This is a genomic window from Bacillus sp. WC2507, from assembly GCF_052656125.1.
Map to the genome: position 1 here is coordinate 4,885,001 of NZ_JBQXPN010000001.1, position 57,671 is coordinate 4,942,671.

Sequence of the window (57,671 nt, forward strand, 5' to 3'; positions counted from 1 at the left end):
CCGAACAACACTCATCGCTGTTGTCAGTATCCCATTATCTATTTTATTAACTCTCTTTTTACTCCACCAATCTAACATCACACTTAACACCCTAACGCTTGGTGGTTTAGCTGTTGCAGTTGGACGTCTCGTCGATGATAGCATCGTTGTCATTGAGAATATTTTCCGTCGTTTACAAAAAGAATCTTTCTCTAAAGATATTATTCTCGATGCAACGAAAGAGGTCGCCGTCGCAATTACTTCTTCTACTTTAACAACAGTCGCTGTTTTCTTACCTATCGGCCTCGTATCAGGAGTAATTGGAAAATTAATGTTACCTATGGTATTAGCAGTTGTATATTCCATACTATCATCCTTAATCGTCGCACTAACAGTTGTTCCACTTATGGCTTTTTTACTACTCAAAAAGACAAAACATCGAAAGCCAAATTCTTCACCACGATATGTCGCTACATTAAAGTGGGCTCTTTCGCATAAATTCATTATTCTACTTACTTCTTTTTTATTATTTGCAGGATCGATTGCAGCCTATATATTACTACCGAAAGCGAACATAAAATCTGAAGACGACACAATGTTATCTATTAACATGACATTCCCAGCTGATTACGCTCCTGAAACGCAAAAACAAAAAGCATTCGATTTCGAAAAGAAATTACTTTCTAATTCAGATGTAACGGATGTTATTTTACGAATGGGATCTAGCGCAGAAGATGCACAATGGGGACAAACGACAAAAAATAATCTTGCCAGTATATTTGTAGTCTTCAAGAAAGGCTCTGATATTGATCAATATATTAAAGATTTAAAAAAAGAACATAAAGCTTTTGAGCCCGCTGAACTTGATTACATAAAAACGAGTTATTCAAGCTCTGGTGGCGGCAACAATTTGCAATTTAACGTAACAGCCACTAACGAAACGAATTTAAAAAAGGCTGCTACTATCGTCGAAACAAAACTAAAAGATATGCCTGCTCTCTCTAAAGTAAAAACGAATTTAGAAGACTCTAAGAAAGAATGGCAAATCCATGTTGATCAGACAAAGGCCGAACAACTGGGATTAACACCAGAATTAGCAGCACAACAAATAGCATTCCTTATGAAGAAATCACCTATTGGTGAAGTTTCAATCAATAATGAAAAAACAACTATTATAATAGAACACAAAAAAGAAAACATTACTAAACAAGAAGACATTTTAAACACTAACATACTATCACCTATCAATGGACCAATTCCTTTAAAAGACATTGCAACTATTTCAGAAAAGCAACTTCAAACAGAAGTCTTCCATAAAGACGGTAAAGAAACGATTCAAATTACTGCCGAGGCCTCAAGTGAAGATTTAAGTAAAGTAAGCACAGAAGTAAACAAAGCGATAACTGATTTAGATTTACCTAGCGGCGCAAAAGTAACTATTGCAGGCGCCACTGAATCTATGCAAGAAAACTTCACGGACCTATTCAAAATTATGGGGATTGCAATCGGGATTGTATATTTAATTATGGTTATCACCTTCGGGCAAGCACGCGCTCCTTTTGCAATTTTGTTCTCCTTGCCATTAGCTGCCGTTGGCGGTATTTTAGGATTAATCATTTCAGGAACACCTGTTGATGTAAATTCCTTGATCGGCGCATTAATGTTAATCGGGATTGTCGTTACAAACGCTATCGTATTAATAGAAAGAGTACAACAAAATCGGGAACACGGAATGGAAACAAGAGAAGCCTTACTAGAAGCTGGATCCACTAGATTACGTCCAATTATTATGACAGCTATAACGACAATCGTCGCTATGCTGCCACTCCTATTTGGCCAATCCCAAGCAGGAAGTATGGTATCAAAAAGTTTGGCAGTCGTTGTCATCGGTGGTTTAGCAGTCTCAACTGTTCTTACATTAGTAGTCGTTCCAGTTATGTATGAACTATTAGATAAAATTGGGAGAAAAAGACGCTCGCGCAGAAAAATAAGCACTTCTACAGAAACACCTGATATTTAAAAAAAAGCGTTATCTTCACGAATGAAGATAACGCTTTTTTCTCTACCTACTCATATAATCCATCATTTTTTCCGCATATTGCTCTAGAGGTTTACTAGAATCCACAATAAGATATTCACTATTTAAAGGTCTTTTACTACCATCTAACCACTTTTTAAAGGCTACTTCCGAATCCACTCTTCCAATCTGACTGACCATACGCTTACGTGTTTGTAGCCTATTATTAATCTCTTCCATATCATTAAGATAACATTCAATATATTTATATTTTACACCGTGTTTATTAGACAGTTTCATTCCTTTTTCAACCATCCCTTCATATAGACATGGACTATCCAATATAACACTATGCTCTTGTTCTAAATAAGAATCAATCAATGACCATTCAACATCGTATGATACTCCGCCAACAATTGTCGATTCAACCCCTTTCATTTCTAATGATTGTAACAATGCCGATTTCAAAACGTCGTGATCTACAATTACAGCACCTGTTAACTTCGCTATATACTTAGAAACTGTCGATTTTCCCGAACCAGGAAAACCTGACATTTGCAGAAAAAACAAATTAACTTCCCCTCTCATTCGTACCTATTCATCTATATAATCAATTACAAATTCAACAATCATTACATCCATTCCTTCTATATTAAAATACAAAAAGAACTCCCTACTTATAAGTAGAGAGTTCCTCTTTATAATTTATGCCGCTTTTACTTTCTTCGTCGTTTTACTTTTTCTTTTCGTTCCTGTAAAACGTTTGTGCAAGATAGATGCTACCAAGCGTGAAATAACGTTGAATAGTAATACCATAATAATTAATACAGCTGCAGATTTTGTCGCAATCAACTTTGCATCCGGAATAACTCCTTCAGAATTTAACTTCCAAATGTGAACCGCTAACGTTTCAGCTGGTCTAAATGGATTTAAAGGATGCGCAGGACTTGAGAAGTCCGCTGCTGAATTTAAAATCGGGGATGTTAAACCCGCTGTATAAATTAACGCTGCCGCTTCACCAAATATACGACCCGCCGCTAAAATAATACCAGTAATAATTTGCGGTAATGACGACGGAATAATAATACGAGCGATTGTTTGCCATTTCGTTGCACCTAATCCAAGACTCGCCTCTTTTACATTATGAGGCACTTCTGAAATCGCATTTTCACAAACACGTGTTAAACCTGGTAAGTTTAAAATCGTTAAAGCAAGGGCACCACCCATTACTGTATATCCCCAACCTGTCATAGTAACGAACACTAGCAAACCGAATAGACCAACAACAATAGATGGTAAAGACGCCATTGTCTCGATACATAAACGAACAAAGTTTAAGAAACGTCCTTGTTTTGCATACTCTGCCAAATATATCCCAGCACCTAATCCAAGAGGAATAGATATAACAAGCGTTATAACAAGCATGTAGAAGGAATTGAATAACTGCGGACCAATCCCACCACCAGCTCTTGTATTACTTGGTTCTCCAAACAAGAAATTAGGATCCCAAAATCCCCATCCCTTTTGCAGAATTTCAAACACTAAGAATACTAGAAGAGCTACAACTAAAGTTGCAACTGCATAAAAGATACCTGTCCAAACTTTATTTACCGTTCTTGCGTTCATTATTATCGCTCACCTCTTTGCCCAATCGCTCGAATTACTAAAATAAACAGGAATGAAATAACAAGTAAAATCATCGCTAAACTCCATAGCGCATTGTTCCAAGCAGTTCCGTTTAATGTATTTGTCATGTCCATTGTCAAAATACCAGTTAACGTTGCTGTCGGACTATATATTCCTTCTGGTAATTTAATTGTGTTTCCAATTACCATTTGAACCGCTAACGCTTCACCAAAAGCACGTGCTAAACCTAAAACAACACCTGTTAAAATCCCTTTTTTCGCAGCAGGAACAATCACTCGGCTAATCGCTTGCCATTTCGTTGATCCTAGACCATAAGAAGCTTCTAAATAATCAAATGGAACAGAGCGTATTGCATCAGAAGCGATACTAGCAATAGTAGGCAAAATCATAATACTTAATACAACGATACCTGCAATTAAACTAAAGCCCACTCCCCCAAACGAATCACGTAATAGCGGCACTAAAATCGTAACCCCTAATAATCCGTATACAACCGAAGGAATACCAACTAATAATTCTAAAACAGGCTTCAATACTTTATTCCCAAACTTCGGCGAAATTAAATTCATGAATATAGCAAGAGCTATAGCAATTGGCGCACTAATAATAACCGCACCTAACGAAACCACTGTTGAACCTACAATGAAAATCAAAGCCCCAAAGGTTCCTTCGTCAGCATTTGGATTCCATTTTGTCGATGTTAACATCTCAGTAAATGAGATACCGCTTTGTGTAAAAGATTGAATACCTTTACCGCAAATAAACGCAATAATAGCTAATGTAATTAAAACAATAAAAATACCACAAAACGTAACAAGCGATCTTCCTATATATTCACTTTTTACGTAATTAATTTGTTTTTTCCCCTTCATCACAGGTCAGACCCCACTTCATAGATTGAAATGAACAGGACTGGCCTTGCAGCCAGCCCCATAAAACTTTCTTATTTATTTAATTTAGACATAGGAATGTAACCCATATCTTCTACTTGCTTTTCAAAATCCTTACCTTTTACATAGTCAATGTAAGCTTTCGTTGCTTCTTTTGCCTCACCTTTTGTTACCATGTACTCGTAAGACCAGAATGGATATTTACCCGACGAAATGTTTTCAACTTTTGGTTCAGCACCATCAATTTTCACTGTTTGTAGCGCACCTTTTTTATCGCCAACCATGTAAGACATCGCTAAATAACTTACTGAACCTGGAGTAGAGTTAATCGCTTGCTCTACTGCACCGTTAGAATCTTGTGTTGTACCAGTTCCATCATTAATTTTCGCTTCTTTCATAACTGTCTTTTCAAACGTAGCACGTGTACCAGATGAAGCCGGACGGTTAATTACGTTGATTTTTTCATCTTTCCCGCCTACCTCTTTCCAGTTTGTTACTTTTCCAGTGAAGATATCTTGTACTTGTTTTACTGTTAAGTTATCAACTTTTACATCTTTATTTACGACAAGTGCGAATGCAATACCCGCTACCTTGTTATCTACTAATTCTTTCGCTTTTTCAGCATCTTTTATTTTATCTCCAGACGGAACATCTGAATTACCAATTTGTACTGCACCCGATGCTACTTGGTTAATCCCAGTTCCACTACCGCCACCTTGAACTTGAATAGAAACTTTCGAATTTTTTTCCATGAATTTCTTTCCAGCTTCCTCCGCAAGAGGTAGAAGAGCCGTAGAACCAGCTGCTGCAATCGTGCCTGATAATTCTTGTTTTGTATTATCGCTTCCTTTAGCACTTTCTTTACTAGCTGTATCTTCCGCTTTCCCACATCCAACCAACGCTCCTGCTACCACTAAAGCCGCTAAAGAAAATTTAATACCTTTTTTCATAACCATGTCTTGTACCCCCATTTGGATTATCACTTTTCGAATTCATTTTCTTTCGAACACAAATTCATTGTAGGACAGCAATATTATGTGAGTGTTAAGCAATCTTTAATTTTAAGTAAATAACGATAATAACCCTTAAAAGCTAGGAATCCCAAGCTTTATAGTTAAAGAACCCAACAAAATCCACACTAATTAAGCTGTAATGTAAATTTATTCTTAACAATGTAAACTCAATGTAAATGTTTTTCGCTCTTTTCCCCTTTTAGTTAAAAATACATTTACAAATCCTTTGTATTTTTTAACTTTTACACTCTTACTTCATTTACATTAAATAAAATTTCAGTAATATTTTTTAGTACAACTAAATAAATTGGAACAATTCTAAAAATAAATGAATATTTTTAAAGTACCAATTGACAGCATCATCCAATGTAGTCTACTATATTACTAACAAAAAGTTTACCTAAGGAAACTTTTTAAACTTAAACTAACAATATAGAGATGAGGTAACTTTTATGGTATCGGCTAATACAAAACCACTTTCCGAATTTAAGACAGGAGAGTTTGTACAAATTGAGAAGATACAATTAGAAGGAACTATGAAACGACGTTTATTAGATTTAGGATTTATCCCTGGGGCAACGATTAAAGTATTACAACGCAGTCCACTTGGAGATCCTGTCGCTTATCAAGTAAGCAACACCACTATTGCACTACGCAAGGAAGAAAGTTCCCTTATTTTCGGGGTATTAATAGGAGATGATTTCAGATGAGCAAACATCGCATTGCTTTAGCTGGCAACCCGAATACCGGGAAAAGTACATTATTTAATACTTTAACAGGCTTAAAACAGCATACTGGAAACTGGACGGGAAAAACTGTTTTAAAAGCTGAAGGGGAATATGAACATAACGGAAGTAAATATACATTAATTGATTTACCTGGAACTTACTCACTATATTCAAATTCTGCGGACGAAGAAGTAGCGAGGGATTATATTATATTTGAAAAACCAGAAGTAACTGTAGTTGTTATAGACGCAACTGCTATGGAGAGAAATTTAAATTTAGCACTCCAAGTGATGGAAATGACGAGCAACGTAGTCATTTGTATTAACTTAATTGATGAAGCTGAGAAAAAAGGCATCGTTATTGATGAAAAAAAATTAGCCAAATCACTCGGTGTACCTGTAGTTAAGATTTCTGCTCGTAACCGAGTAGGCATTGGACATTTGCTAAATGTGATCGCTAAAGTAGCAAATAAAAAACTAATTCCAACACCAATTAAAATTTCTTACAGCGAAAAAATCGAAAGCATGATTCAGGAATTAGAACCGCAAATTTATAAAGTGTTCGGTGATGCGTATCCAGCACGTTGGATTGCGTTACGTATATTAGATGGAGATAAAAATTTCTTAACTACACTTCAAAAACACCATAATGAACCACTTGTAAGGGAGGTCGTAATAAATGGAATCTCACTCAGCCAGTAAAGCTCTTCCATTGGACTACATTATTCAACATGCACAAGCACTATCAAAAGACGATATACGAGATGATATTGTCGGAGATATTTATCGAACATCTGCAAGCATATGTAAAGAGTCTGTTCAATATACAAATACTGATAAATTGTATCGTTCTGAAAAACTAGATAAAATTTTCACATCTCCCATCTGGGGATTCCCAATTATGCTCGGTATTTTATCTATTATTTTTTATCTTACAATTGCAGGCGCTAACGTACCCTCTGATATGATTGCTGAGTTCTTCGGATGGGCCGAAGGGTATTTAACATCTTGGTTCCAGGCAGCACATGCACCCGAATGGTTACATGGCATTTTAATACTTGGTTTATTCCGCGGTATCGGTGCTGTTATTAGCGTTATGTTACCACCTATGGCAATCTTTTTCCCTATGTTCGCACTATTAGAAAACTACGGATACTTACCACGTGTCGCTTTTAATATGGACCGCTTATTCAAACGCTCCGGTGCACACGGCAAACAATCTTTAACAATGGCAATGGGGTTTGGTTGTAATGCAGCCGCTATTATGTCAACACGTATTATTGAATCACCACGTGAACGAATGCTTGCAATTTTAACAAACAACTTCGTTCCTTGTAACGGTCGCTGGCCTATGTTAATTTTAATGGCTTCATTATTTATGGCTGCTGGTTATACAGGTAGTATGCAAACATTAGTTACTGCAGGTGTCGTAGTTGGAATGGTTGTAATTGGTGTTATTATGACATTAACTGTTTCTTGGGTACTATCAAAAACAGCTTTAAAAGGCGTGCCAACTCACTACACTCTTGAGTTACCACCGTACCGTAAGCCAAAAGTTTGGAATACAATTGTACGTGCAACACTCGATAAATCAATTTATGTTTTAAAACGAGCTATCGTTGTAGCTGCCCCTGCGGCTGCATTAACTTGGTTACTTGCTAATATTTTCATCGGTGACACGAGCTTACTTATGTATTTTGTAAACTTCCTAGATCCGTTCGCTAAAATGTTAGGACTTGATGGATTTATTTTAGCTGCATTCATTCTTGGACTACCAGCGAATGAAATTGTTATCCCGATTTTATTAATGTCTTACTTATCAACCGGAGCTTTAACTGAAATAGATGATTTTAACCAAATTAAAAATCTATTCTTAGAAAATGGTTGGACTTGGTTAACAGCGTTAAACACAATGTTGTTCTCACTTCTTCATTTCCCATGTGGAACAACACTGGTTAACATATATAAAGAAACAAAAAGTGCAAAATGGACATTCTTATCGTTTGCAATCCCTACCGTTATCGCTATTGTTGTGACATTCCTCTCTACACAATTGGTACATTGGTTAGGGCTTGTATAAAAGCAAAGCATACATAGAAGGTATCCCCCTTCATTTGCTTTGCACGAAAGAAACCTGAATTTATTCAGGTTTCTTTTCAGAGTGTTGGGAAACCCTTTAGGGTTCCCAACGCTCTGGAATCTTTTTTGATTTTAGCGAATGAAAAAACCATAAAATAATAGAATTTAGAAAAATAGCCCTCCACCAGACCCTTTTTGGTCAGGTGGAGGGCTATTTTTTTCATGTTTTGACAAGCTGCGGTGAGATAAGCCTGCATTTGGACAGACTTCAGTCCCCGAAACCGAGCATATCGATAGCCATGGAGTTCTTTGGCGTCCGCAAAGCTTCGCTCTATAGTTGAACAGCGTACTTTATACAACTTTTTCCCTGTAGCTGTTAGTTTGTTTTTTCTAGCGATATCCTTATATTTCTCCCATATATGATGAGTGATAACTTTTTGTTTTTGTTTCTTTGAAAAGCACACCTCACGTAACGGACAAACAGCGCAGTCTTCTGGATTCGATTTATATTGACGATATCCTTCGCGATCCGTTGTCGCATACTCTAAAATACATCCCATCGGACAAGCAAATGCATTCATTTCTTCTACATATTTAAATTGGCTTTTCGGTACTTCTTTATTTCTCTTTCCAAATCGGCGATACCCCATCACCATAAATATATTTCTTTCTGATAACTTCTTACAGATATAACCTGTAAAATAACCCGCATCAAGAGCGACAGCTTCCACTTCAAATCCAAATTTATCAATTTGGGCTTGTAGACGTGCTAAATACGGCTCGGAATCTGCCGTATTTCCAGCCGTTATATAGGTATCTGTAATGATATTGTACTTCGCATCAGTCGTACGATGATCTAAGAAATGAAAACCGTTCGGTTTTCCATCTCTCATTAAAAATCCACTATCTGGATCCGTAGTACTTATACGAGTTTTTTTAGTAGGGGTATCACTTTCCTTTCTAGGTTTTAATTCTTTTTTCCGTGTCCCTCACGATCTTCGATTACCGCAGCTTCTAGTTCATCTATATAAAACTTTGCCTTTTCTTTTTTATATTTATGTACAAATTTATTTTTATTAGCATTGGCCTTAATATGTGTAGAATCTGTCATCAGCGCACGTCCTCCCACCATCCGGTGCTCCGTCGCTTGCCTCACAATCTCATCAAAAATTTCTTCAAAAATATTTGTATGAATAAAACGGGTACGACGATTCCAACTAATTGTAGAATGATCTGGGATAGTATCTGATAGAGAAAACCCTAAAAACCAACGGTAGGCAATATTCGTTTTAATCTCCTTTTCTAATTGACGTTCAGAACGAATACCATAAAAATATCCAATAAACATCATCTTAAATAAAACAATAGGATGGATTGAGGGACGCCCATTATTTTCACAGTAATACGGGCGTAACTTCTCCTCAATAAAGTCAAAACTAATTGTCGCTTCAATTGCACGAAGGAAATGATCTTGCGGAACCAACTCTTCTACAGAAACAGATACACGCTCATCACGATGATTTTTTAAAGCACCCATCATAAAAAATCGCTCCTTTTCCTCTTTTTTATCAGTGTTGACACATAAAAAGAGGTTCAGACACAAAAATAGGCTGTAGAGAAGACTTTCTCCACAGCCTGGAAAGAAACCTGAATTTATTCAGGTTTCTTTTTTTGTATATCAGTATTCCAAGGTTGTGCTCCATACGTTGTGATTTTTTTATGTATGTAGTATATGGCCCCCGGAAGAATTGCCATTAATATTGTGCAACTAATTCCTAATCCAGTAAACACCTTCCATCACCTTACTTTACTCTTTTTGGTAAAGCTGAACCTGAATGCTCAATTGTCGGATGAACATGAACAGTAATCTCAGCATTACTAAAGTAATTTTCACCTTGATCCCAATTCTTATCTATCTTCTTCCATTCTTTATAATTATGCCGCTTATATACTTCCCCTAACTCTAATACATCTACCTTATATTTTTTTTGAACAAGCTTAATCGATTTTTGAATGCGCTTCTCCATTTCCTCCGTGATGTTTTTCTTTAATCGCTTTTCGTTCATAATTTGTTTATGATCACTAAAATGCAACTCAGCCAATGTTCCTTCCAAAAACAAGTGAATATCGAACTTCGGTTTTGTAGCATTTTCTGTAGATACTTTAATCTTTCGACGCATTTTATGAATTTCATATGTAGTAAGCTGGTCTTTTTTACGAATGGTAAAGAATCCTCCAATTTTCTTACCTATTATATAATTTATTCCAAATGTTTCTTCTCCATTCAAACTACCTACACACTTATTATCCTTCCCGCGAAACAACGCTGCCCCGTTCATTTGTACCCCTTGCTTTGTTAATTCAAGAATAGGTAATACGAAGCTTCGGTTGGAAATCATCTTTTCCTGAACTTCACCAATTCTTGCAGCCTCAATCATTTGAGCATTTTTCGGAGGATGTTCAGCTAACATATCAATATACTGCGCCGGTAAATTTTCAGGTTTAGCGCTCTGCTTCAAAATAGCTTCTGCATTTTTCTTAGAAACGAACAAACGTATATTTCTTCTCATCTCATGATCACGAATATATACATCTAACGTATTTTGTAAAACATATGGATTCGACAATAAATCTTTAGAGAAAATTATCACTTGTATGTGCGGAAAGAATAGTGAGCGACTAATTTTTTTGGCAATAATTCGTATTTGCTCAAAGACACTATCTGCCTTCGCACTCACATTAATATAATTTTCGCTATCTCCACCACCTTGTCCACCTTGTTGCGACAATTTACTGGGGAGTACCATCTGATACGTCCCTTTCATAATTGGATTCGCTTTCTTTTTTTTCACAATATCATAGGCTGCACCTACTACAAATCCTCTTTCTTCTATTTCTTCTAACTCAGAGCACCCACTTATAGATCCAACTAAAACTATAAGCATTATGATTTTAAGAAGGTGTTTCATTTCTACCATTCCTTCTTTTTATTTTATATACAATAAAAACTAACAAAGGTGCTAACACGACAAAGCCCATATCTATCCAAGCTAAATAAGTTCCGTAATTTGACAAGTCCTTCAAACTACTAGGTATCATATTCAGCATAAAAATAATCGGGGCACTTACGAAAATAAAAATATGTTTCTTCACTTTCGGAAACATAGCACAAAACAATAAAGATGCGACGTCATAATACATTGCTGTCGTGTTATAAATAGTAATAATCCAAGTAGTGAAAAAAATTGCATCAAATCTTTCTAAAAACCCTCCTCCAATTTCAATTTCTTTCCCTAATTCAATTGTTGGATACGTCAATCCACGGGTTGTCATATAAGTAAAAACACTAATACAAGTTACATAAATTAAAATGTATGACAACACGTTTACCATCACCGCTTTTGCAACTGCCATCGGTGCCTTTTTCACTGACTTATCGTTCAACATCACAGCATAAAACAGAGCTACCTCAAATCCGATAAATGTGAAAATAGAGTTTTTAACTCCTACAGCATATTGACTGACGTCCGTTTGAAAAGCTGGTAGTAAATTATTTATCTCCATTAAATTTATATTCAATAAAGAAAGCAGCACTATCGCAATTAAAACTATAGGTAAAAACAAAACGTTTAGCCTTACTAAAGCTGCTCTCGATCCTGCTATTCCATAAATAACAACTAATAGGAAAAAGAAAGACAATAGTTGCACTGGTGTATCACTAAACAAATACGTTTGTGAAATAATTGCAATCATTCGCGATTCATATGCTGTCAAAGCAGCAAACGTTAATACTAAAATGCTACTAATTGTGTATGCAACAGGCTTCGTCAAATGTGCACTCGTATATTGAACAAAGTTTTGTTTTGGGAATAAAATAGCTACCCTCGTTACAAACCACCCTAAAACCGCACAGACTAATCCACCCAAAAGCAAAATAATCCAACCGTCCGAAAATAAAGTTTGCGTAGCAATATCTCGCGGCATAGATAATGCACCTATACCGATAATTGTTGACGATACCGCAAAACCAAGTTCCCGAGATCCAATTTCTTCATCCCCATATTCAAATGGTTTCAATTACTCTCGCTCCTTTGGACGTATTGTAGAATCTTTCGTTTGTAAGTACTCTGGTCTTTCTTTCAACATTGATTTTGGCAAGCGGATCATTTCTTCTTCCCAATCTTTATAAAATGCAGGAGCAATAGGCGTTGTATATGGCACCCCAACACTCTTTAAATTCGTAATATGAATCGCAAGTGCAATAAGAGCTAAAATGATTCCGTACAACCCAAAAGCAGTCGCTGCTAATACAAAGACAAAAAGTAAAATTCGAAACGTAATTGTTATGCTATATACAGGAAGTGAAAATGTAGCAATTGCAGTAACTGCAATAATAATTACTAAAAACGGATTTACAATCCCTGCGTTCACCGCAGCTTCTCCAATTACAAGACCACCTACAATCCCAATTGTTTGCCCCATCGGTTTTGGCAACCTAATTCCCGCTTCTCGTATTAACTCCATCGTTAATGCCATCATTAACGTTTCTATATATGCAGGAAACGGTACCCCTTCTCTCGCTCCCGCAATAGAATAAGCTAGTTTAGATGGAATAAGCCCTTGGTGGTATGAAACTAGCGCTACATACGTCGCTGGTAATAAAACCGCCATAATACCAGAGACCATTCGCAAAATCCTCAATAACGTCCCAATCACCCAGCGCTCGTAATGATCCTCTACAGATTGAAAAATATCAACAAATACTAGCGGAGCTATAAGGGCAAACGGTGATCCGTCCACCAAAATAGCTGCCTTTCCTTTCGCTAACGAGGCCACAATATTATCAGGCCTTTCTGTATTCAAAAACTGCGGAAACGGTGACAAATTATTATCTTGAATTAATTGCTCAATCGTACCCGTCTCAAAAACGACATCTGTCTCTATTGATTGAAGACGCCGATCTAGCTCTTTCACAATATAAGGGTTAATAATATCTTCTATATATACTAAGGTTACTTCTTTCTGCGATCGCTTCCCCATAATATAAGATTGGAACCTCAACTTTGGATCGCGCAAACCACGTCGGATTAACATTTTATTCACATTAATATCTTCATTTAATCCAATCCTCGGTCCACGTATTAAGTCTTCTGTTACTGGCGGTTCTAAACTTCTTTTTTCCCAAGCTCTACTATTAATCACGATAGCGGTTTGAATATTATCAATTAATATAACTGTATCTCCTGCTAAAATCGCATTTATAATATCCGGAAACGTCGTCTTCTTACCAACTTCTGCAATAGAAATAAAACGATCCAATAACGTTTGAACAACAGCCTCTTCTTTTTGTACTTCTTCATATTGAAGTGTATGAACTACATATTTATAAACATTATCCTTATCTGTTAACCCACATAAAAAAATAACAGCACAGCGTGTAAAACTACCAGCGAGGGCAACTTCCCTAATTGTTAAATCATTAGGCGAACCTAACTCATCCCTAATTTCTTTCATAACTTCAAATAAGTTACCTTTTAACTCTAACAAGTCCCCCACCTAACTTCCTTTTCAACAAGTTTTTAGTTAGATTTCGCTAATAGAAGAAAATATATACAAAAAAAGAGCTATCTCTTTTTAAAGATAGCTCTAGCACACGGATTACTTTTCTACTATTATATTGTCTGCTTTTATAGACACATTTTTCGTAAATCCACTAACGATAAACATCACAATCATATTCATTAACAATGCGACTATTCCTACATTTAAATCTTTTATATATTGAGGGAAATCAGGAAACATCGTAGCTATAGTTGAACCAGATAAAGTAATATATGCGACCACTAACAACCCAATCCCCATTCCTGCAATTGCACCTTGCTTCGTAATAACTTGACGTGGAAACAAACTACATACAAGTGCAGGGAAAAGTTGTGTCACTATACTGTATCCCATTAAAAGAAGAGCTCCTATTGTTTCTCCTCCTTTAAATGTAAACAATACTGCAACAAGTGTTACTACAGGCACAAATAATTTTGCTGCTTTAGCAACTTGTCTATCTGAAGCAGACGGGACCATTGTTCGGTAAATATTTTTCGCTAACAACGTAGATGCCGCCATAACAAGCATGGAACCTGGAACTAATGCTGTTAATACTCCCGCACTACCAATAATACCAATAAACCAAGGATCAAAAGTTTGAAGAGCCAGACGGAATAACGAAAGGTCTACATCCCCTCCCTTTAATCCAGGAACTTGCAGTATAGCTGCAAACCCTGCAAAGAACACGAAAAGTAAAACTAAAGAATACAGTGGCATAATGGCCGCATTTTTACGAAATACTTTTTCATTTTTTGCCGAGAAAGCAGAAGCGAATGTATGGGGCCACATATAGAAACCGAGAGCTGTTAATACAATAGTAGAAACAAACCAAGAAATGCTCATTCCTTCATCAGGTAAAGATAAAAATCCTGGTTTTGCTGCTTCTACAGCTTCAAACATCGGCTGAAATCCTCCGTAATAATGGTACGGTAAATATATACCCAAAAACATAACGATAAACAGTATCATAATATCCTTCAAAGCGGCCGTCCAAGCAGAGCCGTGTATACCTGAAACCATTACATATATCGTTATAACAATTGCGCCAATCCACACTGCGATAACTGGTGACACCCTTCCGTACGACGCTTCCGAAACGATAATTCCTAATCCTTTTAACTGTAAAACGAGGTAGGGGATAATCGAAATAACTCCAATGATAGAAACGATAATGCCAAGTGTCTGACTCCTATATTTCTTCACAAAAAAATCTGGCTGCGAAACAAGATTATGCTCTTTCGCATACTTCCAAATTGGCGGCAATAAAAAGTAAGATAAAATATAAGCTAATGCACCATAACCTAAAATATAGAAAGTAGGTGCTCCTTTACTATACGCCCATCCACTTCCACCTAAAAATGTAAACGTCGTATAAATTTCACCTGCCATAAGAAGAAAAACAAAAATAGTGCCAAATCCTCTTCCTCCAACTGACCATTGCTCTAAATTCATATCTTTTCCATGTTGTGCTCGAATTCCTAAAAATAGTGCGAGAAACAAAAATAAAATAATGATAAGTAATGCGGTCATTTTACATCCCCCTTATTAGCAGGATCAAATACGTACACAATCCCCATACAAAGAGACGTAATGAGCACTGATAATAATACCCAAAATAATAAAAATGGCATCCCTAATATGTAAGGAGTAACTGAATTAGCAAATACGGGTCCAACAACTAAACAAAAAACTGGAATAAGCGCTAATACGTGTATTTTCTTCATCTCATTCTCCTTTACTTATGAAATTCATAATCGATGATACAAAGACTTCCACGCCAATCGGTAATGCATCTTCATCAATCGTAAAACGAGGATGATGGTGAGGATATATAATTCCTTTCTCTTTATTTCCTGCTCCGATAAAAAAGAATGTCCCTGGCGCCTTTTGTAAAAACGCTGAAAAATCTTCTCCAGCCATCGTCGGCTGTAAACGAGTAACTCGTTCCCTTCCATAAAGCTGTAATGCTGTTTGCTCAATAATCTCTGTAACTTCATAATCATTTACTACTGGACGATATCCATATTCATAAGAAAACGTATATTTCGCTCCGTAAGCTTCTGTCACGTGCTTTACAATCTGTTCAATCCTTTTCACTGTTTCTTCTCGCAACTCATGTCTTAAACTCCGCACTGTCCCTTCAATCTCCGCTTGTTCTGGAATCACATTATGGGTTGTCCCAGCATGAAATTGCGTAACAGATACTACAAGGGAGTCCAACGGATTCGTGAGGCGAGATACAATTTGCTGCATTTGTGCAACAACTTGTGTGCCGATTGCAATACTATCAACCGTTTCATGAGGGATTCCAGCATGTCCACCTTTTCCTTCTATCGTAATTTTAAAAACATCTGGGGCAGCCATTGCAGGACCATAAATTACACCTACTTTCCCAACCTCTAACGACGCCCAAAGGTGAGCACCAATAATATAATCCACACCTTCCATTACACCTGCTGCGACCATTTCCTCTGCACCACCAGGAAAGTTTTCTTCAGCATGTTGGAATAGAAAACGAATCTCCCCTTTAATCTTTTCTCTTTCTTCTACTAACTTATGTACAACTCCAAGTAATATCGCTATATGTCCATCATGACCACATGCATGCATCACACCTGGGTATGTAGAAATAAAATCAAACTCATTTTCTTCATGAATAGGAAGAGCATCCATATCAGCTCGAACCGCAACTATTTTACCAGGTTGCTTACCAATCAACCTTGCCATTACACTATATTTAGTAGGTCTTGATACTTCTAAACATGGGATTTTCCGAAGTATATCGAATACAAACTGTGATGTTTTTTCTTCTTGAAAAGATAACTCTGGATATTTATGAAAATGCCTTCTCCACTCAATTAATTGATTTTTCGATAAAACCAGTTCCTTCGCAACATCCATTTCTCTTCTCCCCTTCTTCACCAAGTTAAATGTTATTATAACGTGAATCGTTAACTTTTAAAAGAATCTTCTGAATTTTCCGTTATATTAACTTAAAAATAAAAAGCCATCAAAAAGATGGCTTTTTCATTATTATAAAATAGTAATCGCTTGTTTCCCCATTTGCTCCCACGCCTTCTCAAACTCTGCTCGTGGAACAGCGAAACGTGGATTATTTTTTAGAGGATCATTTACATATACAAAGTTTTGATCGTATCCAACCACTACTACACTATGCTCAAAATATGTAATTTTCACTTCACCAGAACTTGTATTCCATGTTTCAAAACTACTTTCAGCTAGCGGCTTAAACGTTGTATTAATAATAACCCATACTGGAGAACCAGAACTAATTACCTTATATAGATCTTTCACGTCTCTATCTGTTAAATTAATTACTTTTTCAGGAACATATTTTTCTGCTAAATTAAAGATTGGTTTATTGTATACACCATATCCTGGTTCAGCTTTCGTATAAATATTTCCAACGAATCCCTCATAAGGATTTCCACGCAAACCATTTTGTTCAAATGGAACACGATGAATTTCACTAGCAAGTTGCATCTTATCTACTTGCACACCTTTATATTGTAACAACATAGCTAAGCTTGTCACTTCACATCCACGAGGTAATTCTGGTAACTGATTTATAAACGGAACATTTTCAATCATAGCCGCTTCTTTCATTTCAGATAGAAAGTCTAAGCGTAGCACTTGTGCCTTTTGTATAATCTTATCTTTCCCTATAAAAAACGCGGCAGCAAATATAATTCCAAAAACAAAAAGATATTTTAACTTTTTCATTTTAAACAAAACTCCATTAATTATTATTTTACAGACATACCTCCTATCATTGTACCTTTCTTCTTACTAGTTTGCTAGAAAGATTCTGTGAATTATTGTTCACACTTTTATCGTTTTAAAATTCTAATTATTTTTAATAAAAAGAAAAAACAATATACTTTTCTGAATTATTTTGCTAAAATCAAAATAATTAACATGGTGAAGATATTACCTTGTTAATAAACATTCTTATAGTATTTAGTCATAGTTCGTATTTTTACATACTCCATTCGTTTCATAATAAATAAGCCGAGTATGTGTCACATCCCCCACTAATGATTAAAAACTCGGAATGAAAAGCTGTCTATACATACAAGAAAATAACGGGGTGAGGGCATATGAATCAACAAGTAGAACAAACAGATTTAAAACGAACAATGAAAAGTAGACACTTATTTATGATTGCACTTGGTGGTGTTATCGGAACCGGCCTATTTATGGGCTCTGGTCAAATCGTCCATAACGCTGGTCCTGGTGGTGCTATTCTTGCATTTTTAGTCGGTGGATTTGTTATGTATTTAACGATGTTATGTCTTGGTGAATTATCTGTTGCTATGCCAGAAGCAGGTTCATTCCAAAGCTATGCAAGCAAATTTATTTCACCTGGTTTTGGGTTTGTTGTCGGTTGGATGTATTGGTTAAATTGGGCGGTTACAGTTGGAGTAGAGTTAACAACTGTAAGTATTTTAATGAAACGCTGGTTTCCAGACGTTTCTTCGTGGATTTGGTGTGTTACATTTGCAGCAGCACTCTTCCTTGTAAACGCTTTATCAGCAAAAGCATATGCAGAAGCAGAATTTTGGTTCGCAAGTGTAAAAGTCGCAACTATTGTTGTTTTCATCGTACTCGGTGGTGCAGTTATGTTCGGTCTACTAGACTTTAACGGAAAGCCAGCTCCAATGCTTCACAATTTCACTGAAAATGGCGGATTATTTCCAAATGGTGCATTAGCTGTTCTTCTTACGATGATTACAGTAAATTACTCCTTCCAAGGAACAGAATTAATCGGAATTGCTTCGGGAGAAAGTGAAAATCCCGAAAAAACAATCCCTAAAGCAATCAAAAATACCATTTGGCGAACTCTCTTCTTCTTCGTCCTAGCAATATCAGTTGTTGTAGGTTTACTCCCGTGGCAAGAAGCTAATCTAGTCGAAAGTCCATTTGTACTTGTATTTGATGTGGCTGGTGTTCCATATGCAGCAGACATTATGAACTTTGTTATTATTACAGCGGTATTATCCGTAGCCAACTCTGGCCTATATGCAAATTCTCGTATGCTTTGGGCGATGGCAAAACAAGGAATGGCAAGTCCAGCTTTTACGAAGTTAACTAAAAAAGGTGTGCCACTAAACGCATTAATTTTCAGTCTGATCTTTGCAAGTTTGTCTCTATTAACAAGTATATTTGCGGCAGATACTGTCTTTTTAGTTTTAACATCTATTGCAGCTATGGCCGCTGTCGTAGTTTGGATGTCAATCGCAGCTTCGCAGTTTTTCTTCCGTAGAAACTTCTTAAAAAACGGTGGGGACATTAATGATTTAAAATATCGCACACCACTTTATCCAATAGTTCCAATCGTAGCATTCTCACTCAATTTCATTACATTTGTTAGTTTAGCTTTCATTCCAGATCAGAGAATCGCTCTTTATTGCGGTATTCCATTTATGATCATTTGTTACATTTTATATCAAGTTAAATATAAAAAAATTGTCACACTTGAACAACAAATAAATATAAAACAAGAAATAAACTAAATATACAAAATATTCAGCTATCTTCCTTATAATAAGATAGCTTTTTTCTATTTATTGGATATCTTGGTATAACTTTATTTATCTTAAAATTTTCACAATCACGTTTTTCATTGGAAAATAGTTTACAATGTTATCAAGTTACAAATGATATTCACCTTAAAAAGTGTGCATTTGTGTCTATTTTTTAACAATATCGCAAAAACTATTGCCATCTATAAATTAATAGGTTTATATTGTTTTATTGGCATAGTTTCAATCCAAGGAGAAAGGAGATTTTCAATCGTGCAACTAAAGAAAACGTTTTGGAAGCTGGCTTCGCTTCTTCCGTTATCATTACTTCTGTTCCTAGGCGGCTGTGATAAGAAACTCGCAGTATTAAATCCGCAAGGACCTGTTGCAAAAGCACAGTATGATTTAATTGTTTGGTCATTCTTGCTTATGTCATTAATTATCGCAATTGTATTCATCTTGTTTACAGTCATCTTGATTCGTTATCGTGAAAAACCAGAGAATATGGACTACGAGCCACCTGAACAACACGGTAACACATTATTAGAAATTATTTGGACGCTTGTTCCTGTTATTATCGTTATCGCATTATCGATCCCAACAGTAAAAGCAACTTATGCTTCGGAAGAGGTTCCGAAAGAGTCCAAACATATTAAACCAGTTGAAATTTATGTTACATCTGCAAACTGGAAATGGTTATTCAGTTACCCAGAGGAAAAAATTGAAACCGTTAACTATTTAAACATCCCAGCTGGTGTACCAATTCAATTCAAACTGACTTCTGTCGGCCCAATGAATGCTTTCTGGGTACCAGAACTTGGTGGTATGAAGTACACAATGGATGGCATGATTATGGATCTTTATTTACAAGCTGATAAGCCAGGTTCTTACCTAGGCCGTAGCGCGAACTTCTCTGGTGAAGGATTCACTCACATGGAGTTCGAAGTTGAAGCAAAAACTAAAGAGAAATATGACAAGTGGGTTAAAGAAGTACAACAAACTGCTCCTAAACTAACAGAAGATAAGTACAACGAAATTGTTAAACCTGGTGTAGTTGGTCGTATGACATTCTCTAGTCACCACTTAAGTTATGTAGATCCAAAATCACTTGAATATTGTGATTACAACTACTACAAAAACAAAAAAAAATAATAGCTATAATTCCAACAGATTGGAGTGAACACAGTGAAGCTTGATGAATTCTTTGTCACAGGTGACCCGATTATTTACGGTGCAGACGCTTCTATCGTTCTTGTGACATTAGCAATCATTTTCGTACTAACAAAGTATAAAAAATGGAAATGGCTTTGGGACGAATGGTTAACAACTGTTGACCATAAAAAAATCGGCGCCATGTATATTATTTCTGCGGTTATCATGTTATTCCGTGGTGGTATGGATGGTTTAATGATCCGTGCACAGTTAACATTCCCAGAAACAACTTATTTAAACGCTGAACACTATAACGGAATCTTCACAACACATGGTACAGTAATGATTCTTTTCATGGCAATGCCATTCGTTATGGGATTAATGAACCTTGTAGTACCATTACAAATTGGTGCTCGTGACGTTGCATATCCGTTCTTAAATGCTTTAAGTTTCTGGTTATTCTTTGTCGGAGCAATGTTATTCAACATCGCTTTCGTAATCGGTGGTTCTCCAGACGCTGGGTGGACTTCTTACTTCCCAATGGCAGGTACAGAGTTTACTTCTGGTGTAGGAAATAACTACTACGCAATTGCATTACAGATTTCAGGTCTCGGTACGCTAATGACCGGTATTAACTTCCTTGTTACTATCTTAAAAATGCGTACACCTGGTATGACTTTAATGAGAATGCCAATGTTTACTTGGTCAATCTTAATTACAACAGTTATCATTATTTTCGCTTTCCCAGTATTAACAGTTGCTCTTGCATTAATGACATTTGACCGTCTATTCGATGCTCACTTCTTTACGATGGCGAGCGGCGGTATGCCGATGTTATGGGCCAACCTGTTCTGGGTATGGGGTCACCCTGAAGTATATATCGTTATTTTACCGGCATTCGGTATTTTCTCTGAAATCATTAGTACATTCTCACGTAAACGTCTATTCGGTTACAGTGCGATGGTATACTCAATGGTTGCAATTTCTTTACTGAGTTTCGTCGTATGGCTTCACCACTTCTTCACGATGGGTGCAGGTCCAGCGGTTAACTCCTTCTTCTCGATTTCGACAATGGCGATTTCGATTCCAACCGGGGTTAAGATCTTTAACTGGTTGTTTACACTGTATAAAGGACGTATTCGTTTTACAGTTCCAATGCTTTGGTCATTGGCATTTATTCCAAACTTCGTAGTCGGTGGGGTTACAGGGGTTATGCTTGGAATGGCAGCAGCTGATTATCAATACCATAACAGCTACTTCCTAATCGCTCACTTCCACTACGTATTAATTGCAGGTACAGTATTCGCTATGCTTGCTGGATTCACATTCTGGTATCCAAAAATGACTGGTCATATGTTAAATGAACGCCTAGGTAAATGGACATTCTGGATCTTTATGAGCGGATTCAACATCTGTTTCTTCCCAATGTACTTCTTAGGTTTAGACGGTATGACTCGTCGTATGTACACTTACTCTGAAAGTCTTGGATGGGGATGGCTAAACCAAATCGCATCTGTTGGTGCGGTAATGATGGGTATTGGCTTCCTACTTCTTTGCTACAACGTAATTTGGAGTGCACGTCACGGTGAACGTGACACAACTGGAGATCCATGGGATGGCCGTACACTTGAATGGGCAACTCAATCTCCTGTACAACATTACAACTTCGCGAAGCTTCCTGAAATTAAAGAAGCTGATGCTTTCTGGTACATGAAAAAACGTGGAGAAACAGTTACACCAGCAGCAGAAGATTTAAAACCAATTCACATGCCAAGTAACTCTGGTGTGCCTATTATTGCGTCTTTATTCTTCGGTCTTGCAGGTTTCGCATTAGTATTTAGCTGGTTCTGGCTTGCAGCAATCGGCGGCGTTGGTATTTTAGCTTGCTTAATCTATCGTTCATTCGATTATGACGATGGTTACTACGTAAGTGTTGATGAAATTAAAGAAACAGAACATATAGCATGAGAGGTGAAATGACATGGCGGCTTTAGATAAAAGCTTACCTTTGGAATATCAATCCGAACAAAGCAGATTGAATATCCTAGGATTCTGGATTTTTCTTGGGGCTGAAATTATGCTGTTCGCAACACTTTTCGCCTCTTATCTAGTCCTTGCTGGTCGTACGGCAGATGGCCCAACTCCAGCGCAACTGTTTGAACTTAAAACGCTTTTAATTCAAACATTACTACTTTTAACAAGTAGTTTCACATGTGGTATCGTAATTCACGAAATGCGTAAGCACAACCAAAAAGCAATGCTTGGATGGTTCATCCTTACATTACTTTTAGGTGCAGGTTTCCTATTCTTTGAAATCGAAGAGTTCATTATGTACATCGGTGAAGGCGCAACAATTCAAACAAGTGCTTTCCTATCTGCATTCTTCGTTCTTCTTGGAACGCACGGAGCCCACGTAACAGGCGGTATCATTTGGGCAACTTGTGTTATTATCCAAATTTTAAAACGAGGTTTAACACCAGTTACAGCTCGTAAAGTATTCATTATCAGCTTATACTGGCATTTCCTTGATCTTGTTTGGGTCTTTATTTACACACTAGTTTACTTGAACGGGATGGTGGCGTAAATGGGTCAAAATAACAACCAAGCAAACGGGCATGCGCATAGCGGATTCCCTTGGTCACACGTTTTCGGATTTATTTTATCGCTTGCACTAACGTTCCTAGCGCTATACGTGGCACTTTACACAAGCCTGCCACTTTCAACGATCTTAACAACTATTATCGTAATGGCTGTTGCGCAAGCGTTGTTACAATTAATCATGTTCATGCACTTAAAAGAAGGAGAAGGAAGAGTTCAAATTCTTACAATGATATACAGTTTCTTCGTTGCAACCGCAACAGTTGGTTTAACTGTATGGATCTTCTTCTCAATGTAATGTACATGAAAAGACTGCTGAGATTCCTCAGCAGTCTTTTTTTATCCCCATTAACGAGCAGTAAGACCCCCACGGATTAAAGTTTCACTTTATCCCCTCCCCTATTACATCCACATTACGGAATTAACAACAGAATCATGAAAAATATACTTATTATGACAAATGTTAAGAAAACTCTTTCTTTATGAAATCGAATCCATATGCGTTGCTTTTCTACCTATTATATGGCTAAATAGTTACTATATTTATTTGAAGGGAGAGAACGCAATGGAACATCACACTTCTGTTCTATCACTTATGGTTGTCGTTGCAATCGCGTTTTTCGTTCCCCTTTTGTTACAACGCTTTAAATTAAAAGCACTTCCTGTCGTTGTTGCAGAAATCATCGCAGGAATCTTTGTAGGTAAAAGTGGATTTAACATCATTGAGCCAGATATGTGGCTTCAAGTCTTATCAACACTAGGATTTATCTTCCTAATGTTCTTAAGTGGTCTAGAAATTGACTTTTCGATCTTTAAACAAAAAGGGAAAAAGAATACGACAAACGAACCAAACACATTCCAAGCAGCAAGCATTATCTTCTTATTTATTTTCATCTTATCTTATGCTCTATCATTACTATTCGTATGGCTAGGATTCGTAGATAATGCAATGTTTATGACTTTAATTATTTCAACTATTTCTTTAGGTGTTGTTGTACCAACATTAAAAGAGAATAACTTAGGAAAAACGGCAATCGGACAAATCATTTTATTAGTTGCTGTTATTGCAGATTTAGTTACAATGATTTTACTCGCTGTATTCGTCGGATTAAATTCCGAAAGCGGCCAAAGCATGTGGCTCCTTCTTCTTCTATTCGGTGCTGGTATTGTTATTTACTTCGTTGCAAAACGCTTTAAAAACATTCCATACTTAGATAGCTTAAAAGCTGGTAGTGTACAAATTGATACACGAGCTGTTTTTGCACTCATCTTAATATTAGTCGGGTTATCTGAATCTGTTGGAGCTGAAAATATTTTAGGTGCCTTCTTAGCGGGTGTACTTGTATCGTTATTATCACCAAATGAAGATATGGTTGAAAAACTGGATTCCATCGGCTACGGTTTCTTCATCCCTATTTTCTTCGTAATGGTTGGTGTAAATTTAGAGGTTTGGTCTATTTTCAAAGAACCTTCTAGTATGCTCATGATCCCAATTTTAATTGTGGGACTCTTTATTTCAAAACTGTTACCATCACTCGTCTTACGAAAATGGTATCCACGTAATATCGTACTGGGAAGTGCCATCTTATTAACATCGACACTCTCTTTAGTTATTGCAGCTGCACAAATTGGTGAAAAACTAGGAATCATCAGTCCAAGTTTATCTGCTTCCCTTATTTTAAGCGCAGTTATTACTTGTATTTTCGCACCTATATTATTTAAAAAGATGTTCCCGAAAGTAGAAACACCAAAACCAAAAGTTTCTATTATTGGTGCGAGCAGAATTACACTTCCATTATCACTTGATTTAAAACGAGAAGATTATGACGTGACACTATATATGATGCGTCAAAATAAAATAAATGATGAGGAAGCGAAATCGCATGACTTCCCTATCGTGAAATTAGATGACATCACAATTGCATCATTAACTGAACAAACAGCGTTTCATGCAGACCGCGTTGTTGTTGCAACAAGCGATGATGAACAAAACTTATTATTAGCAGAACATGCAAAGGAGCTAGGTGTTGAACATGTTATTGCAAGTGTAGAAGATCCACTTCTACAAGAAAAAGCAACGCAAGAACATATCGCCGTATTCTCAACAATTAACTCTACACGTATTCTATTACGTGCACTAATTGATAAACCGAGTCTCGTTCGCTTAATTACAACAGCAAACGAAACAGTCCGTGAAGTGGAACTACGGAGTAATAAATATAACGGCGTTGCACTTCGTCGCCTTCCATTTTTAGGCGATGTACTCGTCATTCAAATTTATCGTGGGAATAAAGCATTAATCCCACATGGTGATACAAGCCTACAGCACGGCGATACATTACTTGTAACTGGCTCAAAAGAACACATCGATACACTTAAAAGCATATTAGAATAGAAAAATGCCCCTCACATAATTGAGGGGCATTTTTTTCCATTTTATATGGTAAAATGTTACTATCATATATTATGAGGATGGATCACATTATGTCTATTGTAACTTTAGCTCTCTTATTATTAGCGGAAGTACTCGTTGCCATTATTCTCATCGGTGTTAGCATTGAAATTTGTAGTTACGGATGGAAAAAATCAAATGGAATAAAATACTCTTGCCTCCTACTTTCACTCCTTCTCGGAACTGCTAGCATACTCGGACTTTTCGCCGCACCTGCCTATTTCTTTATACAACTAACAGAAAAAGCCTTATAGGAAAGGATGTTAATATGATTACTGTGAAAAATATTGATGGATCTGAAACTTACGTATTACGTCAAAAAATTTTACGCCCGAGTCAAACGTTAACAGATTGTAAATACTCTTCCGACTATGAAACAGATACCTTTCACTTAGGCGCATTTATAAACGATGAACTTATTAGTATCGCTTCCTTCTCAAAAGAAATATACCCTGACTTACCAGCAGGTATGCATTATCGTCTACGAGGAATGGCAACATTACCTGAGTTTCGCAATAACCGTGCTGGAAGCTCATTAATTCAGAAGGCGGAACAAATCTTGCAAGAACGTCAAGCAAATATTTTATGGTGTAATGGCCGAGTTACTGTAGCTGACTATTACAAGCGCTTAGGCTTTCAGGAACATGGTGAGATATTTGAAATTGAACCGATTGGCCTTCATAAAGTACTGTATAAAAAGATATAAGAAAAGCTTTCCGCAGTATGGGAAAGCTTTTCTTATATTTCAATCTTCACTTTTTATTTTTTTCATATATATGTATATAAACAAACTAGGAACTAAAAAACAAGCAAACATAATAAGCCCTGTCATACTAATTTCCTTTATCGAAATATCTGGTGTTACAATAATACAAATAGCTAAAATCCCAATAACAATACCTACTGGAATGAATAATAACTTCATAAAATAACTGCGCGATACTCCCCCTGTATGCTCATACACTTCCACTGAATTTTTCAGATTTAAAAAGTTTATAACTATTATCCCGCCCATAAATACCATTAATAAATCCGAAACACTTTCATATCCTGCACCTTGCAAAACGTAGCGATAAAAAACAATACCTAGTATGATAATATTTTGTAAGATAAAAACTAATCTAATATGTTTTAGCCCCTCAATCATTAAACGTTCATCTTTCACGATTTTCATCCCCTCACTCCTTGTCCTCCCAAAACAAATCATTCAATGTTTTATCTACCGCATAACAAATTTTCAAACATAAATCTAAAGACGGGTTGTATTTCCCCTTCTCAATTAAACTAATCGTTTGCCTTGTAACGCCTACTTTTTCTGCTAATTGTTGCTGTGTTAAATCTAACTGAACACGCGCGACTTTTATTTTACTTACAGCCATTCATGTTCCTCCTCTACTCTTAGTGTAACATATATATTCCATTAAGTAATTTATAATTTACGTAATTGATTTAAGTTTCACTTTATTATACACAAAAAAGGAGCCTCTCATAAGAAGCCCCCTCTCCTATATCTATATTATAAGAATAAATGACATCCAAATAAAATTGTAAATAAGTATAGTAACGGATGTACTTCCATCCCTTTCCCTTTCACAATTTTTAAGACTGGATACACTAAAAACCCAATCGCAATTCCATTCGCAATACTAGACGTTAACGGAATACCAACGAAAATTAAAAATGCTGGTAATGCATCTTCAAATTCATTCCAATTAATATCACGAAGACTTTGTGCCATTAAACTACCTACAATAATTAATGAAGGAGCTGTAATAGCGGCTACACTTGATAGAGAAGCAATTACAGGGCTGAAGAATGCCGTTATAATCGTTAGACCGACAACTACAATACCTGTTAATCCTGTTTTACCACCCGCGGCAATACCAGCTGACGATTCAATCGTCGCTGCTGTTGGGCTTGTTCCAAAGATAGAGCCTGTAGTCCCGCCGATTGCATCTGCAATAAACGCTTTACCAAAACGTTTCTCTGTATTATCTGTAATTAAACCTGCTTGTTTAATTAAACCGAGTAATGCACCTGTTGTATCAAATAACAGTACAAGTAAAAATGAGAATACAACGCCATATAATCCGTATTCAATTACATCTGAAAAGGCGTTAATTGGATTTGAAACGATAATACCCTCTGGTAAATGAGGCATCGCAACAATTTTATCCGTGAACTTCAGTTGCCCTGTAAAGAAGGCGATAGCTCCTGTCACAATCATACTAATAAATAATGCACCGCTCACACGCAATGCCATTAATACCGCCGCTAATATTAAACCAATTAGAGTTAAAATAACAGCTGGAGAATGGAAGTCACCAATCGTAACTAAGTTAGATGGATGATCAACGATAATTCCAGATAGACGTAATCCAATAAAAGCAATAAATAACCCAATTCCACCTGCAATCGCATGTTTTAAACTGTCAGGAATTGCGACAATTAGCTTTTGCCTAAATGAAGTGAAAGATAATAAAAGAAAAATAATACCTGTTACAAATACTGCTGAAAACGCAATGACATATGTAATCCCCTCTGCCTGTTGAACAACAGAATAAGCAAAATACGCATTCATTCCCATAGCTGGAGCAATAACAATTGGATAGTTAGCTAAAAATGCCATACATAGCGTCCCTACAACCGTCGCAATAATAGTTGCCGTAAAAGCTTGATCAAATGGTACACCTGCATCAGATAATATTTTCGGATTGATGACAAGAATATACGCAAATGTAAAAAAAGTTGTGATGCCAGCTAAAAGCTCTTGCTTCACAGAAGTGTTATATTTTTGTAATTGAAACATGGTTATGTACCCTTCCTACATCTGAATTATTATCACACATTCTTTTCTTACTAGTATGTGAGAAAATATAATACTTAATCTTAACAATCAATAAAAAGAAGAGTCAATATATTCACTAATAGTTCGAATTTTAAGTTTAAGTCTGACAAGTACAGATGTAGTACAGCTCGTCACGATTATTTTTGTAGCATAACAGATAAAAATGTTTTATAATTTGAAATAGTTAAATATTTAGGTAGCTCATTCTACAAGGGGGATTCTTCTTATGCAGCACACAAACAAATCTGGAACTTTAAACCGTGGTTTAAAAGAACGACACATTACTTTAATGTCACTCGGTTCAGCTATTGGCGTTGGACTATTTTTAGGATCCGCTTCTGCTATTAAGCTAGCTGGCCCTTCTATTCTACTAGGTTATATGATCGCTGGACTCGTTATTTTTTTCATTATGCGAGCACTCGGAGAAATGGCAATTGAACAACCTGTTGCCGGTTCTTTTAGTAAATATGCTTATGATTACCTTGGACCACTAGCTGGCTATATTACCGGTTGGAACTACTGGTTCCTATGGGTTGTTACTTGCATGGCTGAAATTACGGCAGCTGGCATTTACATGCAGTACTGGTTCCCAGATATCCCACGCTGGACTTGGGCTTTACTCGCTCTATTATTAATGAGTGCTTTTAACTTCTTATCCGTAAAAGTATTTGGGGAACTTGAATTTTGGTTCGCTCTCATCAAAATTGTCACAATTATCTGTATGATAATTGTTGGAGCTGGTATTATTTTATTCGGATTCGGAAACGGCGGTATCGCTACCGGCATTTCAAACCTTTGGTCACATGGTGGCTGGTTCCCAAATGGTTTTTCTGGGTTACTGCTCTCTTTACAAATGGTGTTATTCGCTTATTTAGGCGTTGAATTAATCGGTGTTACAGCGGGTGAAGCTCAAAATCCGAAAAAAACACTCGCAAAAGCAATCGATAACGTATTTTGGAGAATATTACTGTTCTACGTTGGGGCTCTATTCGTTATGATGGCAATTTATCCATGGAACGAACTTGGTGAGAAAGGAAGTCCATTTGTATTAACATTCCAGCAAATCGGTATCGCAAAAGCAGCAGGTATTATTAACTTTGTCGTATTAACAGCAGCTCTTTCTTCTTGTAATGGCGGTCTATTTAGTACAGGCCGTATGCTATTTACATTGGCACAGCAAAAGAAAGCACCTGAAAGATTCGGTCGTTTAAATAAAAACGGTATTCCGAGTCAAGGAATTGTAGCAACTGCTATCGTTTTACTCATTGGCGTTATATTAAACTATCTCGTACCTGCAAAGGTATTTACATGGCTTACTAGTATTTCAACTTTCGGGGCAATTTGGACTTGGGGCATCATATTAGTCGCTCAAATTAAATTCCGTAAAGGATTGCAAACTGATAAAAAGGACAAGCTAACATATAAAATGCCTTTACATCCATTAAGTTCATATTTCTCACTCGCTTTCCTTGCACTAGTATTAGGTATAATGGCGTATTCAGAAGATACAAGAATCGCATTGATTGTCGGCCCAATTTGGCTTATTGGTTTAGCTATCGTGTATTACATGAAGGGATTTCATAAAATTGATGAAACACCTAATTCAAAAATTAGTTAAGTCCAAAATCTCTTCCTATTTACTAGGAAGAGATTTTTTCATTATTCTAACAAATATTTTTCAATTAAATTAACGCTATCTTTACACTATTTAATATTTTCTATCTTTCTTTCCACCCAAAAATAGATTACATTATTAAAGCAAATATTTTTATTAGGGGGATTCTTCTATGAAGAATAAAAAATGGATTACATTTTCTTTAGCAACAGCAATTACACTAAGTATAGGAGCCTCGTTCATTCCGTCTACTTATGCCGAAAGCTCAGTAGACCCAGCTCCTGAAATTGCTGCAAAAGTTGTAAATCAAAATAACGGGAAGAAAGTATTATTCGATAATACACACGGTCAAACTGCCGGGACAGCTGACTGGGTTATCGATGGCGGCTTTTCTGACTTCGGAAACGGTATTGCCCAAAACGGATATCATGTAAAAGAACTTCGTAAATCAACACCTATTACGTACGAAGATTTAAAAGACTACAATGTTTTTATCGTTCCAGAAGCTAATATTCCTTACAAGAAATCTGAACAAGATGCAATGTTACAATATGTGAAAAGTGGCGGAAGTATTTTCTTTATTGCCGACCATTATAATGCAGATCGTAATAAAAATCGTTGGGACTCTTCTGAAGTATTTAATGGATATAGACGTGGTGCTTGGGATAATCCAGCAAAAGGAATGTCTAACGAGGAAACAAATTCACAAGCTATGCAAGGAGTAGAAAGCTCTGATTGGCTATCTGACAACTTCGGTATTCGCTTCCGCTATAATGCTATTGGTGATGTTTCAGCTAAAAACATTGTATCACCGGCACAATCATTCGGAATTACAGAAGGGGTTTCATCTGTAGCAATGCATGCTGGTTCTACTCTAGCAATTACAAACCCAAAACTAGCAAAAGGCCTTGTGTATCTTCCAGAAAACCCATCAAAATGGAATAACGCTGTTGATAGCGGTGTTTATAACAGCGGTGGTGTTGCAGAGGGTCCTTATGCCGCTATCTCAAAAGTAGGTCTTGGAAAAGCTGCTTTTATTGGGGACTCTTCTCCTGTTGAAGATGCTACGCCAAAATACGTCCGTGAAGACTCTGGTCAAACAAAGAAAACTTACGATGGCTACAAGGAAGAAAACGATGCTATCTTACTAGAGAATATCGTAAATTGGTTATCGAAAAAAGAGACATTTACAAGTTTAGATCAAGTTAATGGTTTACAACTTGATCTACCTACTGCTTTACAAACATTCGAACAACCAAGCTTATCAACAGAACCACAACCTGAACCTTGGAGCGCGCCAAATGCAGGTTATCAATGGTTTAATACAAATACTTTCAAACCAGGTTCATATGGTTATAACGGTGCGGTAACAGCAAGCGACTACGTAGTTACACACCCTAGCACTCTACCAAACAATGAAGTGTTCCAAATAAAAATTCAAGTAAATAACTTATTACCAAACACAACATACAATAATTACTCTTTAGGTATATTTACTACTGGCGGTACACAAGTAGCAAAGGTTCAAAATACAAATGGTACTTGGCCATCTACTTTTGGATATAGTAGTGCATTCTCTTTCACAACAAACAGCTTAGGTACTGCTGAGAAAATTGTGAACGTACAAATCGATTCAAATACAGCTGGACAAGCAACGCTTCGTCTACGCCAAAATACGACAGCGAAATACAATGAAGCTGTAATAATTAATAAGAAATAATGAAAAAGGCAATCCGGATATGGATTGCCTTCTTTTTACTTCTCTTCTTTTGAGAAAAACATTCTTGAAATAACGATACCTATACTACCTACTATTAAGAATAACACTGCCCTGATCATCATCGATACTTCTGGTAAGTCCAGAAGGAATAGCTTCCCTATCGTTACGACTAACACGACTAAGCCGGCATACAATATTTCATTCATATTTTTATTCCGTCCAAGCCAAACGGAAAATAATGCATATACCATCCATAATAATGATACCGATACGCTTATTATACTTCCATCTGTAGAAAGCACTTCACCGACTCTAGTAATTACAATAAATACAATAACCATAAACCAATAGAGCGTTATAGAATAAACATATTTTCCAAAACTCATTAACACATCTTTCACTTGCTTCATGCAGTAATAAAATGTACCTATTAAAATAATATGAGCAACGAACCCAGCTGAAATGAAATGATCAAACGGACTAAAAATAGTTTGTATCATTCCAATCGCGTAAACCGTCGCACTAACATACAATTTTATCTGTTGTTTTACTTTAATAGCAGTCACCATACCGAGGAAACCTTGTAATAATAATACAATCGCTGCATTCACTAGACTATACTCATATAAGATCGCTAAACTAAATGCACCCATTGCGAAACCAAATAAAAGATTTGTAAATGTAGAATGTCTATTCTTCCTATATTCAAGCACGAACATAGTAGCGTGCACGAGTGCACTAATCATTAATCCCCATGTTGTAAATTCAGGTATTTTTGAAATAGCTAATATAAAGAGAACTGCATTCGCACTAAATATCGCCAAGCGTGGCTCTACTATAAAACTTCTCTCCGTAAACATATGCCAAAATAATAGTAAGTGAATTAAACCATAAGCAACTGTTAACTGTATTTGCAAATCCTCTACTAACATTGACATAATAGCAAAGAAGACAAAAAGGACAATAGCAGCAACAGCATAAGAAATCATATATAAATACTGATAACGATTTTTCAACGCATACCATAATAAGCTAAGTGTCAGTATCGTCTCATATCCAAAGAAAATATACGGATTAGGAGTCGTACTATTTAATAAGAATGGTACGAAGAAAGCTCCTACCGCTACGAAGATAGTAAGATATTCCGATTGATACCTCTTTGCTACATAAATACCTAAAATGACCCATGCAATATTACATACAAACGCGACACTTGCTGGAATAAATCCATATAAATAATGTGCCGCAAATGTCGTTAAAACTATACCTGTAATACTGCCTCCTGCTAATACTAACCCTAACGCTTGCCGCTCTCGTTTAATTTGAATATCCCCTATATAATAAAAACCGATCGATAGGACAATACCAAACACAATTCGTATTGCTGGTGTTAATAATCCAGCATCTACCCCTGCTTTAAATAACCAGATTACTCCAAGTAACATAATGCCGACAAATATGCGCGGTAACCAAGTTTGGCAAAACTTAATAATATTAAATGGTTCTGGTTTAAAAGCAGATATATCCACTTGTTTTACCTCACGTTCTTGCACAGGCTCTTTTATTGTAACTACTTCTTCTTTTTGTTTTTCCTCCATTACCGTTTCAATATATTCTGTCTTTTCCTTACTAACATGTTGCTGAGCATTTTCTACTTCTATTTCTCTTTGTTTTGCTTTCAATTCAAAAAGCGCTTCTTGAATCGTTTCAATTGCCGTTTCAAGCGCTTCTATTTTCTTATTTAAATCCTCCTTCATACGCTCCCCCCTCATCACCTATTCAAAACCTATATATTACCAATTATCTTTATCATACTCTTAGTCTATTCATTTTCAATACTATTTTTCCAAAAAAAGAAAGGTGTTTTCCGAAATAGGAAAACACCTTTTACTTATTTATTCTTATTTAAAACTACACTAATGATAACGCCAATACAAGCGCCTATAATAGCTGGAACAATCCACCCAACACCTTCTGTATAAAACGGAATATATTTCAATACTGGCGTCCACTGATTCAAGATTACATTTTTATTGAAAATATCAACTGCACTAAACAACGCTACAATCCCAACAGTTACTGCATATACGTATGCATACTTTCCAATATATTTATGGAATAACCCTAAAATAATTAGTGTTAATGCAACTGGATAAATAAATCCAAGAATCGGTACTGATACTTTTAAAATTTGCGTTAATCCTAAATTAGCTAAAATCATACTAACAAAACTTAATATAAATGCCCAAACTTTATACGCTACTTTCGGAAATGCACTTGCGAAAAATTGGCTACAAGATGTAACAAGTCCGATTGAAACACATAAACATGCGATCGTAAAAATAAGACCTAATAAAACCACTCCGCCTTGTCCAAATAATGTAGTCATCACTTGTGCTAACACGTTCGCCCCATTATCAAATGTCCCTAATGAGCCACTCATTGAACCAACATATCCAAGTATGACATAAATAATAGATAGTAATAGTCCTGCCCCAATTCCAGCAATACTCATATATTTCGCTAAACCTTTATCATCTTCAATACCTTTTGCACGTAAAGCATTTGCAATAACAATCCCAAAAATTAAAGCTGCTAATGCATCCATCGTTAAATACCCATCTAAAAACCCTTGGAACATAGGAGCTTGTCCATAGCTTCCAGTAGCCTCTTTTACACTACCTACTGATGTAAACATGCTCTTTATAAAAATAAGGGCAATCATCCCTAATAATAACGGTGTTAAAACCTTTCCGAACAACCCCATTAATTTAGACGGTGATAAGCTTAACCAGTACACAATACTGAAGAAAATAACCGTGTAACATAATACAACTACACTTCCCGCTTCTGGGAACAACTGACCTGGCCCCATTTCAAAAGCTAAACTTCCTGCACGTGGTATACCAAGACCTGGTCCAATAAATAAATACACGATACACGGAAAAATAATGGCGAATGAAGAATGAACCCGACCCGCTAGCGTTTGAAAACTTCCTGCTTTCGCAATAGCAATAACTCCCAATATAGGAAGACCTGTTGCTGATATAATAAACCCTACTAATGAAATCCACACATGTTCTCCCGCTTCATACCCAAGGAAAGGTGGGAATATAAGATTCCCCGCTCCAAAGAACATCGAGAATAACATAAGGCTAATCAGTAAAATTTCTTTTTTCTGTAACAATTTCATTTGTTTCTCCTTCTTTAATTTCATCTTTTATGAAATCAATTTCACATATAAAAAAAGTGCAATAATCCGCTTCCTAGCAAAGAAAACATAGTCCATAGTCTATCACAAAAGAAACACCCATTCTATAGCTATCTCTCTTTTCCAATTTCTTCTGAAAAATCAACCTTTATTGACTTATAATAGTTAATAAGGTAAAGTATTAAATGTACAAAATTATTAACTTTGTTTTTGTTTGTGTCAGGAGGAAAATAACATGGAATCAACGATACAACTAGAAAGAGAACAACAAAGAAAAAAGAAACATCCTCCAGGTTTATACTTACTCTTCTTTACAGAAATGTGGGAAAGATTTAGTTACTATGGATTACGAGGATTATTAACATTATATTTAACGACAGCTTTAGTAAGCGGTGGTCTTGGGTTTAGTCCCGCATGGGCACTCTCTATTTACGGATTTTATACTGGAGCCTGTTATTTCACACCAATGATTGGTGGATACTTAACAGACCGTTTTCTAGGTAGACGAAAAGCAATCACAATTGGTGGTATAACAATGGCAATCGGTAACCTTACACTATTTGCCTTGCAAAACCAATTAGGCCTATACCTCGGATTAGCGCTTATTATTATTGGTAATGGATTCTTCAAACCGAACATCTCTACACTGGTTGGAGAATTATACGAAGAGAATGATCCAAAACGTGATAGTGCATTTACCATTTTCTATATGGGTATTAACGTCGGGTCATTTTTAGCTCCACTCGTTTGCGGATTTTTATCAGAAAATTTATTCAAAACAACAGTTGATGGCGTTGTACATTACGGATTCCGTTACGGTTTCTTAGCCGCTTCAATCGGAATGATCATTGGACAAATTTTATTTACAACACTATCAAATCGCTTCCTTGGTGATATTGGTAAAAAACCAACTCGCGATTTGCAAACAGCTGCTGGACAACCATCAGTAGGAGATACACCGTTAACAAAAAAAGAAAAACAACGTACCGCAGTTATCGTCATTTTAACATGCTTCGTTGTCTTCTTCTGGGCTGGCTTTGAACAAGCTGGTAGCTCATTAACATTATATACAAACAAATTTGTAGACCGCTCTGTGTTCGGATGGGAAGTTCCAACATCTTGGTTCCAATCGGTCAATCCATTATTTATTATTTTACTTGCCCCAGTCATTTCAGCATTATGGGCAAAACTTGCAACTCGTAAGCGCGGGGATTTAAAAATCCCAACTAAAATGGGACTTGGTATGATCCTACTCGGTATCGGTTATATCATTCTTGTTATCGCTACATTAAAAACAGGTAGTGATGAACATAACATTACAGAAAAAGCAAACTTACTATTTATCGTCTTTACGTATCTTTTCCATACATTAGGTGAGCTATTCTTATCACCTGTTGGACTATCAATGGTTAGTTCGCTCGCTCCAGTAAAACTAGCATCTTTACTAATGGGCGTATGGTTAGCGAGTTCAGGTATCGCCAACATTTTAGGTGGACAACTTGCAAGCTTCACAACTTCACTTGGATATGCTGAAGTATTTACAGTTATTGGCGCTGTAGCAATCGTTTTAGGTTGTGTTTTATTACTAATTTCCAAAAAGTTAGTGAAGTGGATGGATTAAAAAAAGATGAGGGATTTCCCCTCATCTTTTTTTATGCATTCTTACCTTTTTCTATCGCTTGTTCGTACAGCTCTTTATGTTCTTTATATTCACTTGGAACAAAATTCTTATAGAAGAATGCAAGCCAACTGTCTCCTTTTTTATATCCTTCTTCTCGAATGTCAGCCGCTTTTTTATTCGATTTGAATCCTTCAACAAACCATTTTTTTAACGATTCATTCTTTTCATATTTAGCAGGTACCTTTAAATCATAGTTTTCAAACGCATACTTATAGCCAGCCTTTTCTACTGCCTTTTTTGTAGACTTATACCCTTTTTCATAGGCTGTTTCATATGCCTTCACGTATACTTCTTTCTCTCTATTTCCAGGATTCTTTTCAGCTAGTTCTTTCCCTGTCTTTTCCCCTAATTCAGTTTGCACTTTTTCAATTTTTTCTGTTCTTTCTTTATTCCCTACTTTGAACCCGTCTGCAAAGTTTACCTTAAACTCTGGAGCAACTTGACTATCGTCCATCGTCTCTTGTGCTAAACCTTGTTCTTTTCCTTTTTCAAAATACGTTTTTTTCTGCTCTTCTAAAGACCATGCGGCTGCATAAGTCGCTTTAAACGCTTGTTTATATGCATCAGATTTTCCAGCTACATGCACTTCTGCATCATTTTTTCCTGCTTTAAAATCAGTTTCTCCATTCTTTTGACCTTCAAGTTGACCTTTTTCCATATCAGCTTGGCGCTGCGCTTCCTCTTGCTTACGTGCCTCTTCAGCTTTTCTTTGTTCCTCGGCTACACGTTGTCTCTCTTCTTCAGCTTTACGCTGTGCTTCTGCAGTACGTTGTTTTTCAGCCTCAGCGTTGTGCTGTGCTTCTGCAGCACGTTGTTTTTCAGCCTCAGTATTGCGCTGTGCTTCTGCTTGTCTCTCAGCTTCTACAGTACTATTATTATTCTGGCTAGGAGCTGGGCTCGTTGCACCACTACTAGAAGCTGGTTTATTGTGATAATGATATTCCCCGTACTGTAATCCCCATTTCTCACAATTTGTACGACACGTATGTCCGCCATTAGCATCTGTACGCCCTGGATGCGCATAAGCTGAAATTGGAGCTACCAATAACGCTATACTCGTTGTTAAAAGAAGTTTCTTCACCTGTTGTCTCACTCTTGTTCCTCCCAAAATCTTGAATTATAACTTCATTATACATAAATAGAAAAATACTTGAATACCAACTAAAATATTCTATTATTTCTCAACATTAGTAAAAAAGAAGGTCAACTCTTTAAAGAGTTGACCTTCTTTTTTACTTCTTCGCCTTTGTTCCTACTAAATCACCAGCAACAACATAACGTTTAGAATTATCTTTCACTGATACACATGTAATAAGCGTTATCTCATCTTTCCCATGATCCTCAACAACTTCCCATTTATCAGGAGTTACTTCAGATACACCAGTAACCGCATACTCATATTCATTTTCATTGTCATACAAATAAATTTTATCGCCTTTTTTTAGAGACGCTATGTCACTAAATAAAACACCTTTTTTAGACATGTTATGTCCTGCTAATGCATAGTTCCCTTTTCCCATTACTTGATTTTCTTTTACTGTTGCTGCACCTGATAATAAGTTTTTCTCAGTAGAAGATTTTAAAACAGGAATTTCTAATGAAACACTCGGGATCGAAATACGACCAATTACTTGTTTCTTATCTAATGATGCGTTCGCTACTTCTGCCAAGTCTGGCTGATTAATTTTCGAAGCATCTACAAATTCCGTCTCATGTTTTTCATAATCCATCTTTTGAACAGCCTGTACATTTTCAGTCTGTTTCTTTTCAGCCTGATATCCATCATAAAATGGCTTTCCGATTAACACGCCACCTACAACAAATAGCAGAATTGCTACTATACTATAAATTCTTTGCTTATTCATATACAATTCCTTTCCCCTACAAAATCTTACTCTATATAAAATGATAAGATAATATTGCTATATGTACAAGTATTAGCTGAAAAGAAACCTTCTTGCCGGTGCAAGAAGGTTTCTTTTTAAGCTAATTTATTTCTGTATAGTGATACGTGGAATACTGTCACTTGAGTCAAATAAATCAAATATACAACATATAAAGGATACGCTGGAATATACAAATTTGCTACAGGTGTAAATATTAATAATCCTAGTGCACAAGGTAATACAAACCACAATGATACAAATGTTGTTCGACATGCTCTATCTGTAATATCCTTCTCACGTTCATCCTCTTGGGGAAATAATAAAGGATACAATCGCAATGATGATTTTTTATATTTCTTCTTATGCAATCTTTTAAAAAACGCTAATATGATAGCTACAATAAATAGTAATACAACAGGTGTCAAACTCATTGTTATTTTAGATGACAAATTCTCATTTTCAATAATATCAGCAAACTGTATATAAAAATCATAAAACTCTACAAATGCCCAGCATGCCAATACACTGTAAAATAAATTTATGATATATGAAGCAATAATTCTATTCATCCTCTTCCCCCTCCTTATTTAAAACAAACACATCTTCCATCTTTAACTGAAACACATCACAAATCGTAAGTGCTAATAACAACGAAGGAACGTAATCCCCTTTTTCAATTGCTGCAATTGTTTGTCTCGTCACTCCAACCTTTTCTGCTAATACACTTTGCGAAAAATTGAAGCGAGCCCTTAATTCTTTCACTCTATTTAAAATGGTCAATTTTACCACCTCTCAATTTCATTGTATGTTATCCTTAACAAAATGTAAACTCAACTTAACATTATTTTTACAAAAAAATCCAACTTTACATATTGTAAAGTTGGATTACGTTTTAGTTTAAAATTGTAACTTTAACATTTTTTCTGCCCCAATTACTAGATGAAGCTTTATCAGGCATTAAAACATCGATTTTGTGACCTTTAATTGCGCCACCAGTGTCGGCTGCAATTGCTTGTCCATAACCTTCAACATATACAGTAGAACCTAATGGGATAACACTTGGATCTACAGCAATTAATTTCATTCCTGGGTTTGCAGTTAGATTATAGCCTCCCCATGCAGAATAAACTTGTTGTCCTGACGCATAGCCATTTTCAGCTGGATCTGCTGTATAAGCTGTTGCATGTACATAGATTTCTCTTCCACCAGCAGTTGGCTTCGAAGGTTGTGCAGGTTCTACCTTCGAATTATTATTAGCAGCAGGTTCAGCTGGTTTATTAGCTTTCTCTTGCTTTTGTTTTTCAGCAATTTCTGCTTGTGCTTTCACTAAAGCTTCTCGCTCAGCCTTTGCAGCCGCTTCTGCTTTCGCACGCTCTTCTGCTGCAATTCTTGCTGCTTCTTGCTCACGAGCAATCGTTTCTTGTACTGCCTTCATATTTGACTCAATTTTAGCTTTTTCTTCTGCTGCTAAATTAAGTTGGCTTGCAATCTGATTATATTTAGCTTGAACTGTTTGTAAGTTATCTTGACGCTTTTTCAAGTTATCCTGCAACTCAGCTTGTGCTTTTGCTAATTTTTGTTTGTCTACTACTAAAGATGCTTCTTTTTCATCAATTGTTTTCTTATCCTCTTCAATTTGACGAAGATCTTGTTCTTGTAGACGTAAAATTTCTTTATCAGCTTCTAGAATAGTAGAAACTGCGTTCATACGTTGTAAGAAATCTGCAAAGTTTTTTGACTCTACTACAACTTCCACTACTAAACTTGTATTTGAACTGTTTTGAACAGAAACCATACGTTTTCTCATAATATCCTTACGAGCAAGGACTTTATCCTCTAAAACGACAATTTCATTCTTTTTTTGCTCAATCTGCTTATGTGTTTCATCAATTTTACGTTGAATAGCAGCTTGATCCTCTTTATTTTTTGCAATTGTATTATTTAAATTATGTAGTTCGTTTTCGATACCTTGAATTTCTTTACTAACAGCTTGCTTCTCTTGCTCTTTCTTCTGCATATCTGCATCGTTTTGCTGCAATTGCTGTTGCATGTTGTTAAGTTTCTCGTCGTTTGACTCTGCTTTTACAGCGACTGTACTAGAAAGACCGATAATTCCTGCTAATACTAGACTACTGATTCGCTTAAAATAGTTCATAATCCGACTCCCTTCTTATACAGTTATACATGATTTATTTTACAGTTTGTTTACAATACCATTAAATACAGTTTATTTTTCATGACGAAAAAAAGGGAATTATGCATAAAATGTAATAGATTCTTAAATATTTAACAATTCCTATATTTAAAAATTATAAAAGATGCTAAAATCCAAATATAGAGAAAATATAACTTCTAAAGGCGGTTGAAATAAATATATGTTTACTCAAAAGAAATCACTCCAACATAAAATTGATCAATTAGAAAATCGTATACAGGAACTAGAAGCAGAATTAAAACAAAAAGATATTGAAAAACAAGAGATTATTTCTTCTATTCACGACCGTGTGCAAAGCGTCATTCAAGAGCATCAACTTGTAAATAATCAACACCATACACTTCAAAATTTAGTTCAACAATTAAACTCATGTTTCGAAAATGTTTCAACGCGTACTACACATTCCAATGAATTGAATAACGAAATGTTACAAAAAGAACAAAGCTTAATTCAATCTATTGAAGAAATTATTGACTGTTCTAATGAAGGAAAAGAATCTGTTCACCGTCTACTTATTGTAATTAACAAATTAGGTGAACAATCTCAGCGTACGTCTAACAGTATGAATCATTTAAGCGAACGCTCAAAAGAAATCGAGCAAATTGTAGAAGTCATTCAAAACATTGCAGCACAAACAAATTTACTAGCTTTAAATGCAAGTATTGAAGCAGCACGTGCTGGAGAACACGGTAAAGGATTCGCTGTCGTTGCCAATGAAGTAAGAAAACTAGCAGAAAGCACAGCAGAAAGTACAAAAAACATTGGCAACTTAACGAAAAAAATTCAAGAAGAAATTGAAAAAGCATATGATAACACAAAAGATAATTTGCATTTAGTCGATGAAGGTGTAGAAATGAGTGCCGATACAAACGCTAGAATTGAAAATATTTTAATTATGATTCAAACGTTACAAAATGGTGCTACCAATGTTATTAAAGCTATCGAAAACCAAAAATCTTGCAATGATGATATATTACGAGAATTCGCTAATACACAACAAATGTTCCAAAAATTAAATACTACTATTATGAACCATATTCATGATGCTGAAAAAGTCGATGTTCAATTGACTCAAGGTCTTCAAGAAACAGCAGTTTCTCATTAATAATAAAAACCCCTTATAACGCTATAAGGGGTTTTTATTATATTTCGAATTTTTATTTCTTTTCAATACTCATCCATATCTTTGTTATAATGGAAAAGTTGTTTCTTTCGACTAATAAACAAGGAGGATGTTATGGAACAATTTTATTTCATTTTAAAATATTTAATTCTTGGTCTGTTCCAAGGACTAACGGAACCAATTCCGATTTCTTCAAGCGGTCACCTCGTTTTAGCACAACATTTGCTAGGACTAGAAATAGAAGGGTTTAGCTTCGAACTACTTGTTAATTCAGCTTCATTATTAGCTGTATTACTTATTTATAGAAATGATTTAATTCGTCTAACGAAGAATGGTCTATCTTATATATTCACAAGAGCAGAAGACGCAAAATCAGATTTCTTCTTTATTATTTATCTTGTTATTGCGACCATTCCAGCAGGTGTTATTGGTGTTTTATTTAAAGATTACATCGATCAGTACTTAAAAGGTGTGAAAATGGTTGGGATTTCCCTTCTTATTACTGCTGTCGGCCTTTGGATTATTAGAAACTTGCGTGGGCGTAAAAATGATGGCGACCTTTCTATGAAAGATGCAATCATCGTCGGATTAGCACAAGCTTGCGCACTAATCCCTGGAATTAGCCGATCAGGTGCAACAATCGTAGCAGCGATGTTACTTGGTATGAAGCAAGAAACAGCCCTTCGTTTCTCATTCTTACTATATATCCCTGTTAGCTTAGGTGGTTTATTACTAAGTATTACAGACATTGCAAAAGATCCAAATCTAGACACATTATTCGTACCATATGTCGTTGCATTTATCGCAACATTTATTATGACGTATATTTCGTTAAAATGGTTTATGAACATTATGGCAAAAGGAAATTTAAAATATTTCTCTTTCTATTGCATTATCGTAGGTGTACTTACTCTTATTTTCTTATAAAGTGAAACTTACAAAGCGAAAAGCGAGTCATTCTATTAAACTAGGATGACTCGCTTTTTTATATCTTTGCCCCTCTTACCTTTCTGTACAGTAAGAGGGGCCCTTTTATGCGTATACTTTCTTTTCTTGACAATACAAACGAATAACATGTTTATCTTGTTGAAATACATCATGCGTTAGGCGGATAATAATAAAATTTCGTTTTGTTTGATCATCATGAACAAAAATCTGTTCTCCCTCTAGAAAACGCCACGCACTTTCAAAAGTTGTAATATGATCCCCACTTACAGAAAAAAGCTCATATCGCATATCTTGTACCCTCTCTCAACTTATAATAATCATAATATCCTTATATTAAATTTAATATAACTTAATTCCATTGAGATTTGTAATTTTTTCTATTTCGAAATATTTTAATTTTGTTTTCAGGCTCTTTTAACGTTATAATGATAAACGAATTTTCATTGAAAGGAGCTTCATTTTGACTGCATATTTATTTCCAGTAAAAACTGCATTTATTTTATTTCCTATTTTAGCAATGTTTCTCTTAATACCTTTTTTAATATTTAACTACCGAAAGTATGGTTATTTAAATAAATGGCGTTCATTTATTTTATACTCACTATTACTTTACTTATTAAATGCCTATTTTCTTGTGATTTTGCCGTTACCACAAACATATGATACTTGTAGCCTACAACCGGCTAATACGCAGCACATGCAACTATCACCATTTTATTTCATACAAGAAATTAGTAATCACACCTCGGCAATTTTAACGAAACCAGCTACTTATTTCTACCTATTAAAAGAATCTGCGTTTTTACAAGTAGCATTTAACGTTCTATTAACCGTTCCATTTGGTATTTACTTACGTTATTATTTCCGACGTAGTTTCTTACAAACAATTTGTATTTCTTTTTGTCTTTCACTCTTTTTCGAGCTAACACAAGTGACTGGACTATACGGTATATATAATTGTGCCTACCGCTTATTTGATATAGACGATCTGTTTTTAAATACATTAGGCGGCGTAATTGGCTTTATCATTGCACCAATATTTACGTACTTCCTTCCGAAAGCAAACGAATTAGATAGTCATATTGATTTGGAAACGAAACCAGTCGGATTCGTTCGTCGCTTTATCGCGATGCAAATTGATTGGATTTTCTTATCTATCGTTGTACCTGTCATTAAAAACAAAGGAAATTCCTTCTTTGTTTCTAATATTCAATCTTACACGAACATATACGAACTCATTTTCATAACGTGTTCAATCTTTATTTACTTTATTATCATTCCATACTTTACGAATGGAAAGACAATTGGTAAAGCATTGCTTCGTATTTACGTGAAAGGAAAATCAGATCGTATTACGTTGAAGGAACTATTCATCCGTTATGGTATATTCTATTTCGTTTTAGGTGGAATCAATTATATTCTTTCTAGTAGCTCTATCTTAAATCTTAAAGAGCCTTTAGTATTAGTAGTTATATTATTATTCCAACTCGTAATTAACGGTCTATTTATTATTCATGTTTTATTACATGTATTTAGTCGTGATAAGTTACTATTTTACGAGCGAATTAGTCAAACAAGAAATGCGATCATACTAAAAAAAGCTGACAAGTAATACTTTGTCAGCTTTTTTTCATAATCGTAAATAATTTTTCTGTGTAAGGGTTTGAAAACATTTCTGCTTCATCTAATAACTTCCTCACCTTTAGAAACGAATGCAATTCTGGATATATATTTTGTAATTTTTCGTGCGTTAACGTATGCATTTTCCCCCAATGCGGGCGTCCCTCATACTTTAGAAAAATTTTCTCCACCTCACCAAAATAAGCCGCATACTTCATACCTTTATACATATGAACAGCAATATACGCTGAATCCCTTCCATACGCTGGACTGAGCCATATGTCATCCCTTTTCACATAACGGCATTCAATTGGGAAGTGCACTTTATACTTTTTCTTTTCAATAAGGTTTGAAATTTCTTCTACAACGGTCCGCATATACTTTGAAGGAACGCTATACTCCATTTCATAAAATGGAACCGCACGCGATGTAGCAAATACTTCATAACTCGGGCCGATTATTTTTGTATTCGGTACAGCTTTAGCCGATAATCGACTTACTCCTTTACTTATAGAAGGAAACCATTTACACCCTTTAGATAACAAAGAAAACATCTTATTTTCAAGCAACTCTACCTTTAGTTTATGCCATTTCAAATCACTTTTTTTACCCGTTGTTTCGTTTGTAAATTTCACTTGTACTTCATCTGAATAAGGAAAAACAAAAAACTCAAAATGGCGATTCTTCTTATATTCTTCTAATTTGTTCATTACAGTAGATAGTGACTGTTTTTCACTTTCATACACAAGTGAATACGCCCCGATAACTTTCAATTTTATCTTTACAATGATACCTAGCATCCCAAGCGACAACTGAAAGGCTCTCCAATATTCTACATTCACAGTTTCCGAACAAACTATACTCTCACCTGTAGATAAAACTGCGGTAATCTCTATAACTTGTGTTGATAAACTCCCAAAGGTAACACCCGTCCCATGAGTTCCCGTACTAATCGCTCCTGCAATAGATTGCGAATCAATATCCCCTAAATTTTCTTGTGCATAACCTTTTTCTTCAAGTAACTTCCCTAGGTCATATAGCTTTGTTCCTGCCCACACTTCAACGGTCATCTTCTCCGCATCAATATTCACAATGCCCTTCAATTCATCTAAAGAAACTAAAATTTCTTCCGTTTGCACAAGAGGTGTAAACGAGTGCCCTGAACCGACAACACGAATTTTCTTCCCCTTTTTTCGCGCAAGTCCTACAACTTCTACTACATCTTGTATACTTTCTGGATACATCGTATAATGCGGCGTTCCTTCTACATTCCCTGTCCAATTTCTCCATTTTTGTCCCTTTATAGAAAGCATTGGCCATCCCCCCGATATGTTGAATACTCCCCAACAATCTCTCCTTCTTTCACACGATATAAAAAAGGAAACCGCTCACATAATTCTCCAGCTTTACTATGGCGAAACAAGATAGAATCTCCTATCTCTACTCGTTCCTCGCCGTTATAAAAAATCGGTGTTTGTACCTCGCCTGCACCTTCTAAAGCTAATAGTTTGGCACCATTTGGCATCCAAACCTCAGGTTCTTTATCTTTCCCAGTTGCGCCTGAGGCAATATATCCACCACCTAGACAAGTGTAAATAGTTGGGGCTGGTTTACGCACAACTGGTAAAGCAAATCCGACAGCTGGATAAAATTGCACTGCTTTATAATAATCAAACAGCTTCGGGGCATAAAAAGCAGAGCCTATCGTAATCTCTGAAACTGAATGATCTTGCTCAGTTGTTTTTATACTTCCTGTGCCGCCCCCATTTACAAACCTTAGTTCAATACCTAGATTTTGTATTTCTTTTACGATATGTCCTCTTCTTTCTTTAACTTCTAACACTGATTTCTTCTTTAAATATGAAATCACTTTACTTTTCACTCGTTGATTCGGTATGCGATCTCCTACCCCAGCAATTTGGGCTTCATATCCCATTACACCATCTAGTATTAAAAACGATGATTCTTTCACCCTTTTTACTATTTTCAAAGCACCTTGTACATCTTTTACCGGTGATCTTTTGACCCCAAAATGAAACTTTACAAAACGACTACTCATATCAATATCCAAACAAACACGAAAATACCCTTTAGACTTCTCAGCAATTTTTTCTAAATAAACAATATGATCTTCACAATCCACCATACAAGCTATAATGAGCCCTTGCTTTGTTAACAAACTTATTTCATGTAACGCTCTTTCATCATAAGCAGGATATCCGAGCAATAAATCATTGAATCCTTGTTCAATTAAAAACAAAGCCTCCCTAGGTGAAAAACACATAATACCTTGAAATCGATCATTTGCAGCTAAAATCTTTTGCATAACCGGAACAGAACGTAACGATTTACTCGCTATACGAATCTTCTTATTTCCACTTAATTCTATAATCGATTGAATATTTCTATCTAAAGCTACTTCATCCAAAAATGCACACGGTAATGGAACCTCTTTAAAAATTCCTCGATCCACATTTTTTCTCTCCTCTTTTCTATATGTCTTATACATATTGGAAAGAAAGTTTAAATTTCCTCTTACAAAATAAAAAAGTTTCTTCCTATTAAGAAGAAACTTTTTTAGGACTACTTCATAGAAATAGTCGCCTCTACTGGATAATGATCAGAGTAATCATTATATGTATATTTTTTGAGCCATGATGTAACAGTCCACTGCGGAGATTTCGGTTGTAATACTTTATTCTCTATAAATGATGGATTCGCATGGTCTTTACTTGCAATAATATAATCTAAATACTCAGCAGGGCTATCAGGGAAATTATATTTCGCAATACTATTTGTCGTCGCATCCCAAGTCGCTGTATGTCCTGTATAAGATGGAATAGAAGCGTGCAATGTTTTGAACATGGATGCGTACTCTGAGTCTCTATTGTTCTCTGCATTTATTTTATTCACGTTCATATCACCACCAAATAGGACGTACTCATCACTTGGTATATTCTTATTTTTAATAAAGTCTTGAATTTCTTTTAACTGGTTTGTACGTACAGATGCAGGTGAAGTTTTTCCGCACATACTATCTTCAGCCTGCAAATGCGTCCCAATCACATGAATGAAACGATCATTTTTCTTGATTTTCGTGTATACAAATCCTTTATTTGATAAATTATCTGGCCCGCATCCGTTTGCAAATACATATTGAATCTTTTCAACGATCGGCCATTTACTTACGATTGCAACGCCCCCATCTTCAGGAGTTGAAGATGAATAGCTACCTAACGTTTTATCCCATTCATTTCCGTTACTACGACCTAATACCGCTGTTTGATTTGGATATTCTTTCTTCAAATTCCCTAACAAACGATCTGAAGCGCTATTATCAAACACCTCATTTAATATAACAACATCTTGATTCTTAATATAATCCGCTGCTCCGATTAAATCCGCACGCTCACTTTGTCCCCAGTTCGGATATAAGTTTGTTGATAGCATGTACACGTTATGTGTCATCACTTTTAAAGTATTATTTTGATTTGTAGACGTTTCTGCTTGAGCTGAAGATCCTCCGTATAAAACCCCTAAACCAATCCCAAAGCTAAGTACACCTTTTAGCAATTTTCCTTTCACTTTTCATACCTCCATGTGTATAGTGATAAAAAGGCCAAATACTCTATTATGAGATTTGACCTTTTTTAAATACTTAACGATCTCCGTACGTATCAAACCAAAGCTGAATGTAACCGGCAGTAACACGTTGTGCATCCATTAAACGCTTACCTGTCATTGGTGTAACTTCAGCGCGCCATTTATCTGCATATTCTTGTGACACAGCTGCTCTTACGAACCAATCTTTCGTATTATCATTTACAATGCCAGCATAATCTTGTTTCGCAACTACTGCCGCTCCATGAATCCAATCTTCTGGATTTGTACCTTTCCAATTCCAATATCCATTTCCATCTGTTACTTTATAATTATCTTTTATCGTATCTACAAAGTTTTCATATTTAGAATGGAATCCTTGTGGATACGAAAGATTTGTAAAGTTTGCCGCATGCATCGGTTGGTTTACATCTCCTAAATAATGAAGAGATAATCCTAAATAGAAGAATGCTTGTTTCATATCTTTATTTTTGTATGATTCACCAGCTAATTTAAAATATTTAGCTCCAGTTTCCTTCGCCTGCTTTGCATATGGAATATACGTTTTCCCATTATCAGGGTCATAGAAGTGTGAAGCAAATGTGCTATTATCATAATAAGGATTTTCATAGTCAGCAGCATAAATACCATTTTCTAATTCCGTACGCCATTCATTTAATTGTGCAACTTGATCTTGTTTTACAAGTGTTGTATTGCGAGACATAATATCAATCGCACGGTTTACGATCCATAAATGAGAGTTTACGCCTTCTTTATGTTTATCTTCAGCAGACCAGCGGTGAACTATTTTTATTTTACTTCCCCCATCATTTTCATGAGCAAATGCAACACTTTGTAACGGAGCTACTAATGTAATAGCTGCTGCTAAAGCAAGTACTTTCTTTTTCATCTGAAATCCTCCATTTTATAATTGAATTATTGTAAACTTTTTGTTAGGATCCTATGATGCCGTCCGGTTAACCTATGACTAGAATATCCCACCTTTCATGAAATTTCTATCACTAAATTAAAATATGCAAATGTTCATATCATTATAACTTTATACATAGTGAATATAATGAATGCATGCACTTATATTGTAATAAAGTATTGTTAAGCTACTGCAAATGCTTGTCTAATGTAATGTAAAAAAGAGTAAAGCATCCACATGCTTTACTCTTTTTTTCTATTCGATAATATACTTGGCAGCTGTACATTAACTGCCAACTTATGAATAAACCCAAACACTAGTCCAATCCCAATAAATATGTATAAGATTGTAAATACCTTTCCAAAATCAGTTTGCGGACTAAAATTCCCATCACCGACAGTCGTCAACGTGACCACACTAAAATATAAAGCATCAAGAGGACGTAATCCTTCAACTGTACTATAAAAAATCGTACCGGATGTTAATGTTAAAAATGTTAATACGAATAATACTTGAAATTCTTTATCTTTCCACGCTCGTAAACAAGCTTTTAGCATCCGTTTCAATGTCAACATAAATGAAAGCATTAGACTTCCCCTTCCAAACAAAATACCTTTATTTAAAGGAAAGTCTATCACCTTTCTATATAGAAAAAAAGTAGCCCTCTTCTATTTCTAGAAAAGAGCTACTTTTTACTATTCTCTATTATTTAGGTGAAACAAGGATTTTCACTTGTGTTTTATCTTTTACAAGTGCTTCAAATCCTTCTTCAACAACTTGATCCACTGTGATTTTTTTCGTAATTAATTTCTCTGCTTGAATTTGGCCAGAGCTAATTAATTTAATAACAGCTGGGAAAATATGACGGTATCCAAGAATACCGATAACTTCTTTTTCTTTTAGTACAAGGTTGTTTGGCGTAATTGTCGCATCTTTTTCCCACACACTAACAATTACAGTTTGTCCTTCAAAGCTTGTACTTTCAATTGCTTGACGAAGTACTACTTCAACACCTGTTACTTCGAAGCTCACATTTACACCTAAACCATTTGTTAAGTTACGAATTTCTGCTAATACATCTTGAGTAGCTGGATTTAATACGTAATCCGCACCTGCTAATTTCGCTAACTCTTGACGTTCTTTAGAAAGTTCAACTGCAATAACAGGAGTTGCTCCTGCTGCTTTAGCCGCTTGAATGACAAGAAGTCCAATTGGACCACAACCAAATACTGCTACAGCTTCCCCTTCTTTTAATTTACTTTGACGTACTGCATGAACTGCTACAGCTGCTGGTTCTACAAGTGCACCTTGTTCATACGTCATTTCATCTGGAATATGGTGAACCATATCTTCTGGTACTACTGTATATTCAGAGAAACCGCCGCCTTCTCCACCAAGACCGTGGAAAACAAGTTGTTCACAAACATTGTAATGTCCATGTTTACAAGCTTCGCATTTACCACAAGAATAAATTGGTTCTACAACGACGCGGTCTCCCACTTTATGAGATGTAACGCCTTCACCGATTTCAACTACCTCACCACTAAACTCATGACCTAAAATAACCGGTGCTTTTACATGTGTTAATGGGTGCTCTTCTGTTGGAATAAAAATAGGTCCTGCTAAATATTCATGCAAGTCTGTCCCGCAGATACCACACCATTTAACTTTAATCTTAACTGCTCCTGGTCTTACAGTTGGTTCTGGTACTTCTTCTACTCGTACATCACGTTGATTATGCCAAAGTAATGCTTTCATTTTATACATCCCTCTCTACGTATATACTTAACCTGGTGAAGTTTACAAATCTATTATAATACTTTCATCCATATATTTCAAAAAAACAATCTCATTTCCACTAAATTTTAACAAATAAAGTTCAATATTTTGTCACTTTGTACTTTTTTCCACATCTGTTAATTCAATTTCATTGCGGTTGAAATTAGCATTATGCCATAATAGCATAGGAGAGGTGAATATCGCTTGAAATATTTTATTTACTTTATTGTTATCGTAGCGTTTCTAGATACATTTTCACAATTACCTATTATGAGTACGTTCGCTCAAAGTCTTGGAGGATCTCCTCTTATTATTGGGCTAGTTGTCGGTATGTACTCATTCGCTAATATGATCGGTAATATTATTGCTGGCGCTGCCGTCGATAAATTTGGTGCAAAAAAAATACTTTATATAAGCATGGGACTTACGAGTTTCATAGTCTTGTTATACACCGTTGTTCAAAGTGGTGAACAACTATTAGTTGTGCGCTTTATGCACGGCTTTAGTGACGGATTTTTAATTCCTGCTGCCTTTACGTTTTTATCAAAACAAACAAATTCAGCAAGACAAGGTAAGGCAATGGCTCTATCTGGTGCTGCTGTTGGAACAGCGGCAATTGTAGGACCTGCTTTCAGTGGGATTATGAAAGCAACTGCTGGTATAGAGTGGGTGTTCATTACCATTTCTATTTTAATGGTCCTTGGTACAATCGTATCTCTATTCTTCTTACCAAATAACGTATCAAGAAAAGATACTTCAAGAACACAAATGATGAACAAAGAAGATATGATTGAACTATTGAAATCAGAACCGTTATTACAAGCATATATTGGTGCTTTCACACTAATGTTTTCACAAGGGATTGTCACTTATATGTTACCAGTGAAAGTTGAGGCATTAGCACTTAAAGCATCTACAACAGGCATGATGTTAAGTGTATTCGGAATTACCGCTATCCTCTTCTTCTTACTGCCAACAAACCGTATTTACGATCGATTTAATCGTTCAAAACTCATGCTAATTGGGATTACAGTAATGGCATTCGCGTTATCTTTACTTGGATTATTCGCAACAAAAGGTATGCTCTTTATTGTTATGATGATTTATGGCATTGGATTCGCTATCCTCTTCCCATCGATAAATGCATTACTTGTTGAAAATACGACAGATGATAAGCGCGGAAAAGCATTCGGATTGTTTTATGCTTTCTTCTCATTAGGAGTTGTTGCTGGATCCTTTACAGTTGGAGCAATAGGGGCATCCCCTAGTGTCAGCTTCGTTATTGGAACTGCATTCTTATTAACATTTGCTGGAATGATTTATGTAAGAAGCAAAATAAAACGTAAAATAAAAAGCAAAGTAAAAAAGACAATGATGGGATAACTCCATCATTGTCTTTTTTAAAATGCATACTGATATAACCCGTAATATAATGGCAGAGTTGGGATAATACCAATTAATTTAAATATAAAAGGTAGCGGGTCATCCTTCTCTTCATATAAACGTAAAACAAAAACAGCACTTAAAGTCCAAATAACGCTGAACACGAAAATGCATTTCCAAACGAGTGAGGTTAATATCTCTACATCAAAGACAAAACCAAATAGCCCAATCCACGTAATTATAGTCACTACAAAATCAAACTTTTGAATTGGTGTTTGAAACATACCCCTTACTAACGAAGTAATAGTTAATATCGCTACAATGACTAAATAAACTTTCCACAACATAATGATAAACTCCTATTCAACTTTTAACTTTCAATAAGCCGTATTTAATAAACAATATGGCATTATGTTTTTCATAGAGATAATACAATGGATAACAAAATAAGAAGAAAATAAGTACAGTTGGTACATCGTCTATAATAGAAAAATAATTTACTAGTAATTCCTTAATACTCTCTCCAATTATAATAAACAGTGGGATTATACAAATTGCTGCTAATATTAAGCACGGTGTGATCCTCATTTCTTTTAGCCTCGCTTTACAGTGTGGACACTTGAATGAAAAAGGATGCGGGAGATCCATAATATGTTGCGCAGTAATATTCCCTTCACACTGTGGACATTCGATTATTTCGTTCATTTAGTTCACTCCTCTCTATCCATAAAAAGAGCCCTATCGAATAGAGCTCTTTTATTGCCGAATATATTACTTTTATGTATAGCCAAGTAACAATGTAAATAAATTAAACTGTAAAGACAATACTATATTGCTTCTTTTACAATGAAAGTGTATAAATACCAACGATACTTCGACAATTTCCTCGGAAATATTTCTTTTCCCCACATAATTTGCTACACTACATATGAACAGACACTTGTATTACATAAGCTAAAATAATAACCTAATGTACAAAATAAAAGGCACATTCTTCATATGAAGAATGTGCCTTTCGTTTATTAACGTCTAATCCAAACAGCGCCTGCTGATTTATCCTCTGCCTGTCCAACAACTTGGAATTTAAGTCCAAGGTTTGGAACTTTTCTTCCCGCGTCTGCAATTTGTTTGTTACTATATACTTTTGAATCATCAAAAGTTGTAACACCTTGTAATCCAGAATAGTTAAACTGTCCACGTGTTAATGAATTTACACTCCATGCTGGTGTTTGATCAAACGAAAATGCAGCGTCCGCAATTTGCATACCTGTATTACCGTACGCTGGTTTCCCATTTAAATTACCAACAAACGCTTCTGGATGAGAGTCTACAACCCCAAGGAAGCCTTCACCTGGATGCACCCCCACCCAGTTATCTTTAAAGCTATCATCTGCATACCAAACGACAAGACCTGTATTATACACTGGACCTTTTCCTGCTTTTAATCCATTATCTGATCCCGCATAGTTTCTCCACTCTAAGTAGTAATAATGAGCTTTTTTCTCTGTCCCATCAGAAACAACGAATCCATTTAACTGCATTTTAGATGTTCCTTCTGCATCATCAGAAAATACTACTTGTCCATCAACAGTTACATTTACATTATCCATCGCGAAACCTTTATATGTTACAGCTGGATCTGTAATATAATCGAATTGCAGTTTCACTTTTTTCCCTTTAAATTGACTTAAATCGTATGATTTATCAATCCATTTTCCGTCTGTTGTATCTTTATCTCCTTGGACTACTTTTTCTCCAAGTCTATCAATTAATGTTTTCGTTCCATCTTCTGTTACTGCATGCACTTCGACAAAATCGCACTCTGCTTCTAACTCATAATTTGCTTTATAATCGAATTTTGCATTTGTTCCTTTTGTTAAATCCAAGAACGGTGTTTCTAATGTTGTATGCATATCATCGCCTCTTGTACTATAATATGCATGCTTTCCAAACTCTGGTTTAATCGTTTCAACACTTTTACCTGGTAAGTTAACACGTACAACGCCTGGACGATTGGATTTCGTAACACTTTGATCAATATATGTAGGAACTCCTACACCACGCTTAATTTTATCGTAATCTACTTCTAAAATTTTTGCCCAGTTGCCACCCATATTCTTTTGTAAGAAATCTTTATTTTGTGGTGAGAAACTAGTTGGCTCTGTTCCTGCAATTTTCCCTGTCCAACTACCTCCGCTCATTAATGACCAAGCTTCGACTGGTGAACCAGTTCCAGTATATTTCGTGTCATATTCATCCGGTAAGCCAAGGTCATGTCCAAATTCATGCGCAAATACACCTACTGCTCCATCCTCTGGTTCAATTGTGTAATCATGCGCTGCTACCTTTCCACCAAAATAATCTACATTTGATTTTGTACCTTCAATCGCTACTGGATCTACTGCTAATTTTGAACGGTGTGACCAGATTGCATCATCACCTAATTTGCCGCCACCCGCTTCTTGACCGACACCAGCATGGATTACCATTAAATGATCAATTACACCGTCAGGTTCATTTTGATTTCCATCACCATTTGTATCATATCTATCAAATTGATCAAATTGAGATAAATCTAGCCCTTTCTCAGCAGCTGCATGTAAAGCTTCTTTCACTAAATCACGTGCGCCTTTTGGTCCTTTATTATCGTGACCACTACTACCATCAGCACCGTAGTCAGACGCTTTCCCTGGGACAGTTAGCCATTCCGTTACATATCCATCCGTCGTATAACTACCGCCAGACTGCTCTTCATAATATTGTTTAAACGTTTTTACTTTCGAACCATCAAATAGCGTGTACGGTTCATTACCAAATAACATCTTTTGATAATGCTCTCTACTAAAGTCATTCGAATACATATACCCTGGCGTTTGATCAATATTATTATGTTTATAATCACTAAATTCAACGAGTAATACTAATACTTTATCATTTCGAACAGATCCCTTATATGGTGCTTGCTTCGCTTTAGAAGTTGGGACTTGTCCATTCAATTGCTTTTTATTTGGTTCTGGCTTTTGCTCAGGGCTCACATTTTTTTCAGGTTTTTTTACCTTTTCCTTTTCTTCCATCTTTTTCTCTTTTACTTTTTTCACGAAATCAGATGCCTCTTTAGCAGTATCCGCTGGAAGAATTTCTTTATTTGCCTGATCGCCTTGTTTCTTTTCAATATACTTTTCTACAGCTTTTTTCGTTTCTTCTTTAGAAGATGCTGGATTAATTGTTCCTCTTTCTTTCAGCGCTTCCGCTAAACGATCTTCTTGAATTAAATTGTAATCAATTGGTGTTGTAGACACATTATCTTTCTCTTTTGCTGGCGTTTCTGCGTATGCTAATGGAGCACTCATTACAGATGTACATCCAATAATTGCCGCAATTGCTAATGACGATAACACTTTAAATGGCGCTTTTCTTCTCATTCTATTTCTCTCCTTTTATAAAACTTAAAATTCAGATAAATAAGTGCATTTAAATCGAAATCCCTATTTTCTGCCCTCCCTATATAAAAAGGCATAATTCTATAAACGTTAAGCTTTCTGTTATAGAATCATGCCCCTCCAGTTTTCTGGTCAGAACTTCTACCTTTTTATGTCGAAATATGAAAAATAAAAAGTGATTTGATATATATTAAATAGCTTATATAACAAATTTAAAAGACAATATGCAAAATTGCATGAAAATTCTTTTAAATAAAAAAAGAACCCTAGTCAATTAAACTAGGATTCTCGATTTTCTACTATTTCTCTTGTGTTTTTTCCCAATCAGCTAAGAACTTCTCAATTCCTTGATCTGTTAATGGGTGCTTCACTAATGAAGCAATTACGTTTGCTGGAATTGTTGCAATATGTGAACCGTTTAATGCTGCTTCTGTTACGTGAACACTGTGACGTACAGATGCTGCAATGATTTCTGTTTCAATACCGTGAATTGCAAAGATTTCTGCAATTTGGCGGATTAGGTCCATACCGTTATGACCGATATCGTCTAAGCGACCTAAGAATGGTGAAACGTATGTTGCACCAGCACGAGCTGCAAGTAATGCTTGAACTGCTGAGAATACTAATGTAACGTTTGTACGAATTCCTAAATCAGAGAATGCTTTTACTGCTTTTAAACCTTCCGTTGTCATTGGTACTTTTACAACAACGTTTGGAGCAATCTTCGCTAATTCTTTTCCTTCTTCAATCATTTTATCAGCTTCTAAGCTAATTACTTCTGCGCTTACAGGTCCTTCTATAAAGCTGCAAATTTCACGAATACGCTCATGGAAATCTACGCCTTCTTTTGCTACAAGTGATGGGTTTGTCGTTACTCCAGCTACTACGCCTAATGCATTTGCCTCTTTAATTTCATTAATGTTTGCTGTATCAATAAAGAATTTCATTTGTTATTCTTCCTTCCTAATTTTCAATTTATATTTATTTGTTTTTCTTAATAAGCTCTAATTCAATCGGAATAGATTTGTCCACTTTTTTACCTTGCGTGATTTCTTTTGCTGTTTGCATCGCCTTCTCCCCGATTAATTCCGGTTTTTGAGCAACTGTTGCAGCCATACGCCCATCTTTAACCGCTTTTACAGCATCTTCTGTTGCATCAAACCCAACAACGACTACATCCGTTTTTCCAGCAGACTTCAATGCTTCAAGTGCACCTAATGCCATCTCGTCGTTATGCGCAAACACGGCTTTAATATCACCATTTGCTTGTAAAATGTTTTCCATAACAGATAATCCTTTAGCTCTGTCAAAATCAGCCGCTTGTTTGGCAACTACTTTTAAAGACTTATCAGCTACGTTATGGAATCCTTTCCCACGTTCACGAGCAGCAGAAGATCCAGGGATTCCTTCTAACTCAGCAACATTTGCTCCCCCGCCAACTAATTCACGAATGTAATCACTAGCCATTTGACCACCTTCGATATTATTAGATGCAATGTGAGAAACAACCTTACCTGAATTCGCAACGCGGTCTACTGTAATAACGGGAACATTTGCTGCATTTGCCGCACTTACTGCTGAAGCAACAGCATCTGAATCGGTCGGATTAATAACAACTACATCGACACCTTTTTGAATTAAATCCTCAACATCGTTCGTTTGCTTTGCTGCATCATTTTGTGCATCAACAGCAATCAATTCAATGCCGCTTTCTTTCGCTTGCTTTTCTGCTCCTTTTTTCAAAGTCACAAAAAATGGATTGTTTAAAGTTGAAACAGAGAATCCAACTTTAATAGTTTTATTTCGACCTTTATCGCTAGAATCCTTTGCCCATTCTGGTGGTTCCATTGAACAACCAGCAGTAATGACCATAATACATGCAACGAGTATAAGTAACCATTTCTTCATGCATTGTCCCTCCATTATGCTTCTTTTCGACGATCAATTAATACAGCTAGTAAGATTACAAG

General features: G+C 35.9%; 54 protein-coding genes (2 of these 54 running past the window's edge). 19 read left to right on the forward strand and 35 right to left on the reverse strand.

The genetic code is table 11. From position 1 onward, the window contains the following. Window positions 1-1,999 carry the 3' portion of an efflux RND transporter permease subunit gene (locus tag ACUN28_RS25850; protein WP_016133641.1) on the forward strand. It extends 1,046 nt beyond the left edge of the window, so the window shows 1,999 of its 3,045 coding nt (coding positions 1,047-3,045); the start codon falls outside the window, past its left edge; it ends in the stop codon at window positions 1,997-1,999. Between the two features lie 42 nt (window positions 2,000-2,041). Here ACUN28_RS25850 and ACUN28_RS25855 read toward each other — a convergent pair whose 3' ends face one another. From ACUN28_RS25855 to ACUN28_RS25870, 4 genes are all read right to left on the reverse strand, one after another. Next, a complete protein-coding gene (locus ACUN28_RS25855) occupies window positions 2,042-2,566 on the reverse strand; it encodes an AAA family ATPase (protein WP_033659625.1) in 525 nt (174 codons plus the stop codon). A 135-nt stretch (window positions 2,567-2,701) separates the two neighbouring features. Then, window positions 2,702-3,622 carry a phosphate ABC transporter permease PstA gene (gene pstA / locus ACUN28_RS25860; RefSeq protein WP_016089268.1) on the reverse strand — a complete coding sequence of 307 codons (921 nt, stop codon included), beginning with the start codon at window positions 3,620-3,622 and terminating at the stop codon, window positions 2,702-2,704. Window positions 3,623-3,624: 2 nt separating this feature from the next. Continuing rightward, window positions 3,625-4,515, reverse strand: a complete 891-nt coding sequence (pstC, locus tag ACUN28_RS25865) for a phosphate ABC transporter permease subunit PstC (protein ID WP_000676673.1) — start codon at window positions 4,513-4,515, stop codon at window positions 3,625-3,627. 71 nt (window positions 4,516-4,586) lie between these two features. Beyond that, window positions 4,587-5,489, reverse strand: a complete 903-nt coding sequence (locus tag ACUN28_RS25870; RefSeq protein WP_000245104.1) for a phosphate ABC transporter substrate-binding protein PstS family protein — start codon at window positions 5,487-5,489, stop codon at window positions 4,587-4,589. A 509-nt stretch (window positions 5,490-5,998) separates the two neighbouring features. Here ACUN28_RS25870 and ACUN28_RS25875 point away from each other — a divergent pair. From ACUN28_RS25875 to ACUN28_RS25885, 3 genes are read left to right on the forward strand one after another with little or no spacing between them, the layout of a single operon-like run. Further along, window positions 5,999-6,256, forward strand: a complete 258-nt coding sequence (locus tag ACUN28_RS25875) for a FeoA family protein (protein ID WP_000252989.1) — start codon at window positions 5,999-6,001, stop codon at window positions 6,254-6,256. Then, the gene (locus ACUN28_RS25880) at window positions 6,253-6,975 is read left to right on the forward strand and encodes a FeoB small GTPase domain-containing protein (protein ID WP_000033853.1); all 723 of its coding nucleotides are present in this window, start codon (window positions 6,253-6,255) and stop codon (window positions 6,973-6,975) included. Before ACUN28_RS25875 ends, ACUN28_RS25880 begins: the two co-directional genes overlap by 4 nt. Continuing rightward, on the forward strand, window positions 6,953-8,353 hold the full coding sequence (locus tag ACUN28_RS25885) for a nucleoside recognition domain-containing protein (RefSeq protein WP_000443584.1): 1,401 nt from the start codon (window positions 6,953-6,955) through the stop codon (window positions 8,351-8,353). Before ACUN28_RS25880 ends, ACUN28_RS25885 begins: the two co-directional genes overlap by 23 nt. A 76-nt stretch (window positions 8,354-8,429) precedes the next feature. Here the strand turns inward: ACUN28_RS25885 and ACUN28_RS25890 are convergent. From ACUN28_RS25890 to ACUN28_RS25925, 8 genes are all read right to left on the reverse strand, one after another. After that, window positions 8,430-9,892 (reverse strand): IS1182 family transposase gene (locus tag ACUN28_RS25890; RefSeq protein WP_445423347.1). Its coding sequence is split into 2 segments (ribosomal slippage): window positions 8,430-9,331 and window positions 9,331-9,892, totalling 1,464 coding nucleotides; the frame shifts between segments, so codons are not numbered across the junction. Window positions 9,893-10,154: 262 nt separating this feature from the next. After that, complete coding sequence (locus tag ACUN28_RS25895; protein ID WP_016089269.1) at window positions 10,155-11,321, reverse strand: Ger(x)C family spore germination protein; 1,167 nt, start codon at window positions 11,319-11,321, stop codon at window positions 10,155-10,157. Beyond that, complete coding sequence (gerLB, locus tag ACUN28_RS25900; RefSeq protein ID WP_000802033.1) at window positions 11,305-12,429, reverse strand: spore germination protein GerLB; 1,125 nt, start codon at window positions 12,427-12,429, stop codon at window positions 11,305-11,307. The genes ACUN28_RS25895 and gerLB overlap by 17 nt, the downstream gene beginning before the upstream one ends. Beyond that, window positions 12,430-13,908: a spore germination protein GerLA gene (gene gerLA, locus ACUN28_RS25905; protein ID WP_096001687.1), complete on the reverse strand. Its 1,479-nt coding sequence runs from the start codon at window positions 13,906-13,908 to the stop codon at window positions 12,430-12,432. Window positions 13,909-14,010: 102 nt separating this feature from the next. Further along, window positions 14,011-15,483: a sodium:solute symporter family protein gene (locus tag ACUN28_RS25910; protein ID WP_000125904.1), complete on the reverse strand. Its 1,473-nt coding sequence runs from the start codon at window positions 15,481-15,483 to the stop codon at window positions 14,011-14,013. Beyond that, window positions 15,480-15,677: a DUF3311 domain-containing protein gene (locus ACUN28_RS25915; RefSeq protein ID WP_000719859.1), complete on the reverse strand. Its 198-nt coding sequence runs from the start codon at window positions 15,675-15,677 to the stop codon at window positions 15,480-15,482. The genes ACUN28_RS25910 and ACUN28_RS25915 overlap by 4 nt, the downstream gene beginning before the upstream one ends. Before the next feature lies 1 nt (window position 15,678). Further along, window positions 15,679-16,854: an amidohydrolase gene (locus ACUN28_RS25920; protein WP_000382107.1), complete on the reverse strand. Its 1,176-nt coding sequence runs from the start codon at window positions 16,852-16,854 to the stop codon at window positions 15,679-15,681. A 132-nt stretch (window positions 16,855-16,986) separates the two neighbouring features. Continuing rightward, window positions 16,987-17,697: a C39 family peptidase gene (locus tag ACUN28_RS25925; RefSeq protein ID WP_002108792.1), complete on the reverse strand. Its 711-nt coding sequence runs from the start codon at window positions 17,695-17,697 to the stop codon at window positions 16,987-16,989. A 377-nt stretch (window positions 17,698-18,074) separates the two neighbouring features. Between ACUN28_RS25925 and ACUN28_RS25930 the strand changes: the two genes are divergently transcribed. The 8 genes from ACUN28_RS25930 to ACUN28_RS25965 all read left to right on the forward strand — a co-directional run bounded on the left by ACUN28_RS25930 (window position 18,075) and on the right by ACUN28_RS25965 (window position 26,407). Next, window positions 18,075-19,490 carry an amino acid permease gene (locus ACUN28_RS25930; RefSeq protein ID WP_001076075.1) on the forward strand — a complete coding sequence of 472 codons (1,416 nt, stop codon included), beginning with the start codon at window positions 18,075-18,077 and terminating at the stop codon, window positions 19,488-19,490. Window positions 19,491-19,772: 282 nt separating this feature from the next. Beyond that, window positions 19,773-20,651 (forward strand): cytochrome aa3 quinol oxidase subunit II, encoded by an 879-nt coding sequence (locus ACUN28_RS25935; protein WP_001176182.1) that lies wholly within the window; start codon window positions 19,773-19,775, stop codon window positions 20,649-20,651. A 33-nt stretch (window positions 20,652-20,684) separates the two neighbouring features. Then, window positions 20,685-22,619 carry a cytochrome aa3 quinol oxidase subunit I gene (gene qoxB, locus ACUN28_RS25940; protein ID WP_016089270.1) on the forward strand — a complete coding sequence of 645 codons (1,935 nt, stop codon included), beginning with the start codon at window positions 20,685-20,687 and terminating at the stop codon, window positions 22,617-22,619. 13 nt (window positions 22,620-22,632) lie between these two features. Continuing rightward, a complete protein-coding gene (gene qoxC, locus ACUN28_RS25945; RefSeq protein ID WP_000729314.1) occupies window positions 22,633-23,235 on the forward strand; it encodes a cytochrome aa3 quinol oxidase subunit III in 603 nt (200 codons plus the stop codon). Then, window positions 23,236-23,547 carry a cytochrome aa3 quinol oxidase subunit IV gene (qoxD, locus tag ACUN28_RS25950; RefSeq protein WP_000531383.1) on the forward strand — a complete coding sequence of 104 codons (312 nt, stop codon included), beginning with the start codon at window positions 23,236-23,238 and terminating at the stop codon, window positions 23,545-23,547. 267 nt (window positions 23,548-23,814) lie between these two features. Further along, entirely contained in the window at window positions 23,815-25,644 is a 1,830-nt protein-coding gene (locus ACUN28_RS25955) for a monovalent cation:proton antiporter family protein (protein WP_000399985.1), read from the forward strand. Between the two features lie 53 nt (window positions 25,645-25,697). Further along, window positions 25,698-25,955, forward strand: coding sequence for a DUF4022 family protein (locus ACUN28_RS25960; protein WP_071743379.1), 258 nt, complete (start codon window positions 25,698-25,700; stop codon window positions 25,953-25,955). A gap of 14 nt (window positions 25,956-25,969) precedes the next feature. Next, window positions 25,970-26,407 (forward strand): GNAT family N-acetyltransferase, encoded by a 438-nt coding sequence (locus ACUN28_RS25965; RefSeq protein ID WP_000633763.1) that lies wholly within the window; start codon window positions 25,970-25,972, stop codon window positions 26,405-26,407. 39 nt (window positions 26,408-26,446) lie between these two features. Here the strand turns inward: ACUN28_RS25965 and ACUN28_RS25970 are convergent, their stop codons facing one another. The 3 genes from ACUN28_RS25970 to ACUN28_RS25980 all read right to left on the reverse strand — a co-directional run bounded on the left by ACUN28_RS25970 (window position 26,447) and on the right by ACUN28_RS25980 (window position 28,510). Beyond that, window positions 26,447-26,875 carry a hypothetical protein gene (locus ACUN28_RS25970; protein ID WP_000706642.1) on the reverse strand — a complete coding sequence of 143 codons (429 nt, stop codon included), beginning with the start codon at window positions 26,873-26,875 and terminating at the stop codon, window positions 26,447-26,449. 4 nt (window positions 26,876-26,879) lie between these two features. Then, the gene (locus tag ACUN28_RS25975; RefSeq protein ID WP_000301180.1) at window positions 26,880-27,080 is read right to left on the reverse strand and encodes a helix-turn-helix transcriptional regulator; all 201 of its coding nucleotides are present in this window, start codon (window positions 27,078-27,080) and stop codon (window positions 26,880-26,882) included. A gap of 137 nt (window positions 27,081-27,217) precedes the next feature. Further along, the gene (locus ACUN28_RS25980; protein WP_016089271.1) at window positions 27,218-28,510 is read right to left on the reverse strand and encodes an NCS2 family permease; all 1,293 of its coding nucleotides are present in this window, start codon (window positions 28,508-28,510) and stop codon (window positions 27,218-27,220) included. 265 nt (window positions 28,511-28,775) lie between these two features. Here ACUN28_RS25980 and ACUN28_RS25985 point away from each other — a divergent pair, with 265 nt between their 5' ends. Then, window positions 28,776-30,167, forward strand: coding sequence for an amino acid permease (locus ACUN28_RS25985; RefSeq protein WP_016089272.1), 1,392 nt, complete (start codon window positions 28,776-28,778; stop codon window positions 30,165-30,167). Between the two features lie 169 nt (window positions 30,168-30,336). Further along, on the forward strand, window positions 30,337-31,884 hold the full coding sequence (locus tag ACUN28_RS25990; protein WP_016089273.1) for a hypothetical protein: 1,548 nt from the start codon (window positions 30,337-30,339) through the stop codon (window positions 31,882-31,884). A 35-nt stretch (window positions 31,885-31,919) separates the two neighbouring features. Here ACUN28_RS25990 and ACUN28_RS25995 read toward each other — a convergent pair whose 3' ends face one another. After that, window positions 31,920-33,641 (reverse strand): DUF2339 domain-containing protein, encoded by a 1,722-nt coding sequence (locus tag ACUN28_RS25995; RefSeq protein WP_016089274.1) that lies wholly within the window; start codon window positions 33,639-33,641, stop codon window positions 31,920-31,922. A 134-nt stretch (window positions 33,642-33,775) separates the two neighbouring features. Next, window positions 33,776-35,077, reverse strand: a complete 1,302-nt coding sequence (gene brnQ1 / locus ACUN28_RS26000; RefSeq protein ID WP_016089275.1) for a branched-chain amino acid transport system II carrier protein BrnQ1 — start codon at window positions 35,075-35,077, stop codon at window positions 33,776-33,778. A 253-nt stretch (window positions 35,078-35,330) separates the two neighbouring features. Here brnQ1 and ACUN28_RS26005 point away from each other — a divergent pair, with 253 nt between their 5' ends. Further along, the gene (locus ACUN28_RS26005) at window positions 35,331-36,716 is read left to right on the forward strand and encodes a peptide MFS transporter (protein ID WP_000446271.1); all 1,386 of its coding nucleotides are present in this window, start codon (window positions 35,331-35,333) and stop codon (window positions 36,714-36,716) included. Window positions 36,717-36,747: 31 nt separating this feature from the next. On the opposite strand, the gene ACUN28_RS26010 is transcribed toward ACUN28_RS26005, so the two are convergent. The 5 genes from ACUN28_RS26010 to ACUN28_RS26030 all read right to left on the reverse strand — a co-directional run bounded on the left by ACUN28_RS26010 (window position 36,748) and on the right by ACUN28_RS26030 (window position 40,817). Further along, complete coding sequence (locus ACUN28_RS26010) at window positions 36,748-37,869, reverse strand: YHYH domain-containing protein (RefSeq protein ID WP_016089276.1); 1,122 nt, start codon at window positions 37,867-37,869, stop codon at window positions 36,748-36,750. Between the two features lie 139 nt (window positions 37,870-38,008). Beyond that, complete coding sequence (locus tag ACUN28_RS26015; RefSeq protein ID WP_002108795.1) at window positions 38,009-38,641, reverse strand: class A sortase; 633 nt, start codon at window positions 38,639-38,641, stop codon at window positions 38,009-38,011. 116 nt (window positions 38,642-38,757) lie between these two features. Beyond that, window positions 38,758-39,231 (reverse strand): hypothetical protein, encoded by a 474-nt coding sequence (locus ACUN28_RS26020; protein ID WP_001079775.1) that lies wholly within the window; start codon window positions 39,229-39,231, stop codon window positions 38,758-38,760. Next, the gene (locus ACUN28_RS26025; RefSeq protein ID WP_000154011.1) at window positions 39,224-39,442 is read right to left on the reverse strand and encodes a helix-turn-helix transcriptional regulator; all 219 of its coding nucleotides are present in this window, start codon (window positions 39,440-39,442) and stop codon (window positions 39,224-39,226) included. The genes ACUN28_RS26020 and ACUN28_RS26025 overlap by 8 nt, the downstream gene beginning before the upstream one ends. A gap of 112 nt (window positions 39,443-39,554) precedes the next feature. Continuing rightward, a complete protein-coding gene (locus ACUN28_RS26030; RefSeq protein ID WP_016089277.1) occupies window positions 39,555-40,817 on the reverse strand; it encodes a 3D domain-containing protein in 1,263 nt (420 codons plus the stop codon). Window positions 40,818-41,301: 484 nt separating this feature from the next. On the opposite strand from ACUN28_RS26030, the gene ACUN28_RS26035 reads away from it, so the two are divergent. Both ACUN28_RS26035 and ACUN28_RS26040 read left to right on the forward strand, forming a co-directional pair. Beyond that, a complete protein-coding gene (locus tag ACUN28_RS26035) occupies window positions 41,302-41,982 on the forward strand; it encodes a methyl-accepting chemotaxis protein (protein ID WP_441296260.1) in 681 nt (226 codons plus the stop codon). Window positions 41,983-42,114: 132 nt separating this feature from the next. Beyond that, on the forward strand, window positions 42,115-42,927 hold the full coding sequence (locus ACUN28_RS26040) for an undecaprenyl-diphosphate phosphatase (protein ID WP_016089279.1): 813 nt from the start codon (window positions 42,115-42,117) through the stop codon (window positions 42,925-42,927). A 105-nt stretch (window positions 42,928-43,032) separates the two neighbouring features. Here the strand turns inward: ACUN28_RS26040 and ACUN28_RS26045 are convergent, their stop codons facing one another. Beyond that, entirely contained in the window at window positions 43,033-43,236 is a 204-nt protein-coding gene (locus ACUN28_RS26045) for a hypothetical protein (RefSeq protein ID WP_016089280.1), read from the reverse strand. Between the two features lie 172 nt (window positions 43,237-43,408). Between ACUN28_RS26045 and ACUN28_RS26050 the strand changes: the two genes are divergently transcribed. Then, window positions 43,409-44,560, forward strand: coding sequence for a VanZ family protein (locus ACUN28_RS26050; protein WP_000128049.1), 1,152 nt, complete (start codon window positions 43,409-43,411; stop codon window positions 44,558-44,560). Between the two features lie 7 nt (window positions 44,561-44,567). Here the strand turns inward: ACUN28_RS26050 and ACUN28_RS26055 are convergent, their stop codons facing one another. The 6 genes from ACUN28_RS26055 to bdhA form a co-directional block, all read right to left on the reverse strand. Further along, window positions 44,568-45,881, reverse strand: a complete 1,314-nt coding sequence (locus tag ACUN28_RS26055) for a D-arabinono-1,4-lactone oxidase (RefSeq protein WP_016089281.1) — start codon at window positions 45,879-45,881, stop codon at window positions 44,568-44,570. Next, window positions 45,869-47,041 (reverse strand): amino acid deaminase/aldolase, encoded by a 1,173-nt coding sequence (locus tag ACUN28_RS26060; RefSeq protein ID WP_016089282.1) that lies wholly within the window; start codon window positions 47,039-47,041, stop codon window positions 45,869-45,871. Before ACUN28_RS26060 ends, ACUN28_RS26055 begins: the two co-directional genes overlap by 13 nt. Before the next feature lie 110 nt (window positions 47,042-47,151). Continuing rightward, the gene (gene sph, locus ACUN28_RS26065; RefSeq protein WP_016089283.1) at window positions 47,152-48,153 is read right to left on the reverse strand and encodes a sphingomyelinase C; all 1,002 of its coding nucleotides are present in this window, start codon (window positions 48,151-48,153) and stop codon (window positions 47,152-47,154) included. Window positions 48,154-48,226: 73 nt separating this feature from the next. Next, window positions 48,227-49,078 (reverse strand): phospholipase CerA, encoded by an 852-nt coding sequence (cerA, locus tag ACUN28_RS26070; RefSeq protein ID WP_016089284.1) that lies wholly within the window; start codon window positions 49,076-49,078, stop codon window positions 48,227-48,229. A gap of 263 nt (window positions 49,079-49,341) precedes the next feature. Beyond that, a complete protein-coding gene (locus ACUN28_RS26075; protein ID WP_000948239.1) occupies window positions 49,342-49,686 on the reverse strand; it encodes a potassium channel family protein in 345 nt (114 codons plus the stop codon). Window positions 49,687-49,804: 118 nt separating this feature from the next. Continuing rightward, window positions 49,805-50,857, reverse strand: a complete 1,053-nt coding sequence (gene bdhA, locus ACUN28_RS26080; RefSeq protein WP_000645834.1) for a (R,R)-butanediol dehydrogenase — start codon at window positions 50,855-50,857, stop codon at window positions 49,805-49,807. Window positions 50,858-51,082: 225 nt separating this feature from the next. Here bdhA and ACUN28_RS26085 point away from each other — a divergent pair, with 225 nt between their 5' ends. Beyond that, a complete protein-coding gene (locus ACUN28_RS26085; protein WP_016089285.1) occupies window positions 51,083-52,261 on the forward strand; it encodes an MFS transporter in 1,179 nt (392 codons plus the stop codon). Between the two features lie 17 nt (window positions 52,262-52,278). On the opposite strand, the gene ACUN28_RS26090 is transcribed toward ACUN28_RS26085, so the two are convergent. From ACUN28_RS26090 to ACUN28_RS26115, 6 genes are all read right to left on the reverse strand, one after another. Continuing rightward, window positions 52,279-52,608, reverse strand: coding sequence for a hypothetical protein (locus tag ACUN28_RS26090; protein WP_016089286.1), 330 nt, complete (start codon window positions 52,606-52,608; stop codon window positions 52,279-52,281). Between the two features lie 16 nt (window positions 52,609-52,624). Further along, entirely contained in the window at window positions 52,625-52,966 is a 342-nt protein-coding gene (locus tag ACUN28_RS26095; protein WP_016089287.1) for a hypothetical protein, read from the reverse strand. Between the two features lie 317 nt (window positions 52,967-53,283). After that, complete coding sequence (inhA2, locus tag ACUN28_RS26100) at window positions 53,284-55,683, reverse strand: M6 family metalloprotease immune inhibitor InhA2 (RefSeq protein ID WP_016089288.1); 2,400 nt, start codon at window positions 55,681-55,683, stop codon at window positions 53,284-53,286. A gap of 317 nt (window positions 55,684-56,000) precedes the next feature. Beyond that, window positions 56,001-56,648, reverse strand: a complete 648-nt coding sequence (gene fsa, locus ACUN28_RS26105) for a fructose-6-phosphate aldolase (RefSeq protein ID WP_000667669.1) — start codon at window positions 56,646-56,648, stop codon at window positions 56,001-56,003. A gap of 34 nt (window positions 56,649-56,682) precedes the next feature. Next, window positions 56,683-57,609 carry a ribose ABC transporter substrate-binding protein RbsB gene (gene rbsB / locus ACUN28_RS26110; RefSeq protein WP_016089289.1) on the reverse strand — a complete coding sequence of 309 codons (927 nt, stop codon included), beginning with the start codon at window positions 57,607-57,609 and terminating at the stop codon, window positions 56,683-56,685. A 14-nt stretch (window positions 57,610-57,623) separates the two neighbouring features. After that, window positions 57,624-57,671: the final stretch of an ABC transporter permease subunit gene (locus tag ACUN28_RS26115; RefSeq protein WP_016089290.1), read on the reverse strand. 888 nt of this gene lie beyond the right edge of the window; the window shows 48 of its 936 coding nt (coding positions 889-936); the start codon falls outside the window, past its right edge; the stop codon is at window positions 57,624-57,626.

What these genes read in the sequence shown, in the direction of transcription:
- ACUN28_RS26095 (WP_016089287.1), bottom strand. Translation starts at nt 52,966, where the DNA reads ATGAACGAAATAATCGAATGTCCACAGTGTGAAGGGAATATTACTGCG.
- ACUN28_RS26030 (WP_016089277.1), bottom strand. Translation starts at nt 40,817, where the DNA reads ATGAACTATTTTAAGCGAATCAGTAGTCTAGTATTAGCAGGAATTATC.
- ACUN28_RS25990 (WP_016089273.1), top strand. Translation starts at nt 30,337, where the DNA reads ATGAAGAATAAAAAATGGATTACATTTTCTTTAGCAACAGCAATTACA.
- ACUN28_RS25960 (WP_071743379.1), top strand. Translation starts at nt 25,698, where the DNA reads ATGTTACTATCATATATTATGAGGATGGATCACATTATGTCTATTGTA.
- rbsB (WP_016089289.1), bottom strand. Translation starts at nt 57,609, where the DNA reads ATGAAGAAATGGTTACTTATACTCGTTGCATGTATTATGGTCATTACT.
- qoxC (WP_000729314.1), top strand. Translation starts at nt 22,633, where the DNA reads ATGGCGGCTTTAGATAAAAGCTTACCTTTGGAATATCAATCCGAACAA.
- ACUN28_RS25975 (WP_000301180.1), bottom strand. Translation starts at nt 27,080, where the DNA reads ATGGCTGTAAGTAAAATAAAAGTCGCGCGTGTTCAGTTAGATTTAACA.
- ACUN28_RS26015 (WP_002108795.1), bottom strand. Translation starts at nt 38,641, where the DNA reads ATGAATAAGCAAAGAATTTATAGTATAGTAGCAATTCTGCTATTTGTT.
- brnQ1 (WP_016089275.1), bottom strand. Translation starts at nt 35,077, where the DNA reads ATGAAATTGTTACAGAAAAAAGAAATTTTACTGATTAGCCTTATGTTA.
- ACUN28_RS25985 (WP_016089272.1), top strand. Translation starts at nt 28,776, where the DNA reads ATGCAGCACACAAACAAATCTGGAACTTTAAACCGTGGTTTAAAAGAA.
- ACUN28_RS25965 (WP_000633763.1), top strand. Translation starts at nt 25,970, where the DNA reads ATGATTACTGTGAAAAATATTGATGGATCTGAAACTTACGTATTACGT.
- inhA2 (WP_016089288.1), bottom strand. Translation starts at nt 55,683, where the DNA reads ATGAGAAGAAAAGCGCCATTTAAAGTGTTATCGTCATTAGCAATTGCG.
- ACUN28_RS25915 (WP_000719859.1), bottom strand. Translation starts at nt 15,677, where the DNA reads ATGAAGAAAATACACGTATTAGCGCTTATTCCAGTTTTTTGTTTAGTT.
- ACUN28_RS26035 (WP_441296260.1), top strand. Translation starts at nt 41,302, where the DNA reads ATGTTACAAAAAGAACAAAGCTTAATTCAATCTATTGAAGAAATTATT.
- ACUN28_RS26090 (WP_016089286.1), bottom strand. Translation starts at nt 52,608, where the DNA reads ATGTTGTGGAAAGTTTATTTAGTCATTGTAGCGATATTAACTATTACT.
- ACUN28_RS25910 (WP_000125904.1), bottom strand. Translation starts at nt 15,483, where the DNA reads ATGACCGCATTACTTATCATTATTTTATTTTTGTTTCTCGCACTATTT.
- ACUN28_RS25920 (WP_000382107.1), bottom strand. Translation starts at nt 16,854, where the DNA reads ATGGATGTTGCGAAGGAACTGGTTTTATCGAAAAATCAATTAATTGAG.
- ACUN28_RS25930 (WP_001076075.1), top strand. Translation starts at nt 18,075, where the DNA reads ATGAATCAACAAGTAGAACAAACAGATTTAAAACGAACAATGAAAAGT.
- ACUN28_RS25955 (WP_000399985.1), top strand. Translation starts at nt 23,815, where the DNA reads ATGGAACATCACACTTCTGTTCTATCACTTATGGTTGTCGTTGCAATC.
- qoxD (WP_000531383.1), top strand. Translation starts at nt 23,236, where the DNA reads ATGGGTCAAAATAACAACCAAGCAAACGGGCATGCGCATAGCGGATTC.
- fsa (WP_000667669.1), bottom strand. Translation starts at nt 56,648, where the DNA reads ATGAAATTCTTTATTGATACAGCAAACATTAATGAAATTAAAGAGGCA.
- ACUN28_RS26055 (WP_016089281.1), bottom strand. Translation starts at nt 45,881, where the DNA reads ATGCTTTCTATAAAGGGACAAAAATGGAGAAATTGGACAGGGAATGTA.
- ACUN28_RS25885 (WP_000443584.1), top strand. Translation starts at nt 6,953, where the DNA reads ATGGAATCTCACTCAGCCAGTAAAGCTCTTCCATTGGACTACATTATT.
- ACUN28_RS26075 (WP_000948239.1), bottom strand. Translation starts at nt 49,686, where the DNA reads ATGCTTTCATTTATGTTGACATTGAAACGGATGCTAAAAGCTTGTTTA.
- ACUN28_RS26040 (WP_016089279.1), top strand. Translation starts at nt 42,115, where the DNA reads ATGGAACAATTTTATTTCATTTTAAAATATTTAATTCTTGGTCTGTTC.
- ACUN28_RS25970 (WP_000706642.1), bottom strand. Translation starts at nt 26,875, where the DNA reads ATGAAAATCGTGAAAGATGAACGTTTAATGATTGAGGGGCTAAAACAT.
- pstC (WP_000676673.1), bottom strand. Translation starts at nt 4,515, where the DNA reads ATGAAGGGGAAAAAACAAATTAATTACGTAAAAAGTGAATATATAGGA.
- ACUN28_RS25870 (WP_000245104.1), bottom strand. Translation starts at nt 5,489, where the DNA reads ATGGTTATGAAAAAAGGTATTAAATTTTCTTTAGCGGCTTTAGTGGTA.
- ACUN28_RS25895 (WP_016089269.1), bottom strand. Translation starts at nt 11,321, where the DNA reads ATGAAACACCTTCTTAAAATCATAATGCTTATAGTTTTAGTTGGATCT.
- ACUN28_RS25995 (WP_016089274.1), bottom strand. Translation starts at nt 33,641, where the DNA reads ATGAAGGAGGATTTAAATAAGAAAATAGAAGCGCTTGAAACGGCAATT.
- ACUN28_RS25875 (WP_000252989.1), top strand. Translation starts at nt 5,999, where the DNA reads ATGGTATCGGCTAATACAAAACCACTTTCCGAATTTAAGACAGGAGAG.
- ACUN28_RS26020 (WP_001079775.1), bottom strand. Translation starts at nt 39,231, where the DNA reads ATGAATAGAATTATTGCTTCATATATCATAAATTTATTTTACAGTGTA.
- ACUN28_RS25880 (WP_000033853.1), top strand. Translation starts at nt 6,253, where the DNA reads ATGAGCAAACATCGCATTGCTTTAGCTGGCAACCCGAATACCGGGAAA.
- ACUN28_RS26045 (WP_016089280.1), bottom strand. Translation starts at nt 43,236, where the DNA reads ATGCGATATGAGCTTTTTTCTGTAAGTGGGGATCATATTACAACTTTT.
- ACUN28_RS26005 (WP_000446271.1), top strand. Translation starts at nt 35,331, where the DNA reads ATGGAATCAACGATACAACTAGAAAGAGAACAACAAAGAAAAAAGAAA.
- pstA (WP_016089268.1), bottom strand. Translation starts at nt 3,622, where the DNA reads ATGAACGCAAGAACGGTAAATAAAGTTTGGACAGGTATCTTTTATGCA.
- bdhA (WP_000645834.1), bottom strand. Translation starts at nt 50,857, where the DNA reads ATGAAAGCATTACTTTGGCATAATCAACGTGATGTACGAGTAGAAGAA.
- ACUN28_RS25980 (WP_016089271.1), bottom strand. Translation starts at nt 28,510, where the DNA reads ATGTTTCAATTACAAAAATATAACACTTCTGTGAAGCAAGAGCTTTTA.
- cerA (WP_016089284.1), bottom strand. Translation starts at nt 49,078, where the DNA reads ATGAAAAAGAAAGTACTTGCTTTAGCAGCAGCTATTACATTAGTAGCT.
- ACUN28_RS25925 (WP_002108792.1), bottom strand. Translation starts at nt 17,697, where the DNA reads ATGAAAAAGTTAAAATATCTTTTTGTTTTTGGAATTATATTTGCTGCC.